Here is a 57671-nt window from a genome sequence, read left to right as displayed (position 1 = left end):
TCATGTCCAAACGGGTCGCAAAACTGATCACGTGCGGCAATATCGAGGATGACCTTGATAAGCTTGCCAAATGTGACTGGATCATTGAAGCGATCATTGAACGCCTTGATATCAAACAGGACCTTTACCGTAAGATCGATGCGGTTCGCGCCAAGGGATCGGTGATTTCATCAAATACATCGACCATTCCGCTCGCGACCCTGATCAATGGCATGGATAAGACGTTCGCTCAGGACTTCATTATCACCCATTTCTTCAACCCGCCGCGCTATATGCGTCTGTTGGAACTGGTTGGGTGTGATGTAACCCGTACAGGCGTCATTGACATGATTGCCGATTTTGCTGATCGCAAAATGGGCAAGACCTGTGTGACCTGCCATGACGAACCCGGCTTTATCGCCAACCGTCTTGGGGTCTATTGGATTCAGGCTGCCATGACCGAGGCGGTCGACCGCAAACTGACCGTCGAAGAAGCCGACAGCGTCATTGGCCGCCCGTTTGGCATTCCAAAAACCGGCGTGTTTGGCTTGATGGATCTGGTCGGTCTGGATTTGATGCCCCATGTGCAATCAAGCATGGCGGGCCTTTTGGATAAATCCGATCCGTTCCACGCGATTTACCGCGAAAGCGAACTGGTCAGTAAACTGATTGCTGATGGCTATACCGGGCGCAAAGGCAAAGGCGGGTTTTACCGCCTGAACCGCGAAGGCGGCCAAAAGGTCAAGGAATCGGTTGATCTGCAAACCAGTGATTTTTCCCCATCGGAAAAAGCCCGCGTTTCAAGCGTCCGCGCTGCAGGTAAAGACCCGCGCAAGATGATGGAAGCAACCGACAAGGGTGGTCAATATGGCCGCGCTGTCATGGGTAAGACCCTCGCCTATGCTGCCTTCATTGCCGAAGTTGCCGCCAATTCCATTGTCGATGTCGATGATGCGATGAAGCTTGGCTATGCTTGGAAAACCGGCCCGTTTGAACTGATTGATGCGATTGGTGTTGATGCGCTGATTGCCATGCTTGAAGCAGACGGTGTTGAAATCCCGCCATTGCTGAAAAAGGCCGCAGGCAAATCATTCTACAAAGTCGAAGACGGCGATCTGTTCTATCTTGGTTTTGACGGCACCTACGCCAAAGTCACCCGCCCGGATGGCGTCATTCTGCTTGAAGACATCAAACGCAAATCCGAACCGGTGGTGGGCAACCGCGCGGCATCGCTTTGGGATATTGGTGACGGTGTTGCCTGCCTTGAATTCCATACCAAGATGAATGCCCTTGATGGCGATGTTCTTGGCGCGATCAAAACATCGATCCGGACTGTCAAAAAGCAGTTCAAGGCGATGGTGATTTACAACGAAGCCAGCAATTTCTCGGCCGGGGCCAACCTTGGACTGGCATTGTTTGCCGCCAATATCGCCGCATGGCCGGAAATTGAAAATCTGGTTGAAACCGGTCAGGACACCTACAAGGCCCTGAAATATTCACCCTTCCCGGTTGTTGGTGCGCCAAGTGGTCTTGCCCTTGGCGGTGGCTGTGAAGTCCTTTTGCATTGTGATGCGGTTCAGGCACACGGGGAAACCTATATCGGGCTTGTTGAACCCGGTGTTGGCCTGATCCCGGCTTGGGGCGGATGTAAGGAAATGATCCGTCGTTGGGCGGAAAATCCGAAATTCGTTAAAGGCCCGATGGCACCAAGTGCCAAGGCGTTTGAAATCATCTCGGTTGCGACAGTTGCCAAATCGGCCATGGAAGCCAAGGAAAACCTGTTCTTCCGTGAAAGTGATGGCATCACCATGAACCGTAACCGTTTGCTGGCCGATGCCAAGGAACGCGCCCTTGCAATGGTCGATGGTTATGAGGCGCCCGAAGAATTCACTTATCGCTTACCCGGTGAATCCGCACGCGTTGCCTTCGAAATGGCGGTCGACGGGTTCCACCGCCTTGGCAAAGCAACCGATTACGACCGTGTTGTTGCCGGTGAACTGGCAAAAGTTCTGGCCGGTGGCGATACCGATGTGACCGAAGAATTGTCCGAAGATGACATTCTTGAGTTGGAACGCGAAGGCTTCATGCGTCTGGTCCGTAACGAAGGCACCATGGCCCGGGTCGAGCATATGTTGCTGACCGGCAAGCCGTTGCGCAACTAGGCACGGCCCAGGAGGAAATAGAAATGGCTGAATATAAAGCACCCTTGCGCGATATGCGCTTCGTCCTGACCGAACTGTTTGATTACAACGATATCAATCAGATGCCCGGTTGCGAGGATTTCACACCCGACGTTGTCGATGCGGTTCTCGAAGAAGCTGCCAAAGTCTGTGAAGAAGTCCTATTCCCGATCAATCGATCCGGGGATGAGGAAGGCTGTCACTGGGATGACGGGGTTATTACGACACCGAAAGGTTTTAAGGAAGCCTATCAGACCTTTGCCGAAGGTGGCTGGACCGGGATTGCCTGTGATCCAACCTATGGTGGTCAAGGCGCCCCTAAGTCGCTGAATGCCTTGGTCGAAGAAATGATTTGTTCGACCAACCTGTCCTTTGGCATGTATCCCGGTCTGTCTTTTGGGGCGTATGCTGCCCTTCACGGCCACGCATCCGATGCATTGAAGGACAAATTCCTTCCCAAAATGGTCGAAGGAACCTGGGCGGGCACCATGTGCCTGACCGAACCACATTGCGGAACCGACCTTGGCATTATCAAAACCAAGGCAGAACCGCTGTCCGATGGGTCGTATTCTGTCACCGGGACGAAGATTTTCATCTCCGCCGGTGAACATGATCTGACCGAAAACATCATCCATCTGGTTCTGGCAAAACTGCCCGATGCTCCCAAGGGCACCAAAGGGATTTCGTTGTTCCTTGTTCCGAAATTCATGGTCGGGGATGACGGATCGCTTGGTGATCGCAATGCGGTGAAATGTGGGTCGATCGAACATAAAATGGGGATCAAGGCATCGGCCACCTGTGTCATGAACTTTGACGGGGCGGTTGGCTATCTGGTGGGTGAACCCCATCAGGGCATGCCCGCCATGTTCACCATGATGAATCAGGAACGCCTGTCGGTTGGCATTCAGGGTCTTGGTCTTGGTGAAGCCGCCTATCAGGGCGCACGCGCCTATGCCAAGGACCGCTTGCAGGGTCGTGCGCTTACGGGTGCAAAATCACCAGACAAACCTGCTGACTCGATCATTGTCCATCCCGATGTACGGCGCATGTTGTTAACCGCCAAGGCCACCAATGAAGGCTGCCGCGCAATGGGCATGTGGGTTGCACGTGCGCTTGATACCGCCAAACATCACGCCGATCCGGTCAAACGCGAAGAGGCCGACGAGTTTGTTCAGCTCATGACACCGATCGTCAAGGCGCTGTTCACCGATTGGGGCTTTGACAATACCAACCTTGGTGTGCAGGTCTTTGGTGGACACGGTTACATCCGTGAATGGGGCATGGAACAATATGTCCGTGATGCCCGCATTGCCCAGATTTACGAAGGCACAAATGGCATTCAGGCACTTGACCTTGTCGGACGTAAAATGCCGACCAAGGCCGGGCGTTATCTGCGCCGGTTCTTCCATCCGGTGCAGGAATATATCGAAGCCAATGTCTCCAATGGTGAGCTTGGCGACTATGTCCAACCACTGGCAAAGGCATTTATGCGCCTGCAACAGGCCACGGGTGAGCTGGCTCAACGCGGCATGAAAAACCCGAATGAGGCCGGTGCCGCCGCGACCGAATTCCTGCGTCTGTTTGGCTTGGTTGCGGTTGGGTTCATGTGGGCACGCACCGCAGAAATCGCCCTTGCCAAAAAGGACGACGATGCGGACGGGTTCTATAAAGCCAAGCTGATCACGGCCAAATTCTATATGGAACGGGTCTTGCCGCAATCGGGCGCCATGTTCAGTCAGATCATGTCGGGTTCTTCGACCATGATGGCGCTGGACGAGGAACTGTTCTGATCATGGTATCGGGCCGCAAACATCGCCAATCGGCATCATCACACGGGGAAACGTCGTGAACCTGATTTTCCGACTGATCCGTATCGTGATCCTGTCGATGCTGCGGCCCGGCCTGCATCCGCTGGATCCATCAAGCCTGCGTTTCCGGGCCTGGCCGTTCGATCTGGACATCAATGTCCATATGACCAATTCGCGCTATTTCGCCCTGATGGATTTGGGACGTACCGAATTGATCATGCGCAATGGCATCGCCAAGCAGATGTTTAAACGCAAATGGCAACCCGTGGTTTCGGGATCGACCATGCGGTTTAAACGCGCAATCAAGCCGTTTCAGTCCTTTGCACTGGAAACACAGGCACTCTATTGGGACGACAAGGGGTTTTATCTTGAACAACGCTTTGTCTCAGGCGGCAAAACCTTGGCCCTTGGTGTCGTAAAGGCTGTGTTTGTTGGCCCAAATGGCATTGTCGCCCCCGATGAAGTCTGTCGTCTGGTCGGGACGGATGAAGCATCGCCTTCGATGCCGGACTGGCTGTCGGGATGGCCCGATATGGAAAGTGCCATCGAAGCACGTCTTGCGATCTAAAAAACCGGGTGAAACCCCGCGGGAGGAACCAAATGGCATCGAATGACGCCGTCTTGCTATCAATCACCGATCAGATCGCGACGATCACGCTTAATCGACCGGACAGAATGAACGCGCTTGATCAGTCCATGATTGCCGGTCTGTCTGACGCACTTGATCAAATCGAAGCTGACAGTGCCAATATCGGTGCGGTCATCATCGAAGGATCGGGCGGTACCTTTATGGCCGGTGGCGATGTGAAATTCTTCTATCAGATGGCGCAATCCCCTGCTTCCGAAGCCCGCCCATTGATCGAAACCATGATCAACCGCGTTCATGACATCATCATCCGCATCACCGCCCTGCCCTGTCCGGTGGTGGCAAAGCTTGAAGGTGCGGTTGCCGGGTTTGGTATTAGTCTGATGAATGCCTGTGACCTTGCGGTTGCTGCCGAAGAAACCGTCTTCACACTGGCCTATATCCATATCGGCACATCCCCCGATGGCGGGTCGACCCATTCACTGACCCGATTGGTCGGCATGAAAAAGGCCAAGGAAATTGCCCTTCTTGGGGATCGGTTTAGTGCTGAAGAAGCTTATGACTGTGGTTTGATCAACAAAGTCGTCCCGGCCGATCAATTGCCATCGGCCACCGCGAAATATGCCGCCCGTCTGGCATCGGGTCCTCGTTCTGCCATCACCCGGACCAAGGCATTGCTGAATGCAGCGCCCGAGGCAACGCTAAGCGATCAACTTTCCGCAGAGGCCAAATCATTCACCGAATGTTCGCTCAGCGATGATTTCCGCGAAGGTGTCACTGCCTTTGTTGAAAAACGCAGTCCCCAATTTGGCAAATCATAAAAAGAATTCAGGGAAATACATCCATGACTAGTCTTGCTGGCAAAACACTGTTCATCACCGGCGCATCGCGCGGAATTGGCAAGGAAATCGCCCTGCGTGCGGCCCGTGATGGGGCAAATGTCGCGGTGATCGCCAAAACCGATGAACCACACCCCAAACTGCCCGGTACAATCCACAGCGCGGTTGCCGAGATTAATGAAGCCGGCGGCAAAGGCTTGGCCCTAAAAACCGACATCCGCGAAGAAGATCAGATTGCCGAGGCGGTTGCCAAAACCGTCGAGGCGTTCGGTGGCATTGATATCCTGATCAACAATGCCAGTGCGATCAATCTGACCCCGACCTTGCAAACTCCGATGAAGCGGTTTGATTTGATGCATCAGGTCAATACACGGGCCAGTTTTGCCTGTGCGCAGGCCTGTTTGCCGCATCTTTTGAGATCAGATAATCCGCATATCCTGACCATGTCGCCCCCGCCCAATCTGTCGGCGCAATGGTTTGCCAATCACACCGCCTATACCATTTCGAAATACGGCATGAGCTTGGTAACACTGGGTCTGGCAGCGGAATTCGCCGATGAAGGGGTTGCGGTTAATTCGCTTTGGCCGGTCACCGTGATTGAAACTGCCGCCCTTAAAATGATCCCCGGACTGGAACAGGGACGTGCCCGCACCCCCGATATTCTGGCCGATGCCGCGCATGCGATTCTGACCGCGCCTGCGCGCGATATTACCGGCGGGTTTTTTACCGATGAATGCGTCCTTGAGGCCATCGGGATTACCGATTTTGAACCTTACAATCTGACACCGGGCAAACCGCCCTATCCGGACTTTTTCCTTGAGCTTGATCGCAACGGGAAAAACGATCCGCAGGTAGCCAAACTTTTGGAAAAACTCGGCCGCTTTCACCAAGCAGCCTAGCGTCAGGACATATTCGTTTGACGCCGGAGAAGTGTGTGCTTCGGCGTCTTGTAGGGGCCTGATTTAACCATGATGGTTTTTATCAGGTTCTCTCGCCCGCTGAACTCAACCCGCCCTTTGTGGCGGGTTCTTTTTTGCAAAAATTAAGCCCGGATATGACGCCAGACAAAAACAAAGGCACCGCCAAACATCTGTGGCGGTGCCTGCCTTCGCAAAGCGAATTAACGTTGAGGGTAAGACGAAAAAGCGTAGAACGAAGGTCTGCTTGTTGGTTACGAAGCCCGGCGATCCAGAGACTGGCGCGGCATTTCACATGATTTTAAGCTTGGTGTCGGCAGCATCATCTGAACCGAAAGCGCCATCGCCAAATCACGATGATCGCGTTCAGAATCAAGGAAATGCTCCGACCAGACCCCATCACGATTGGCCGACAGGAATGCACAACGCAGCATCGAAAACGAAGCTGACCCATTACAGTCATGCTGACAGGCTACTTTGGCAAGCCATGCGGCAACCGCATCATGTGCGGCCTGGTCAAGAATATCTTGCATGTTCGCACGATCATTTGCCGCGAAGCTGTCTTGGGCAAGCGCATCGCGCAAACCATTGACCAGACGCTGAGTGGCCACAGCGCTGCGCACACCAAACGACCGAAGCCACGCACGCGCCGTATCTTCGATAAGGCGGGTCATCGCAGCCGACTCAAAAGCAGCATAGGAAAATCCCTGTGATGCGACGGTCATATCAGTCATCTATTCGGCCCTCCGGGCAGTAAACGATCATGGGCAATTAACGTCTCGTTAAGAAGTAGAATCACCGATAAAGCGCGGGATAATTTGCTCAAATCTGGGCGTTTTTGTGGCGCGCGAGATGTTTGTAAAACAAACAGTTACGACGGTTTTTCTGGTTTTTCGGGCGGATGAATATCCCGACCCGCCATGATCTGATCAAGCGGCTTGACCGGCCATGACAAGATCAGAAGTTTTTCATCGCGTGTCAGGCTTTCAATACCAAGACGCGCAAGCTTTTCATAAATAATGCCGATCTCAATTGCGGTCCGGGCATCGGGTTTACGTGCCGGAAGCAACGCCGAATGCAGAGCATTGGCATAGGGGTCTTCAATCAGACGCATCAAACCGTCTTTGACATTGCCTTCACCGGCCTCTGCGGTGAACTGATCCAATGCGCGTAATTCTTCCGGACTGTCATATTCTTCTGGCGTGACAAACAGCTTCATCCGGCGCGCAGCCTTACCAACTGCAAGGCTACTGGAATAATGGGTAAGCCACGGCGACAGAACCAGCCCCGCCAAAATCGGCGACAACCACCAGAAGAACGCCGTATCAACAAAGATCGCCACCGCCCCCCAGACCAGACCAATCACAATGATCGTCCGGTGGGTTTTAAACGCCGCCTTCAGCGGAACACCCGCATCATCGCGTTCCTGCGCATCCCAGCCCACCTGATTACCGGTCAGAACCGAAAAGACGAATTGCGAATGCAACATCATCATGATCGGTGCCTGCAATGCGGAATACAGCGTTTCCAGCAGACCACTCATCAGAACCATGACGCCGCCATACTGCTTGCGGTCCCGGCCAAGGCACACCATCAGGATCGAGATGATTTTTGGCAGCACTAACATCCCGATGGTAAAAATCAGAAGAACAAGCATCTCGAACGACCGATCGACCGGCCATTGCGGGAACATAGTGAAATGCCCCGGAAAGAAGCTGTGGGTCAGCTGGGTGTTCTGCAATGTCGCAATGGTCGAGCTGAGCAATAACAACAGCCACAGCGGCGAGGAGACAAAGCTCATCACACCCATAAAGAAATGCAGACGGCTGAGTGGTTTGAACCCGTGGGCCACCATCAGGCGCCCGTGTTGCATATTGCCTTGGCACCAACGGCGATCACGAATGGCAAAATCGATCAGATTGGGCGGAAGTTCTTCCCAACTACCTTCAAGTTGCGGGATCAGCCAGCAGCGCCAACCCGCCTTACGCATGAAGGCGGCCTCGACGAAATCATGGCTGAGGATATGTCCGCCCAGCGGCGGCTTGCCCGACAAAACCGGCAGACCACAGCAATCAATAAACGCTTTGACCCGAATGATCGCGTTATGCCCCCAATAGTTCGAACTGCCCATGCACCAGAATGACAAGCCCGCCGACATGGTTGGACCATGCACGCGCGAGATAAATTGCAAAATACGGGCAAACAGCGTCTGACGGCCAGTTGGCTGCGGCGGGCTCTGAATGATCCCGGCATCGGGATTGTTTTCCATCAGATAGGCCATATTGACCATGGCCTCGCCCGACATGACACTATCGGCATCAAAAACGATCATATGTTCGTAATTGGCCGCATAGGTCTCGCAGAATTCTTTAAGATTGCCCGATTTGCGTTCCGTGTTTTCCGCACGACGACGGAAAAAGATTTTGCCACGCGCATTCAAATCGGAACAGGCCTTGGCCCATGCCATTTCCTCGGCAATCCAGATATCTGGATCACGGGTATCTGACAGAACAAAGAAATCAAACGCATCAATCTCGCCGGTTTTGACAAGGCTTTCATAACTTGCCCGAAGCCCGGCAAAAACACGATCCGGGCTTTCGTTATAAACCGGGATCACGACAACGTTCTTTGATCGTAACGATCCTTTGCGTGCAATGGGTTTAAGACGTTTTAGCGTGATTGCATCACGCTTCAACCCCCGCAGGATCAAGCCGACAATACCGGTAAAGAACGATAACGAAATCCAGGCAAAGTTGATGGTAAAGAACGCCACAACCACCATTTCCATGGTGGTCAGCTGATCCGCACCCAAAACATCGGCCATCAACCATGCCGCATAGGCAGTTGCGGCAATCGATGCGCCAAACAGGAAAAACCGCCGCTTCCCGACACCCGGCCCGTGCAATTTGACGATCGGGTCATAGGCTGTGCCGCCCATATCGCTTTCAGATATGGGTTCAGACATCTTTTCGGTCTTGGGATCAGACAACTGGCTCATACGGCTCTACCTGAATATGCGTGGATCAACGAAACGGTCGGCATCACAAAATACGCGGAAGTCAGAACACCCACGGCATCGTCCATGTCTCGCTCAAGACCTGTCGATCATACAAAAGAAACACCCGCAGATTGCTCGACGCGGCATCGCTGTTACGCACCAGATCAAACATCACCCGCACGCCGCCATTTTCCGGATCGGCCATGATGCGAATATTTTCAACGCTGCCTTCTGATGCGCTGATATCGGCTTTGATTTCAGCAATATTCTTGATGAAATAATCCAGATCCCCACCGGCAAAGTTCAGAACAAACCGCGTGCTGGCCTGATCTTCATCTTCTTGCGGGGTAACCCGCACCATGCGCGTATCTGTTGCCTGTGCCAATCGATGCAGACCCGCACCATCGCGGGTTGCTGTGATGCTGTAGTCAACCTGCATCTCGCCACCGGCAACCGGTTTGGTTTCAGGCACCCAATAGGCAACGATATTGTCATTGGTTTCAGACGGACTCGGAATTTCGACCAATTCAACATGACCTTTGCCCCAATCGCCTTTGGGGGTTACCCAATAACCGGGTTGCTGATCAAACCGACGATCCAGATCCTGATAATGGTCAAAATTACGATCGCGCTGCAAAAGACCAAACCCGCGCGGATTTTCGTCCAGGAACGAGCTCATCTGTAAATTGACCGGGTTATCAAGCGGACGCCACAGCCATTCGCCACGGCCGTTATTGATCAAAAGCCCGTCACTTGAATGAACTTCACTGCGATAATCGTTAAACGACCGTCGGCGCTGCTCACCAAACAGGAACATGCCGTTTAACGGTGCCAAACCAATTTTATCCACACCATCGCGGAAAAACAGATTGGATCGCACATCGGCCCGGCTTTGCGATCCCGGTGAAATTTCAAATTTATAAGCCCCGGTCACGCGCGCACTATCAAGCAGGGCATACACCGTAATCTTACGATCACCCTTTTTCGGCTCGACGATCCAGAATTCACGGAAAACCGGGATTTCTTCACCGGTCGGTCCGGCAAGATCAAGCGCAAGCCCACGGGCCATTTGCCCAATAGACTGACCTTCACCCTGAAGACGGAAATAGGACGCACCCAGAAAACGGGTCAGTTCGTCATTGGCATCGACATTCGACAAAGGATAACGCAACCGGAACCCGGTATAGCCCTGTGCCGAGAAATCATTGGCCGACAGACCCGCATTGGCGAAATCAAACAGACCGGCAGAATAAGGAATGACCTGAATTTCGCCATTACGCACCAAATTGATCGCAACGGGTACATCATACATATTGCCCGGATGAAACAGCTCAAGCGAGAAACCGGAATTGGCCGGATTAAAGAAGGCCCGCTGTGATTTAAAGCGGATCTGCTCATATTCTTCAGTGCTCAGATTGGCCAAAGCATCCGGTAATTCGCGGTGCGGATCTTCAAAGGGCTGTTGCGCAAGCTTCCGTGCGCGATCCACGACCATCGCCGGATCAAACGCAACCGGCACAGAGACCACTGGTTTCTGTGCATCCTTTGCCGCCGCTTCATCACTTATCGGCGCCTCACCCTGATCAGGTGCAGAGTCATCAGGCGTCTCAACCTGATTGCCTGTTGCTTCTTCCGGCACTTCTGCTGGAACGTCCTGTGCAGACGGATCATTGGGCAAAACAGATGGTGCGGGCGCGACATCGGGTGCGGATGCCTCCGACGAGGCTTCTGTACCAGCGGCCTGAACATCAGAACCAGCATTCTCTGCGTCCTGTGCGCGGAGCGGCAAGGCCGTTCCAAGCAGAATGGTTCCGGCTGCAAACGCAACCAGAAGGACATAGCTTGAGATCAGCGCCGGGCGCTGTTGAAGAAGTTGCGTCATACTTTTGTGCGCCACCAACCGTTGGATTTTTCTAGATTGTTGAATGTGCTTGTGCACAAAAAACAGGGCAGGAATGTGTCGTCATCAGGGAAAGAATCCGCAAAACCTGATCTCACGACCTGCCACAAACACCTGATCTATACCCGGATATGCACTTGACGAAGCGACATTTTTGCATGGGCTATCATACGGAAATGCACGTATTCACAGCTTGACGAAAGGCAAAAACCAGACGTCATTTCATCACTTGGTATTTTAGTTCCCTGCGCTGGAATCCTGTCGCAATGCACGCGGCGATATATTGTGTTTTTGTTGAATGGCACGCGCCAGTGCAGTTGTGCTGCGATATCCGACCAGATCGGCAACCGATTGCAGATTTTTACCTTCGCGCAGCATCGCAAAAGCTTGCTCAAGCCGGATCGATTGCAGAAAATCGCCCGGTGAAGTGCCAAGCAAATCGCGAAATAATGCTGCAAAACTCGCGCGTGACATGCCGGCAATTTCAGCCTGACTTTCTACTGACCAGTTTTTGCCCGGGTTTAGATGAAGTTCACCAACAACGCGCGCAATTCGCTGATCACGCATTGCCGCCAATATACCCGGCTGCACCAATTTACGATCATGACAATGACGCAGCAGCATCAAGAGCAAAAGATCAACCAACAGATTAACCGCGGTTCGCTTTCCCGGTTGGTGCGCAAAGGCCTCAAGAAACAATTGCCCTGTTACCGGCTCTAGTCCCGGCACTTCGTCAAAGGGCAAGACAAGACACCCCGGCAAGCCAAGCCTTGCTGGTGTGGGGCCTGGGTTTGGAAATTGAAGATACGCACAGACAAGATTGGAGCCACTTTCAGGTGTCTCGATTTCATGTGGTATCGGCTTTCCCAGAAGAACCACGCCCGGTCGGTCAAGCTTCACATGTTCCTTGCCATTAAGCAGAATCCGAACCGATCCGCTTTGCAGAACATGAAGCATTCCCTGTTGCTCTTCTGGCTGATCATCCCGCCCTTTGTGATGACTGGTGCCACACAGCACGCCCGAAAAGAACACATCACCACGCGGGTAATGTGAACCAAAGACCTCGGACAGAATGTCTCTTTCAGACGAATTGCGCGTTTGTTCAGACAACAAGTCACCTTCCCGTAGATAGGCTCTTCTCAGAGATCAAGACAGGTTCTTGATGACCTGAATCAACGATCATCTGCCAGTAACAAGCTGGTGATCAGTCCAAAATAAGGAGGTTTCTTCATGTCCGTCACGTCAAAAACATTCCGCACGTTCGGCGTCGCAGCGGCCCTTGGCATTGTATCAATCGGCGGCGTTATTACCATGTCGTCCCCGGCCACGGCCGCACAGGAAATCAATATTGTCGATGGTTATGCGCTACACGGATACGATCCGGTTGCCTATTTCACCATTGGCACGCCAACGCCGGGAAGTTCCGAATTCGTCGCTGATTACGATGGCGCAACTTACCGTTTTGCCAGTGCCGAAAATCGTGATCTCTTTAATCAGGACCCGGAACATTACGCACCACAATATGGTGGATTCTGTGCCTTTGGCACAGCGATGGGTCGCAAATTTGATGGTGATCCAACAGCATGGCGCATCGTTGATAGCAAGCTTTATCTCAATCTGAACAAACAGATTCAGGAACGCTGGCTTGTCGATATCCCGGGCTTCATTCGCGGTGCCAACCACAATTGGGAAATTATCGAACCTATCGAAGACGGCACATTGGCAAACGAAGCATCGGCCCCCGCAGGTCTGACAATCGGAGCACAATAACGCTTCTTCTCCGTAACCTTTCCGGGTCCCCCTGTCTCCTCCCTGTTGCCCGGAATAAAAATGGCCGGTCCAAATACATGGACCGGCCATGATTTTCAGGTGACTGCGATGCCGATCTGAAAAGTTGGAATTAATCAGTAACCAACGGCACAACCGTCTTTGCGTGGGTCAGACCCGGCAACATAACCGGCATCCGTCTTGGCAATAAGCTGTGCGCCACCAAACCCGAAATTGGTGCTGTCTGGTGTTTCAACCGCAATGGCGTGACCTTTGGCGTTCAGACCCTCAATCACATCCGCACCAAGCGATGCCTCAACCGCAACATTCAACCCCGAAAGAGCCTGCCAGCGCGGCGCATCAACAGCCGTTTGCGGGTCCTGTCCCCAAAGCTGGGTCCGCAATGTCATTTGCAAATGACCCTGCGACTGCATCGGCCCTCCCATGACGCCAAAGCTCATGATCGGATTGCCGGTATCGCTCATCAAAAAGGCCGGAATGATCGTCTGGAACGGACGTTTACCCCCCGCAACAAGGTTCGGATGCCCCGGTTTCAGGCTAAAGCCATGACCACGGTTCTGAAGGCTGATCGATGTACCCGGCACCACAACACCCGACCCGAAGCCCATATAGTTCGACTGAATGAACGACACCATCATGCCGTTTTCATCGGCTGCGCTGACATAAACCGTGCCACCATGTTTTGGCGCACCGGCTTTGAAATCCTGTGCCTTGCTGGTATCGATCAGGGCTGCACGCGATTTAAGATAATCATCGGACAGAAGATGTTCGACCGTCACATCGGTCATATGATCAAGATCGGCGACATAGGCCCGCATATCGGCAAAGGCCAGTTTCATCGCTTCGATCTCAAGATGAAGGGCCTCGACCGAATCAGGGCTGTAATCGGTGATGTTGGTATGACGCAAAATGCCAAGGGCGATCAGGGCTGAAATACCCTGTCCGTTTGGCGGAATTTCATGCAGCTTCACCTTGCCAAAGCTTTGCGAAATGGTGCCAACCCAGTCAGCTTTGTGACTGGCAAGGTCTTCTTCGGACAGCACCGCGCCATTTTCCGCCGCAAAACCCGCAATCTTGGTCGCAAGTCGACCGCGATAGAAGCTTTCACCCTTGGTTTCGGCAATATCGATCAGGCTTTCAGCAGCGGCTTTATTGACGAACAATTCACCGGCCTTTGGCGCCTTGCCACCGGGCAGAAAGGCCTCGGCAAAGCCCGGCTGCTTGCCCAAAAGATCCCCGCCTTTTTCCCAAAGGGTGGCAATGATCGGGGAAACGGCAAAACCGCGTGATGCATAGTCAACAGCCGGTTCAAACAGCTTCTCGAACGGAAGTTTGCCGAATTTATCGGAGATTTCGCGCCATGCTGAAACCGCACCGGGAACCGTTACAGATTCCCAGCCACGCTGGGGCATCTTCTCGGCACCGGCAAACCGTTCCGGTGTCCACGCCGCCGGGGCACGACCGGATGCGTTCAAGCCATGCAGTTCCTTGCCATCCCAAATAATCGCATAGGCGTCTGAGCCAAGCCCGTTGCCGGTTGGTTCAACCACGGTCAGCGCAATGGCAGATGCCAGTGCAGCATCAGCAGCATTACCGCCCGCAAGCAACATGCGCAAACCCGCCTGTGCCGCAAGCGGCTGGGATGTCGAAACCATATTGCGCGCCAACACCGGTGACCGGCGTGAGGCATAAAGCGCGTCATGACGAAGTTTCATTGGAGTCTCCTAAGCTGGGGCTTAATCGCCGCCTTGTTCATCGGTGGCAGGACGGTCTTTTTTTCGCATTTTCAGAACCGAGCGGACGCTAAACACCACCGACAGCAAGGCTGCTGCCAGCAATACAGCTGAAATCGGTCGGGTAAAGAACACTGTCCAGTCCCCGTCACTCATCAGCGCGCGCCGCAAATTGGTTTCGGCAATCGGACCCAAAATCACACCTAGCACCAAGGGTGCCAACGGGTAATCAAGGGATTTCAACCCATACCCAACCAGACCAATCGCCCCCAAAAGATACAGGTCCGTGACACGGTTGTTCAGGGCAAAGGCACCAATCACACAGCAAATCATCACGGTGGGGATAATGAACTGTTTGGGAATGTCGGTCACGCGCAGGAACAACCGCATGGACAGCACACACACCACCAACATCATCAAAGATGCCACGACCATGGCGACAAACATGCCATATGCCAGATCAGGATGATCCATGATCAGGCGCGGGCCAACCGAAATGCCATGCACCATCAGGGCCGCCATCAAGATCGCATCAACCGCCGATCCGGGAATGCCCAAGGCAATCATCGGGATCAAACCACCCCCCGCCGTGGCAGAGTTGCCGGCCTCGGACGCAATCACGCCATCCGGCGTGCCTTTGCCAAATTCTTCCGGCGTTTTTGAACTGCGTTTGGCCTGATCATAGGCAAGCAAATTGGCAATCGAGCCACCCGCACCCGGAAGGGCACCAATAAACACGCCAATCAGCGATGACCGCACCAGATTAACCGGATGCATCAGAACTTCGCGCATCACCGCCCAGGTTTTAAATTCGATCACATCAGGGATCAGCGCCCCTTTGTTTTCGGCTTTGCCGTCATCTTCGACTTCGCCCATCAACTGGCTGATCGCGAAAATACCGATCAGAACAATCAGGAACGGAAGGCCGGGCATCAGAATGTCTGATTCAAAGGTCAGGCGCGGGCGTCCCATCATCGGGTCCGGACCAATGGTCGCCAGACCAAGACCGATCACACCGGCGATCAGGCCGCGCATCAATGAATTCCCGACAAGGCTTGCAACAATCGTCAGGGCAAACACGATCAGCGAGAAATATTCCCACGGACCAAGCTTGACCGCGATCAGCGCCAATGGCGGGGCCGCAACAATCAGAATGATGGTCGAAATGACCGTCCCGAAGAACGACGACCACACACCAAGCGAAAGGGCGCGTCCCGGTTCACCGCCACGCGCCATCGGATAGGCATCAAAGGTGGTCGCAACCGAACTTGGCGTTCCGGGAATACCAAGCAACGCCGCACTGATCAGACCACCGGTATATCCACCGACATAAACTGACAGCATCACCGAAACACCCTGCAGCGGGTCCATGGTAAAGGTCAGCGGCAAGGTCAGGATAATCGCCATGGTCACGGTAAAACCGGGAATGGCCGCAGCAACGATCCCGGCAACGGAACCGATCAGCATGTAAATCAGGGTATCAAATGCGAAAACCTGATGGGCACCGGCAAGAAATGCATCCAACATGATCGTAAACTTCTATTAGCCCGCGAACAAAATGCCGCGCGGAAGAAACACGTTAAAGACCTCGGCAAACAGCAGATTCAAGCCAACCGAGAAAATCAGGGCGGCGATCAGAGACTGAATAACGGTCTTTTTCGAAATGCCTGCGATCATAAGCTGGGTGATCAGCAGAAAAACAAAGGTCGCAAGCGAGAACCCGGCATAAGGTAAGACGCCAAGATAAATCACCAGAAGACCAAACAGCGCAAAGGAGATCCGGCGGGTTTTGACCCAACCGCACAACGCTTCGCCAAGGCCGTCAAGCTGACCGGCTTTGCGGATATCGACGACCGCACGAACCGCCGAAATCAGACACAGCACCGCCAGAACGCCAAAGACCAGTTGCGGAAATGACCCCGCACCAAGTGGCTCCCAACGTGACGTTGGCAATTCCCCTGCCCGAACGGACAGATAAACCGATCCAAGACCGAAAACGATGTATGAAACCAGCCGCGCGAATTCTGTTCTTGCACGAGAAGCAGCGGATGCCAATGCACCCGCTGCTGCTGATTTCTCAGCCCCGTTCGTCATCCTGCGAGCTTGCCAACCAGACGGTTAACAGTGTCAGACAGTTTGCCGAGATAGGCTTTGTATGCGTCCTGGCCAAGGAAGACCGGTGCCGAACCAACATTTTCGATTTTGGTGCGAACGTCTTCGTTCTGCATGACTTTTTCCAGATGTGCTTCAAGCGCATCGGCAACATCCTGCGGGGTGCCTTTCGGAAGAACCACACCACGGGTCACGGCCAGATCAAGATCCTGACCAAGCTCTTTAAAGGTCCGAACATCCGGCTCTTCTGCAGTGCGCTCTGGCATGCCAACAGCAGCAAAGATCAGATCGCCATTTTCAACAAACTGACCGGCTGACGAAACATCGCCAATCGCAACGTCAATGTTCCCACCTACCAGCGCACGGATACGCTGACCGGTACCTTCATACCCGACATAGGAAAACTCGATTCCAAACGCGTCTTCAATCATCGCCATGTGCAGATGCGGAACACCTGCAAGTGTTACACCGGCGCGAACTGCACCCGGATGTTCTTTGGCATAGGCAACCATTTCTTCAAAGTTCGAGAAATTGTCGTTCTTTGAAAGCGTCAGGTATTGCGGGGATGAGGTCACCAAAGCGATCGGCATGAAGCTGTCCCAGTTCAGATCGGTAATACCGGTACCGTTCGAGATCAGAAGACCTTCATGAATCTGGGAAATGGTATAGCCATCCGCCGGACGTTTGGCGAATTCAGCCAAACCGACATTGCCGCCAACGCCGGGCATGTTGATCACGGGAACGGCTTTGCCGGTTTCTTCGGCAAGACCCTGTGCAACAAGGCGCATCAGCGTATCACTGCCGCCACCCGGACCCCAAGGGACGATGAATTCGATCGGCTTTGTCGGATAGTCCTGTGCCTGGGCCGGGCCTGCAATGGCTGCCGCCATCAGACCAGCGGCAACAGCAATCTTGCGGAACATGTCAGTGCCTCCTGATATAATCTTCTGAATCAATTGAAACCAATATCAATTTGGTTCCTACATTTTGTCGTCATATTGTTGTCATCTGAATATTGTATCCGCAAGCCTAAAAACGCAGAGCAGCAAATTTTTGGCAATATTTTGCGTTTTATTGCGCAAAATCGTTGCCAAGGAGCGTATTCTGGCGTTAGTACGAATAAGATATAATCATAAAAATTGGTTTGGATTGGTTTGAGATGATTGAAATTGAAGGCACCATGAGCCTCTATCTGATTTGGGGCGCCGCCATGCTGTTCGCGGGCGTCGTGGGCGGAATCATGGCCGGGCTTTTGGGGGTCGGCGGCGGGATTGTCATTGTCCCGGTGCTGTATCATTTTTTGACCACGATGGGGGTCGACGAATCCTTGCGGATGCAGGTTGCTGTCGCGACATCGCTGACCACAATTATCGCCACCGCCATTTCATCAACGCGCAGCCACTATAAGAAGGGATCGGTCGATATCGCCCTTCTGAAACACTGGGGCCCGGCGATTGTTGTTGGCGTGATTATCGGCACAGCCATCGGCGGCCTTGCCGATGGCCGGGTCTTGACCATTGTGTTTGCCGTCGTCGCACTTTTGGTTGCTGCGAATATGATTTTGGTCAAAGACCGCGAAACCGACGTGGCCAAGAACCCACCCAAATCGGTATGGGCCATCCTTGGCATCATCGCCGGAAGCCTATCGGCCATGATGGGAATCGGCGGCGGCACCATTTGTGTTCCAGTGTTGAATTTCCTTGGCTATGACATCCGACGCGCCGTTGGAACCGCGGCTGCAATCGGTTTGATCATCGCCCTTCCCGGCACAATTGGTTACGCCATGTCCGGTATCGGTGTTGATGGCCGACCGCCATTTTCAATCGGCTATGTCAATGTGCTGGCCGCAGCGCTGTTGATCCCGATGACGGTTCTGTGTGCACCAATTGGCGCGCGCATTGCCCATTCCATCCCACGCCGTGCGCTTCGCATGTGTTTTGGTCTGTTTCTTGCCATTACATCTTTGCGGATGTTCTATGATCTGCTTAGCTGATATCAGATCACTATGATCTTCGGTCCGAACCAGTCCTCTGGGAATAAGTGCCATAAAAATAAGGGTGCGGATTGGTTCGGCTACAGGGAACGCCATAAAAATGAATAAAGACCATGAATGACTTTGCGACCCAAGGGCTGGCTGAAAAGCTTAAATCCGGTTTTGCCAGCGGCGCGTTTGTCAAAGACGGGCGCGTGATTGCCGAACGTAACCTTGCCGAGGAACTTGATGTTGGCCGCCGTGCGCTGCGCAAGGCGCTTGATCTGCTTGAAGCGGATGGTCTTATCTGGCGCCGTCAGGGGCAAGGCACCTTTGTCGGCACCCCGCCAACCCCGCGCCTGCGCAAACTTGAAGGCATTGCTACCAAAACCAGCCCGTTTGAAATTATGGAAGTCCGTCAGGAAATCGAACCGTCAATGGCGCGTTTCGCGGCGCTCCGCGCATCCCAAGGTGACATTGATACCATGCGGAGCATGGTCGAAAACGCTGCCCTTGCCACGACACAGGGCGAATATGAAAAATGGGATGCGGCCTTTCACCAGAAACTTGCCGAGTCGGTTAAAAACACCCTGTTTCTCGCTGTGTTTGAAGCCGTCAATGCCGTGCGCCGTGATGCCGCATGGGCCCGCATGCGCGAAAGCAGCCATTCCGGTAGCCTGATCAATGATCTAAGCGCGCAGCACCGTGACATTGTCGATGCCATCGAACAGCGTGACCCCAAACGCGCCGAAGACGCCATGCGCCGCCATCTGGCGCAGGTCGAACAGGCCCTCAAACAAGCCTGATCTTGATCCCACGAAAAACGGGCCAAGGTTTCCCCGGCCCGTTTTTATGTCACCCCTAAAAGGCGATGTAATTCTGATGGTTTAGACCGATGGTGCGAACCCGGCAAACATCCCGTGATAGGCCTTCATCGGCGGGCTGGCATAGGCACCGGCCTTACTGGTGCGAAGGCCCAGCATTGCCATCGCTTCGATCATTTTGACCGCGGCACTCACCCCGTCAATGACCGGCACACCAAGCTCATCACGCAATCTGTCGGCAATGTCGGTCATGCCTGCACAGCCCAGAACAATTGCCTCGGCTCGATCATTTAAAAGGCAGGCCTCCGCCTGATTTTTCAAAGCAGCATAGGCCGCACCGGCATTCGCCCCTTCAAAATCAAGCGTCCGAACCCCGGCTGAGCGCACAACACACTGCGATGCTGCCCCGTATTTTCCCACCAGATGTTCAAGCGGTCGGACGGAAACCGCCATCGGCGTGACAATGGCAAAGCGCGATGAAACGGCCGCTGCCATGCGAAGGGCAGCTTCACAAAGACCCAGAACCGGTGCAGAACTTAAACAGCGCGCGGCATCGACCCCGGTATCGTCAAAGCAGGCTACAACATACCCGCCGATGGGATCGGTAAGTTGCTCTGGTGTGGCTTCAAGTTCACGAATGACGGACAACAACCCGACACTGGCAAATGCTTCGTCGTAATAGCCTTCGATGCTATCTGGGCCAAATTTCGGATTAAGGGCGATGACATCGGTATCTGTTGCGACAATCTTTTTGGCCTGATCGCCGACCTTGTTGGTAAATCCCGTCGACATATTGGGATTGATCACCGCAATCTTGCTCATGCTTTCGCCCCCTTACGACGGCGCAAAAGCAATACCGAGCCAAGGGCAATGCCAATCACAATAAACGAGAACCCGGTGGTCACAGTCCCCAGCGCATAAAGAACCGGTGTGGTGACATTTGTCGTCATGCCATAAATCTCGAGCGGCAAGGTATTGAGCGATCCCGCCGTCATCAAGGTGCGGGCAAATTCATCGTAAGACAGGGTGAATGAAAACATCGCAACCCCGATCAAGCTTGGCCCGACCATCGGCAAGACAACATATTGAATGGTTTGCCAGTTGCTGGCTCCCAAATCGCGTGCGGCTTCCTCATAGGACGGATCAAACCGGTTAAACACCGCAAACATGATCAAAAGCCCGAACGGGAACGTCCATGTCAAATGCGCACCAAGGGCTGATGTGAACCATTGCGGTTGCCATTCGATAATGTTGAACAGCAAACCAATCCCAAGCGAAATCAGGATTGAGGGCACGATCAAACTGGCAATCGCCAGATAAAAGATCACGCTGTCACCGCGGAACCGACGGCGGAAAGCAAGACCGGCCATAAAGGACACAACGACCGTCACCACCATGACAATCAAACCAAGCTTCAACGATCTGGCAAAGGACCCGCCAAAATCACCGACCGCCTGACGTTCAAACAGATTGCCGAACCAATGGAACGAAAACCCGTTCATTGGAAATGTCAGACCACCATTTTCACCCTGAAATGACAGGATAAAGATCGTTAGCATCGGCCCATAAAGAAACAGGACAAACAGGGCAAAGAAAGCAGCGAGGATGTAAAAACTCAAGGGGCGCCGTTCACGTGTTTTCGGGATGCTCCGGGTCATGATCACAGCTCCTTTCGGATATCAACAAGGCGCAAAAGCCCCGTCACGATCAAAAGAACCGTGATCAACAGCACCACCGCACTGGCCGCCGCCGCAGGATATTGCAAAAGCCCGATTTCATTGGAAATCTGCAAACCGACCGATGCACTTTGCCCACCACTCATCAAGCGGACCGTGATGAAATCACCCATCACCACCGTAATGACGAAGATTGACCCAATCGCAATGCCCGGTTTGGACAGTGGCACGATAACGGATTTAAGCGTTTCAAACCCGCTGGCCCCGGCATCACGGGCCGCCTCGATCAAGGAACGATCAATGCGCATCATGGAATTGAAAATCGGAACCACCATGAACAGGGTATAGAGATGCACATCTGCCAACACGACTGCGAAATCGGAAAACAAAAGGAACTCTAAGGGTTGATCAACAATGCCAAGATTGATCAGCGCCGAGTTTAAAAGCCCGTTTCTGCCCAAGAAGGGAATCCACGAAATCATCCGGATGATGTTTGACGTCCAGAACGGGATGGTACAGACTATGAAAAGCACGATCTGCCATGTCAGGCTGCGCACATGGAACGCCAGGAAATAGGCTACCGTAAACCCGATCAACAGGGTAAATCCCCATGTCAGGGCGGCGTATTTCAATGTGTTGAGATAGATTTTCCAGGTCACAGAAGACCCAAGCAGATAGCTGTAATTTTCAAAAATAAAATCAGGCAGAATCCGGTATTCGTCGTAATCCCAAAAACTGACAACAACGATGGTCAGAAGCGGGATGACAAGAAAGATCGCAAAGATCGCCGCCATTGGCGAGATCAGAAAATAAGACGATCGTTTGGACGTATCAGAAGCCATGGTCTGTCCCTGAATGCCTGCCGGAATAAATGGTCAAATAAGGAATGATCAAGTCTGGCATTTGAAATCAATTAATCTGGGTGCCGGGCGCGGCATAAACCGCGCCCGAACAATGTTTGTCGCCAAATTATGCAGCGATGAACTCATTCCATTTGCGGATCATGTGCTTGTTCTCGTCCATGACAGAGTTCCAGCACGCGACCGAGCCCATACGGGCTTCGTAAGAACCGCCATCGCGAACCGCACCTGCTTTTTCCATAACCTTGCCATCCGGGCTAAGAACGTCGCCCTGTGCCGCTTTGCCTTCCATCCAGAAGCCCCATTCGTCTTCGGACATGAATTTCTGCGCGGTTGCCGGTGCAGCACTATAGTAACCCTGACGGTTAAGATACGCACCAACCCAGCCAGATAGGTACCAGTCGATATATTCATAAGCTGCTTCAAGTTCGAGACCCGAAAGATGCTTGGCCAGACCAATACCGCCGCCCCATGCACGGTAGCCTTCTTTAAGCGGCTGGTACTTACAAGCAATGCCTTTGGAACGAACGGCAGCAACGGCAGGTGACCACATGGACTGAATAACAACTTCACCAGATGCCATCAGGTTGACCGACTCATCGAAGCTTTTCCAGAACGCACGGAATTGACCGGCTTTCTTGGCATCGATCATAACCGCGATGGTTTTATCGATTTCTTCCTTGGTCATGTTGCCTTTGTCACCATAGGAAACTTCGCCCATGGCTTCGCAAACCATTGCCGCATCCATGATGCCGATCGATGGAATGTTCAGGATCGATGCCTTGCCTTTGAATGCCGGATCAAGAAGGTCGGCCCAGCTATCAATCGGGCGATCAATCAGGTCAGGGCGAATACCAAGGGTATCTGCATTATAAATGGTCGGAATCAGGGTCATCCACTGGGTCGGTGCGGATGCAAATTCAACGCTATCTGCACCTTCAACAAAGCCAACCGTATGCGGCGCGGTCCCTTGGGCAATTTCGGAATCCGGGGTCAGTTTGCCCGTGATGAACAGCTTGGAAATCGCGTCATAGTTCTTAAGCTTGGTGGTGTCCATCGGCTGCATGGTGCCCGCCGGGAAAACCTTTTTACAAATCCAGTATTCGATATCAGCAATATCAAACGAATTTGGCTGGGTTACGGCACGCTGGGCAACTGCATCGGAATCAAGTGCGGTCATCTGCAGGGTAAAACCAAGGTCTTCTTTTACCTTGTCTGCAACGGCATTGATGTTTGAAACACCCGTCCCGAACTGGCGCAGCGTCACATTTTTAATGTTCTGCGCCCAGATGGTCGGAAAGCCGGTAATGGCACCTGAACCGATGGCGGCACCGGTTACGGCTGCTGCACCTTTAACAAAACCGCGGCGTGATACGCCGGTATCGGTAGCAAGATTCTTCGCTGATTTTTTCATATCGATCGTCATGTGAAGCACTCCTGATAGTTTGTTTGGTTTGTTTTGATTTACGCCAGAACATGTGCGTGTTCGGGCTTCCAGTAGGCGATGAACTTGTCCTGTCGCCTTACTGGCGCCTGCCGAAATTCGCTTTCGGTCTTCATCAGGGTTATTTCCTTGCCGTCGCTTGTTGTCGCGACGATCCTTACCCACAGGCCGAGATATTCGACCGTGGTAATTTCAACGGCAATTTGTCCGTTTTTGGTGTCTTCCGGGGCGGTTTCATCCAGACCAATCAGGTCGGTACGAATGGTAAACTCAAGGTCTTCACCCACTTTGCCATCAGCAAAACCCGGCAGGAAAAAGCTGTTTTCTCCGCGCGCAAGCAAGGTGCCTGCGGGGCCAGATTCTGAAACCGTGCCTTTGAAGATGTTTTGACCGCCCATGAAATTGGCGATGAAACGCGATTTGGGCTGATTGAAGATTTCCTGCGGGCTGCCTTTTTGGCGAATGACCCCGTCTTCCATCACCACCACAATATCCGAAAGGGCCAGTGCCTCGTCCTGAGCATGCGTGACATGAACGAAGGTGATGCCAAGTTCCTGCTGCAAACGGCGCAATTCATCGCGCATCCGGGCACGCAAAAACGGATCAAGGGCGGATAATGGTTCATCAAGCAACAGAACCGATGGTTCGGTAATCAGGGATCGCGCCAATGCGATGCGCTGCTGCTGCCCACCAGAAAGTTGGTCGGGCTTACGATCTGCGAATTCTTCCATATGAACCCGTGCAAGCATTTCCTTGGCGCGTTCTTTGCGATCCGGTGCGGAGACGCCCTGCATCTTGAGGCCAAAGGCAACGTTCTCCGCACAGGTCATATGCGGGAAAAGTGCGTAATTCTGGAACATCATCGCCGTGCCGCGCTTAACGGGCGGCAGTTCGGTCACATTGCGATTTCCAATCAGAAGATCGCCTTCGCTGATCACTTCGTGACCGGCAATCATACGCAGCGTCGTCGACTTACCGCAGCCCGATGGGCCGATCAAACAGCAATACGCCCCTGCTGGAATTTGCAGATCAATGGATTTGACCGCCTGTGTGCTGCCATAAAACTTACTGACAGCAATTAACTCAATGGCTCCGTCGCCCTTCATCCGTCCACCCATCGCTGCATGCAAAATTGTTAACAATCATGTTGTCGATCTTAGGCAAATTGCGTGCCATTTGTTTTTATTGGCAGATTCATGCGGGTTTACGGAAGTGTCGCCTTGTAACCATTGGGCCTTGTGCTTGTTTTCTACCCATCTTTTGCGCAAAATTTACGCATTTTGGTTTCATTGATGAGATTCTATGCAATCCTTTAGAAAGCGGAGAAATAGTTCGGTGAGATTTTTTATTGTCTAAATCGTCAACAATTTTGTAGAAACATATGACGCCTAAAAATATGAACGACGGAAAGTAACGTCACGATGGCCAAGGCCGAAGAAACCGGCAGCTATAAAGGCAGCGAAAAGCTGCGCCCGGAGGAAATGATCTATCAGGAAATGCTCGATGCGATCCTTGATCGCCGGTTGGAGCCGGGCATGAAACTGATTGAAGAAGATCTGGCCAAGACATTTGGCGTCAGCCGTGCCCGCATTCGCGCGACGTTCCTGCAACTTGCTCATGACAAGCTGATCAATCTTGTGCCCAATCGCGGCGCCTTTGTTGCCGAACCGACCATTGACGAAGCCATCGAAGTTTTTTCGGCGCGGCGCATGATCGAAGACGGGGTTGCCCGCAAGGTCGCCACCAGCATGACCGATGCGCGCGCCGCACAGATCAAGAACCATCTTGATCGTGAACATGCTGCCCATCATGACGGTGATCACCGTGCTGCCATCATTCTATCGGGCGAGTTTCACCTTCTGCTGGCCCGCCTGACCGGTAATCTGGTGATTGAAGAGTTCCTCGAACGCCTCATTTTGCGAAGCTCGCTGATCATTGCCATGTATGAAAGCCCGCAGCCCGTGGATTGCTCGCATACGGAACATGACCAATTGCTGAACGCACTTCTCAGCGGTGATCCCGATATCGCTGCGGCTGAAATGTCCCGCCACCTTGACGCCATTCGTGACCGGCTCCAGCTTCAACGCCCAAAGCCCGGAAAAACCGACTTTGCCAGCATCTTTGGCCGTGCGCCAAAGTCAGAAGCCAGCTGATGTCGACAGTTTATACTCCTGCTCAGAATATCTAGCGGATTATGATAAACGGCCCGTACGCTCTAAAATCCCAATATTTTCTGATTTGTATGAGGAATAAGAAGCCCGCCTCAAATACCGCGCGGCACCCCGTTAGGATCATCACTGCCTCGGTGATATTTAAACGTCCCGGTCGAAGTCCCTATCACATCGCCATCGGCGTTGTAGGCGGCTGCTTCGGTAAAGACGATTTTGCGTCCGCCACCCTGTTTTCGCGCAACCACACGTACGACACCGTCCTTGGCCATCCCGATAAAATTGGTGGTCAGCGACAGGGTCATGGTTTTGCGGACATTGCCCGCCACTGGGCAAAAACACACCGCATAGCCACATGCCGTATCCATCAAAGTGGTCAGAATCCCACCATGCAAAATGCCGATGCGGTTGCGATGGAAATCCTTTAATTCAAGTTCGACCACCGCATGGTTATCGACCCATTCCACCAGCCTGTAGCCAAGATGATCCTGCACAGCGCTGCCGTGGGCCTGCTCATAGGCAAGGTTTTCGTCAATATCGGTCATGTGCGGGGCCCTTGTTCTAAATGTTTTCCAAGCTATAGCAGATATCGCGTAATGCGAAAATCGCGCTGAATTTCAGATATCTGGATCGTAAGAGTTGCACATTCCGCGCCCCTACAAAACGATCAAACAGCTATTTTCATTCTAAAACTTCAATACTTTTGCGCAACGCAACATTGAATAACTGTTTATTTTCAAATTATTAATGACATCGTTCTCCAATCAAGAACGGGATAGCAGTGAGGCGAGAATAGTCGGATGCAAACCCGTTTGGTATTTCTGAAATCACCAAAGACAAAGACGCTGTCGCAAAGGAACAAAGCCATGACGACGATTGCTTACAAAGACGCAACCAGCATTGAACGTGAAGTCCGCACCGGCTGGTTCACCAGCTTTGTCCGTGCGCTTCAGGTTGCAGTGATCATGAAAGCATCTCAGGCCAAAAATCACGCAGAACTGACTGCGGATTGGAACAAAGCATGGCGTCAGGTCGAGGGTTAATTCCCCCTCGCCAATGCTGGTTGCGACGATCTGCACATCACTGCACCAGCAAAGCTCTTGACGCTTCGGGTTGAACCACCGAAAACGGTTCCATGCAAAAGTTTGATATTGTAACGATCCGGCTTTTCGTCGCCATCGTGCGCGCCGGAAGCATCAATGAAGCCGCAAGGCGCGAACATATCGCGACCTCGGCTGTTTCACGCCGCATTGGTGAACTTGAAGCCATGCTGGGCGTCAAACTGTTGCGCCGTCTGCCACGCGGGGTCGAACCGACCGAAGAAGGCACGATCTTTGCCCGGTATGGCGAAAAGCTTCTGGGCGATCTGAACCATCTTTCCAATGAATTGCGCGATTTTAACGCCGGTGAAAAAGGCAAAATCTATCTTGCTGCTGTTACCTCGGCGATCCTGACCGGCCTTCCGGCCTTTCTGGCCGATTTCGAACGCGACTTCCCCCACATTACAGTCGATGTCCGCGAACTGACATCGCGCGAAAGTGCAGAAGCCGTGCGCGAAGGCCGTGCCGATCTTGCCATTCTGGCTGATAACAGCCCGCTTGGTAATCTGTCCCATGATGTATTTTGCGATGATCCGATCTGGGTGGTGACCCCCAAAGGCCATCCGTTGATCCCGAATGCGAACAATCCCAAGCCGGTCAAATTCACCGAAGCTGCCAAATATGACATCATATCGCTGCATGAAGGCGGGGTGATTGATGATTTGATCTCTGAAGCCGCATCCAAAATCAAACTGGATATGCATCCCCATATCAAAGTTGTCCGGTTCGGGTCCTTGCGTCAGATGATTGCAGCAGGCCTTGGCATCGGGTTCCTGCGCAAAAGTTCAGTCGCTGGGTATCTTGGCCATATCAACATCGCCGGTGCGCCAATTGCCGATGACTGGGCCAAACGCCAATTGCTGATCGCGCATGAAGGGGATGCCAATCTGACCAGTGCGGCGCGATTGTTCCGGGACTATCTTTTGAAAAAGTCATCAGAAACCAGCTTCAAGCCGGTTTTGGGATAAGGCCCGCCCGACGGATCAGATCAATCATAAAGGCCGCGTTATGCAGAACGGGCCACCTGTTCGGACAATATGTCACGCCCGGTCGGGCCAAGCGGGACGGCCTGCCCGCCAAAGCAGACAACGTGACGTTCTGCCTCGGCCAGAATAAGGTCGGGAAGTTCTGCCCATTGACCGATTGGGGGCAAAAGCTCGATTTCCTCGCCGTTCTTGGCATCAATCATTTCCGGTAAATCTTCGCGGGCGTGCATTCCCCCACCCGCCAGCATCGGCAGGATCAGGGCGTTTTTGCGCGATCCGATATCACGCCAGTCGGTAAGGGATGGTTTGCCTTCGATATTGCCGATGCACATTTCCGCACCACCACAGATACGCCCAAGGCGTTGACCAAACTGAATGGTTTCGGGCAAAGGTTCGGTCAGCGTTTTCAATCCATGCGGAACCAGAAATACCGACGTTTCATCCGCCTTCCAGCCTTTGCGCACCATAGCAGCCCGCACATGTCGGGCGACCATTTCGTCAAATCCCGGAAGATTCAAGGCCGATGGCAGTACAACCGTATCATGCAGACCTGCACGATCAAGATCACTTGGCAATTCTTCGGACACCAGATAGCCTTCACTAAAGAACAGTGGAAAAACGATCAGACGCGCCGGGTCCCCTGCATTTTTCAAGGCATCCAGTTGCGATGAGAAGGACGGTTTGCTGCGCATATAGCCATGGCTGACCACCCCGTTCCAATCAGGTGCAACGATTCTGGCCAAATCACCTGCCGGATCACCGCCATTACCGCTATTGCCATGCGACACCATCATCAGTGTTGGCATTTCAAATTTTGTCATGTCATGCCACCTCATCCGTATTGCGTTGTTTGAAGCCTAGTTCGTATTACGCAGGACGCAAGGTGTTGGATTGCGCAATCTGAAAAATATCGCGGTGAAACTTCTGATTTCATATCGCTATTGCACGAGATCCCAGCGCGGATGATCGCCAAACCGGTCATGGATAAACGCCACCAACAGCCGGATACGCGACGCGAGTTGGCGGCTTGGTGGATACAGCAGATATAAAAACAGCTCTGCCGGGGCATACTCACAAAGAACTGTCACCAAACGCCCGGTTTGCAGTTCCGGCCCGGCGATAAAAGTCGGCAATTCTGCAATCCCCAACCCGGCCAATGCCGCATCACGCAGGACTTCGGCATTGTTGCAGCAAAACACACCATTAACCTGAACCGCAGCCGGTCCGTTCGGCCCGGTCATTTTCCAACTCGCCCCAGATGGTAAATTGCCATAATGCAAACAGGGCAGATGCGTCAGATCGCGCAAATCTTTGGGTTCGCCATATTCGCGGACAAAATCAGGCGATGCGCACAAAACCCGGCGGACAGGAACAATTTCATGATCAATAAGGGCCAGTGTCTCGGACGGGCGACTGATCCGGACGGTCATATCGAACCCGTCGGCAACCGGATCAATAAAATGATCATCAAGCGTCAGTTCCACTCGAATATCGGGATAAGCGCGCGCAAACTCGACCAAAGCCGGCCCCAGATGCAGGGTACCAAACGACATTGGCGCATTGATCCGAATGTCCCCGGCGGGTTTGTCGCGACTTTCACGAATGGATTCCTCCGCATCCCCCAAATCAGCCAAAATACCTTTCGCGCGTTGGTAAAAGGCCTGACCGGTCGGGGTGACCGAAACCTGGCGGGTTGTCCGGTTTAAAAGCTGCACCCCCAAATCATCTTCAAGCGCTGCAACCGCCCGGTTCACTTGCGATCGGGATTGGCCAACCGTTCGGGCCGCTGCGGCAAAGCTGCCATCTTCGACGACGCGAATGAAGTTTTGCAGGCTTACCAGCTTGTCCATGATGATCGATCCCTGTGGTCAACAACACAATATGACGCATGATTGTTGCATAACACGCAACACTGTGGGTGATATTACGATAATTGTCTCATTTTGTGAAAAGGGTATTCTGTCTCCAACAGAAAACATCCTTATTGGAGGTTCAGATGATTATCAAAATAGATGCAGACACCCGTGGCCGCGCACAGTTTGGCTGGCTTGATTCCAACCACACCTTTTCGTTCGGCCACTATTACGATGCCAACCGCATGGGTTGGGGACCGCTTCGGGTGATCAACGAAGACCGCGTTATTGCCGGTGCCGGTTTTGACACCCACGGCCACAAGGACATGGAAATCATCTCGTATGTTCTTGATGGCGCGCTTGAACATAAAGACAGTATTGGCACCGGGTCGGTCATCCGTCCGGGACGCCTACAACGCATGACGGCAGGAACAGGCATTCGTCATTCGGAATACAACCATTCCAAAACCGATCCGGTTCATTTCCTGCAAATCTGGGTCATTCCAGAAGCAGCCGGACTCGAGCCGGGTTACGAAGAAAAGGAAATCGCACGTAGCGATACCGGTTCGGGCCTGACCCTGATTGGCAGCCGGGATGGCCGTGAGAATTCCGTCACCATTCATCAGGATATCGATCTTTTTGTCGCCCACCTGAATGACGGTGAAACAGCCAGCCACAAGATCGAAAAAGGCCGCATTGCGTGGGTTCAGGTTGCCCGCGGTAGCCTGACAGTGAATGGTGAAAAACTTAATGCCGGTGATGGTGCCGCCATCAAAGACGAAGACGAACTTGTCTTTAGCGATGCCGACACCGCAGAAGCCCTTGTATTTGACATGGTGGCCTGAGCTGCAAAAACGCGCTCGCCATCTTCAGGAGACGTATTATGACTTCAAACATATCAACTGAAAAAACCCGCACGATCATTCCGGCCCTTGGCGGCCTATGGTCGGCTTTGGAACCGCTTTCCCCGGTTATTATCCGTGTCACCGCCGGTCTCTTGATGGTGCCGCACGGCGCACAAAAACTGTTTGGTGCCTTTGGCGGCTATGGCCTTGAAGGAACCGCAGGATGGCTTGAAAGCATTGGTTTTGTCCCGGGCTTTGCCTTTGCCCTTATGATTGGGCTTCTTGAATTTGTTGGCGGCTTGATGCTGACAGTTGGTCTTTTGACCCGCCCGGTTGCCGCAGCTGTCCTGATCTTTATGGCTGTTGCAGTCAGCACCCATCTTCCAGCCGGTTACTTCTGGAACGAAGGCGGATTTGAGATGCCCTTAATGTGGGCACTTCTGGCCCTGTCGGTTCTGATCCACGGTGGTGGGAAATTCTCGATTGATCGCAAGATCGGTTACGAATTCTGATCTGCTGAATATGCCATGACTTATCAAAACGGGCCGTCTTCAAGACAGCCCGTTTTTCATTTCCGTTGCGAAGATTCAGGGCAGTAATGTGTTCAGATCACTCCGACCTTCAGCACGATCAGCAGAAGATTTATGCCCGGCACTCTGATCTGGTTTTGGCAATCTGATCACGAATTCTGCCCCGTCGATATAGTCAGACGACAATGTCAGATCGCCATTGAAATCGTCTTGGATCAGTTTGCGACAGATCGGCAAACCCTGTCCGGTGCCGACACCACGTTCCTTGGTTGTGAAGAAATAATCAAAGATGCGGTCCCGCAATTCTTCCGGCACACCCGTTCCGCTGTCTCGCAGACGAATATAGATATTCGTGTCATCCGAGCTCACGGCAAGATCAATCCGGCCGCGCCGCTGTCCACTTTCCTTGATCGCCTGAGACGCATTGACAATCAGGTTGATCAGGGCCTGGGACAGATGGTTTCGACGGCCCTTTACCTCGACCAGATCGGTCTGCATCACCACTTCAAGATCGGCAATATGCTTGACCTGATTGCGGGTCAGCGTGATTGCCGTATCGATTTCTTCGGTGATCGAGATCAGTTCAACATCATCGGTAGCAGGATGGGCAAATTTACGAATGCCGCGCACAATTTCGGCAATCCGGTCCAGCCCCTGAATGCTTTCATCAATTGCCAGCGGGATTTCTTCGGACATGAAATCGATCTTGTCTTTATCAAGATTAAGCGTTGCCGACGCGCTTGAACCATCGCACTGAACGGCCCGGACAAGCTCCGAAAAACTATCAGACAGAAATTCCAGATTATTCTGGATATATTGTGCCGGCGTATTGATTTCGTGTGCCACGCCACCTGCCAACGTTCCCAATGCGTGCATCTTGGCATAGTCGGCGGCCTCTTCGATGACTTCCTGTTCCTGGCGCGCCTTTTGTGCCGCGATGTCAGCCGCAAACACCCGTTGGCGTTGGCGGATCATAAACCCGCCCAAAAGCCCCATGACAACAACACCGGTAAAGAACAAATAGGACAGGGTCTCAATATCGGACTTAACACCGCTAATGTTATTGGCATTGTAGTCCGATACAAAATTCGTTGTTCGAACAACAGCCTTCTGAAGGCGTTCATCCATCGGCTCAAGCAAGCGATAAAGTTCGCTTAGCTTGGTTTGCGGGTTCTCGGTCTTGGCAAGAGCATCATCAATTTTTCCGATTTGCACTTCAAGCAACTCGATCATTGATGAGACTTCTGGGATGGTGAAAAGCGCCTTGAAACCATCGCCATCGCGCAGCAAATGGGCACGGCTTACCAAGATTTCATAATCAAGCAGGATTTGTTCAACGGCTTCATCATGCATTCCTGCACGGCCAAGGGTAGCTTCGATATCGCGCTGCACAACGAAATACTGGCGCTGAATCTGAAAAACAGCCCAGACAAAGTTTTCACGATAATTGAACCGTTCATCTTCAAGCTGTCGGACAATTGCCGTCGACAAAATTGCATACAGGGCGACAAACAGGACCAATGCAACAAACATTGATCGTCCTGCTGAGCCAAACAAGAAGCCTTTAATTCTGCGCATCAACCGACTTCACTTGCCAAACGGAATATGACCAATAGTTGTCAGTTTGAAGCCGGACGTCGGAATCATAGGGAAAAATCACCCAAAACGGTCCCTTTTCGCGGATCGACATTTCGGCATCATTGAGATGATAGGTCAGGATTGCGCCATCTTCGCGCAACACATTGGTCGGGACCATCACACTGTAATCATTGAGTGCGGAAACACTTACAGTGTCGGAATCGATCCCATGTGTCTCAAACAGCTCCTTGAAGGAAACCCCGCTAAACTTCTGCACACCGGTGGTCCAGGGTGTTGAGGTATAAAATTCGGTCACAGGCATTTCCACGAGCTGTTCCATGGAAAGCGTAATGACGCTGCCATCTGCCTTTGTCATGCTGAGCGTTCCACCGGCAATTGCGGGTGTGGCAAACAAACCGATGATGCTCACCACCATCACAAGCAACTTTTCAAAGCTTTTCATCTTCATATCGACGCTCCATTGCATGAGAAAGAGTGGTCACGACCAGTAGGAATCGCAATGCCTGTGAGGCCATTTTAGCGGAAATTTTGATCAACCCGAAGCACTTAGCGTCGTCAACACAGTGGCTTCCCAATCTTCAAGGGGAATTGGCCTGCCAAAATGGAACCCTTGGAGTTCGGTAATACCGTAAATTTGCAGCTTCTCGGCCAGTTGACGGCTTTCAATTCCTTTGGCCGAAATGGACAAACCCATTTTCGAGCACACTTGCGCAATCCATTCGATGAAAGCATCGTCAAGGAAGTCGGTCATGCATCCGCGCACCAGATCCCGGTCAAGTTTGATCCCGGCATAAATTTCATGGCGCAGCAGTTCTAGCGAATTGTTCCCGGAGCCAAAATCATCAATCAAAAGCGCAATACCGCGTTCGCGCATGCGGCTGGCACTTGCCTGCAATTCCTCATCATCAAGTCCAATCTGACTCTCAGCGATTTCATAAGTAATGCGCACGCCGCGCATCCGCATTTTTTCATAAAACCGGATGATCAGCTCAAGGCATTCCGGTGTTTTGAGCGAATAGGCCGAAATATTCACCGCAATATTGGCATTCTCACCAAACAGAACCCGATACCGAGGTGCCTGATCGATCATGATCGCGATCAAATGACTGGTCAGACGGTTGATCACCGGATGGTCGCGGCAAGCCTCGAATATCTCGTCGATGCCAAATTCTTTTTCGACTGTCGGCATCCGGCACAGGATTTCAGCCCCGCAGAAACTCATGTCACTTGCGCGAAATCTGGGCTGCAACACCGTGTGTAGATCACCGGCCTCGATGGCGGCATTCACCATCAAGGGAGTCAGGTTTCCATCAATTTTTGGGGCACAAGATTTGGTTTGGATCGTGCGTTCAATTGCCTCTTTAAGAACACTGATTGAAACCGGCTTTGACAATACCCGGGTGATCATTGCCTGATTGATCGCTTCACGCAAAGATATGCTTGAAACCGTCCCGGACAACAAGATGCGGCTCACCGACGGGGCCATACGCGCGGCCTGCTTAAGGAAGGAAACACCGTCCAGTGTTGGCATCACCAAGTCAGCAATGACCAGATCGGCCCGGTCGCTATTAAGCGCCAGCCAATCCAATGCAGCCTGCCCATTCGAATAGGTGACGAAGTCAAAACTGCCCGACAGGGTACGGCGCACCGCAGCCAGCAGTTTTTCATCATCATCAACCATCAAAACAACAGGACGGTTATTGCCGACCATTTCCATAAATGGACAACCCCATACTTCCAAAATAACGTGAATTTCTGCTTCGAAGCGCCTTGGATCGCTGTGGCATACATGCAAGCAAGGCTTTGAAGCATTCGAGAATAGTGTCAGACTACCTTTGTCCGATATCCCCATTTGAGGAGGGCACTTTTTGATGACTGTGGAAAAGTCGATCCGAATTGCCTTTGTCGATGATGACGAACATCTTTTGTCATCCCATCGGCGGAACTTTGGCCGTCTGCGGCCCGAATGGGATGCGGTCTATTTCAATGATCCATTGAAAGCGCGCGATATCATTTCCGAAGACCGCAGCATCAATGCTGCCATCCTTGATATCCATATGCCCGGCATGACCGGGCTGGAACTGGCTGCCGAATTGCGGACCCATCGACATGATCTGATCATTGTCATGTTAACCGGCTATGCCGATCTGCAATCGGCACTTCTGGCCGTCAATGAATTGGGCGTCTTTCGGTTTTATCCAAAGCCAACCACGCTTCAGACCATGCTAGAAGGCATTGAAGGTGAAATTGAAAGCCGGGCGGGTCAAAGCGAAGAAACACTGCCGACCGACTTTCTGGATCTTTTGGAACTCGGTGTCATCGCGGTTGATGACAGCCTTTCAATCTTGCATATGAATGCACAGTCCGCTGAAATCATGCGCCGATCATCCCTTGTGCGGTCGGGCACGCAAGGACGTCTGGTGGTTGATCCGGCACCGGAAGGATTAAACGCATTTTTAAACCCGCCCGCCCATCAGGCCCCGCGTGCGCAGCAAAGTTTCTCGCTTGAACGCGATGAGGAAAAACTGTCGTTTTTGATCCGGCGCGTTCCGAAAAAGGCCGATGGAAAAACGACATTCATGGTGATCCTTGTCGATCCGACACAACAAAAACCACCCGCCATTGATGATTTGATGGATCTGTTTGGCCTGACCCGGTCAGAAGCAAAACTTACCCAGAGACTGGCCGAAGGACTTGCACTGGATCAAGCAGCCGAGCTTGTTGGCATCTCACACAGCACTGCGCGGACCTATCTGAAAACCATCTTTGCCAAGACCGGTGTGAACCGGCAGCCACAATTGATGAAAACGGTGCTTTCAGCGATTCCATCCCTGCGTTAAGCACGTGAAAATCAATAAAAACAGTCCCCTACCCAACCAAATATCAAAATATAAACGCTTGAAAAACATCCAGACTCATCTACCCTGAGTTAATATATTCTTGAATGGGACATTGATGGTGTGGGGGCATCAGGGTTGGTAAGCGCAAAATTCAACGCAAATCTGACATCCGACATTTTCCACCACACCCCTTGTGGGTATCCCCAATTTCATCGCCGCTTAAAATGCCTGTGCGGCCAGATGCTGGCCGGGATCGCGATCATTCTTCTATCCCCGGCAATGCTGATGATTTCTGCTCTGCTGTATGGGTTTGGGTTCAGTCGCCCGATTTTCACCCAACAACGTGTCGGTCAGAACGGGCAGGTTTTCACCATCTTTAAATTCCGCACCCTGCGGGATCAAACCTGTCGACCGGTTTGCGGTTTTCAGTCGCGCTTGGCAAAGGCTTTTACATCCGCGCTTCGTGTCTGTGGATTTGATGAATTACCACAACTTTTCAATATCTTGCGCGGTGAGATGGCGCTGATCGGGCCACGCCCGCATAGCATTGCCGATCATCTCCTGTTTGCCAGCAGCTTGCCGGGCTATGAAGCCCGCCTTAAGGTAAAGCCGGGCATTACCGGCTGGGCCCAAATCTGTGGTTGGCGCGGGCCGGTTCGAACGTTTGAGCATCTCAACGCACGGGTTCGCCATGATCTGGTCTATATCAAGCATGGGAACGCCGCGTTTGACGGGGCAATCGTTATCGCGACCGTGCTGCTTCCAATTTGGTCGGTCATCAAACGGATCAAACTACCTCGCCAAACGGTCCGCGACCTAAAACATAATGCTCGCCAATGTGATGGACGGATCGCGTAATGCAGGGATCGGGCGTATTAATGATCTGCGCGCGCGTTTTTCCTGTTTTGATGTTCTGTGCCGCAAATCTTCTTTGCCCAATCACATCTGCCAATGCGCAAACCCGCCAACAGACCACAAACAACACGATGCCGCCCGTGGATGAAACCGGCATTCGATTGGGGCGTTTTTTGCTTTCGCCAGCCATCACCAGCCGGGCGCAATATGACGACAACATCTTTCTGTCCGAAAACGGGGCAACATCCGATGTAATCACGACCATTGCCCCGCGCCTGACCCTGCAGGGCGATTGGCGGGTGTTTCATCTTCATCTTGCTGCCGGTTCGGAATTGGGGTTTTTCGCCGATTCTAGGGATGACGATTATCAGGATATTGACCTGAAAGCTGCGGCAAGCCTTGATCTGGGGCCCTCATCGATTGAAGGGGCGATTGACTGGAAACAATCCCATAATGCCCGTGGTGGCAATGATGTTCCGACCGGGGCAACCGAACCGGTGATTTATCGCGATGTCATTGGCCAGCTTGGCGGACGCTACGCGACAAATGACCTACGCTATGAAACGTCACTTGCGATCCGACGGCTTGAATTTGATGACAGCATCGCCCTTGATGGATCGGCGATCAGAAATGATGATCGCAATCGCATCGAAAGCCGCGAAACAGTGCGCGCCCTTCTTCCCCTTGATCTTGGGCGCGAAGCCTATGGCGAGATAACCTTAAACCAGCGCCAATATGACCGGGTGCCCGACGATACCGGGCTTATCCGCGATTCTAGCGGTTTTCAGGCATTTGGCGGGTTGCGACTTGATCTGACAGACTTGATCAAGGCCGATCTTGCCGCCGGATGGATGAACCAAAGCTACGCCGATCCGGCTTTTGGCAATATCAATGATTACACCCTGCGGGCCGATATTGACTGGTCTGTCACCCGCCTGACCGATCTTACATTTAGCACATCGCGTGCGGTGCGTGAAACCACTGTGACGGGTGCCAGTGGTATTCTTGCATTTGATATCGGGGCAGGCATATCGCACGAATTGCGCCGCTGGCTTCAACTTGGTGCGCGTGCGCATTACAGCGACGAAGAATTCCGCCAAACCACGCGACGTGACCGCACAAGTCGCATCGGCCTAAACATGGCCTATCAATTAAATCGCTATGCGCAGATTAATGGTGCAATCAATCACGACCTGCGCCTGTCTAACAGCGACGGCAACGATTATCGCCGTTTTCAAACCCGGATCAGCCTCAAGCTGGAGATGTAAATGACCTTCGCCAGCCCAAAACCATATAACCGTTCCAACCACTTGTTGGGCGCAACCTTGGCAGTCCTTTTCGTCCTTGTGGTCTGGCCGGGAAATCTGATCGCCCAAACCATCTATGCGATTGATAGCGGCGATACAGTGCGGGTAACGGTGTTTGGCGAACCTGATTTATCAGGTGAATTTAACGTTGATGTGCAAGGCCGCCTTAACCTTGCCCTGATCGGACCGATATTGGTGCGCAACCTGACCACGGATCAAGCCCGTGCCGTCATTCATGATGCTTATTTGGATGGGTATTTGCGCCATCCCGATATTGCGGTCGAGATTATTGCATTTCGTCCGTTCTTCATTCTGGGCGAGGTCAATCAGCCCGGCTCCTATAAATACGTGCCCGGCATGAATGTTTTAAATGCCATTGCCGTTGGCGGGGGCATCACCTATCGCGGCGATGAAGACGATATCGAAATCCTGCGCGGCAATGATAGTAACCGTGTCTCTCTTCCCGCCACCCTTGCCACCATCGTTATGCCTGGTGACATCGTGCGGATTGCCGAACGGTATTTCTAAGTCACTGCGAAGTGAATCTTTACCTTCGCCCCTGATCCGTGATGAAATCAGGTTTGCGCATCCAGCGCGCCAACAACAACAATAATAAACACAACCTGCCCCACCAATTTGCCCCAAAGGGAGTTCTTCACACATGTCCGGGAAACCCCAAATGCGCCACGGCGGTCGTATTCTGGTTGATCAACTGGCCCTGCACGGGGCGGAACGCGTCTTTCTTGTGCCCGGCGAAAGCTATCTTGCGGTGCTTGATGGCCTTGTTGATCACCCTGATATCGAGCCGATCATTTGCCGTCAGGAAGGCGGGGCCGCGATCATGGCCGAGGCCTATGGCAAGCTGACCAACAAGCCCGGCATTTGCATGGTGACCCGTGGTCCCGGTGCGACCAATGCGTCGGCGGGTGTGCATGTCGCCCATCAGGACAGCACACCGATGATCCTGCTTGTCGGGCAGATCGGCCGGGACATGGTCGACCGCGAAGCCTTTCAGGAAGTCGATTACCGCAAGATGTTCGAACCCTTATGCAAATGGGTCGGGCAGATTGATGATATCAACCGCATCCCGGAATATCTTAGCCACGCCTATCACATCGCAACATCGGGCCGTCCGGGCCCTGTGGTTCTGGCCCTTCCCGAAGACATGCTGTCTTCACGTGCCGAGATGCCCGATGGCAAACCCTATGTCCCGATAGAAGCCAAAACAGCCTCCGAAGACGTTTCAAAGTTCCGCGATGCCCTAAGCAAATCCAAACAACCGATCATGATCGTTGGCGGCGGTGGGTGGACACGCGAAACCACTGAAAACCTTAAATCGTTTGCCATCCGAAACAATGTCGCAGTCGCGACCAGTTTCCGCTGTCAGGACTATATCCCCAACAGCCACAGCCACTTTATCGGCGATGTCGGCATCGGGATAAATCCGACCTTGGCGACATATATTCGCGACAGCGATCTGGTGATATTGGTTGGGTCGCGCATGGGTGAAATGACCAGCAGCGGCTATAGCCTGCTGGATATTCCCTGCCCGGCGCAAAAACTGATCCATGTTTATAGCGGACCGGATGAATTGGGCCGGGTTTATCGCCCCGATATTGCAATTAACGCATCCCAGCGATCCTTCATCCGCGCCATTGCCATGATGGAACCCGTCGATGGCAGTGCCCGCGAAGACGCCATTGAAACCGCCCACGCGTCCTATCTGACATTCTCGACCCCGGTTGAGACACCCGGTGATGTGAAAATGGCGCATGTGATTGCCGAACTTCGTCAAAAGCTGCCCGATAATGCGATTGTCACCAATGGGGCTGGCAATTATGCCGCCTTCTTGCATCGTTTCTTCCGCTATCGCGACTATCGCACCGAACTGGCCCCAACATCGGGATCGATGGGATATGGCTTGCCCGCTTCGGTTTCGGCCAAGCTTGCCCACCCGGACCGTCCGGTGGTCTGCCTTGCCGGTGATGGATGCTTTTTAATGCATGGGCAGGAATTTGCCACCGCCGTTCAATACGGGGCGAACATCATAACCATCGTGGTCAATAACGGCATGTTTGGCACCATCCGCATGCATCAGGAACGCAATTATCCCGGCCGCGTATCGGGCACCGAAATCCAGAACCCGGATTTCGCCGCCTATGCCGTTGCCTTTGGTGGATACGGTGAAACCGTCACCAAGACCGAGGATTTCGGCCCGGCGTTTGAGCGCGCAGTGGCCTCAAACAAACCGGCCATCCTTGAAATTCAGGTTGACCCACAGGCCCTGACCCCGATCAAAACCCTTGATCAAATCCGGGCGGGAAGCTGATTATTTCGGAAATGTAATAAAGGAGATCAGCCTTTCGAAAGGCTGATCTCGCCGCTTTCAAGACCGGCTTTAAGCGCATCAACCGCCTCGGCCAGTTTTTCGTCAATGACGTGCAAATATGCCGTCCAGTCTGACAGCTTGGAAAGCTCTTCCTTGCCATCGGAAATGCCGCGAAGCCCGATGAGCGGCACATCAAACTTGTGACAGACCCGCAAGATGGCAAAACTTTCCATATCGACCATATCGGCATCAATGACGTCATAAGCCGCCCCGGAAACCACATTGGCCCCGGTCGACAGGCGCGCTTCGCGAATGCCCGGAATGCGCAATGCCATTTCGATCTCGGCAGGCAAATCAACAAACGGCGTGCAACCCTTCTCGAACCCCAGAACGGACGCATCCATGTCGCGGTAGGAAACTGATATCGCCTGATAAACCTCGGCCTGCTCCAGCGTGCGCGACCCGGCAGACCCCAAGGTCACGACAAGATCGGGCAAATCATCAGACAATTTCAATTCGGTCAAAGCAGCCGTCAGATTAATCGCAGCCTCCACCGGCCCAACACCAATCATCAAAGGCGTAAACCGCTTTTTGAGGAAATCCCCATATTCCGCCGGTGCCGCCATGGAAAACAGCACGTTGTGGCCTGCAAGATTGTGGAGATAGCCGCGCATGATGTTCTTTCCCGTTCCCAGCTTTAAAGACGGGGCAGAATAACCGCAGTCGCGCAAAATGGCAGCCCCAAAAGGACCAACGCGAACATAAACTAAGGGGAAAGTGGTGCACCCGACTGGATTCGAACCAGTGGCCTTTGCCTTCGGAGGGCAACGCTCTATCCAGCTGAGCTACGGGTGCGCAATATGTGGGGCCATGACTGGATCAAGTGGCCCGAGCGGTTTGGGTGATACAGGTTTTATCCCGGTCGGGCAAGGGTTTTTGAGCCCCCCGCCACAGGTTCTATTCACCTTGAACTGTCACAAACAATAGAGCCCGACGGTTAAGCAATTCTTGTCAGGCTGTATCGGTAATCAGCTTTCAACATCGCGGCGTTCATAGGGATCGCGCACCACCCACGTGCCGTTCCATTCGCGGTCCTGTTCGCGACGTTCAAGCCGTTCCATCCGGTTCATCATCAGCTGGGCGGCAAAGTCGCTATCGTCAAATTCGATCACTTCTTCAAAAAACGGACGGGCATTGTCAAACGCACCTTCGCGGTAATGGGACATCGCGGTTTCATATTTGGTTCGCCAGTTGCGGCGTTCATCGGTCAGTTGCCCGCCCTGAGCAAGAACTTCGTAAAGGAAGACGACCTTTTCCGTGCCAAGAAGCACAACATGGTCAAGATCGCGCATTTCGATCTCGCCCGCGGCCATGTTTGCCGTTTCGTGGGAGGCAAGAATTTGCGTGCCATAGACCCGGTTGGCCTTTTCCAGACGGTTGGCATAGTTCACGCAATCGCCCACCACCGTATAGGCGCGTGATTTGTCCGTTCCGATGGAACCCACAACCACCTCGCCCGTCGCAACACCGACACGGATATCAAGCCCGTGATCGCCGATCAGATCGGCATATTTGGTTTTAAGCGCGTTAAACCGTGCGACCTGTTCAAGGGCCGCCTGACAGGCATGACCGGCATGGGCGTTTTCACCGCAAAATGGTGCGCCCCAAAAACCAATAACCCGATCCCCGATGAAGTTATCAATGATGCCGCTATGATTGGCGATCGGTTCTGTCATCGCGGTCAGATAGTCATTAAGGAAATCAACCAGCTTTTCCGGTGGTGTATGTTCGGCCAACCAGTCAAATCCGGTCAGGTTGACCACACTGACCGTCATCACGCGTTTTTCGGATGTCTCAAGTGCTGTTTCCTGATTAAGCAGATTATTGATCACTTTCGGATCGACATATTTGCCAAACCGTTCGCGCATGCTGAACCGAACGCGCAATTCGCGCGACATCCGGTTAAAGGCATCGGCCAAACGGGCAAAGTCACCCTTACCCTTGAAATCAAGGCTGGTATCAAGCTTGCCGGACTGGATGCTGTTGAGCGCATTGGTGGTTTGACGTACCGCCACCACCACCGCATGGGCCATATAATAGGCCAGCGAAACGCCAATAATCACAGCGACCAGCATCATGATGAATTCGGCCTGGATCAGGAAATCTTCTCTTTTCGAGACATTTTCCACCGTATCGGCCGAATATTTTTCCAGCAGCAAAATCTCGTTGCGCAGATCAAGAACAATGCTGCGATGAAGGCCACGGACAATGTTTTCCTGTCGCTGGGCATCAAGAATATCGCCATCATCAACCCGGCTGAGCAGGCGTTCAACCCCCATTGAAAACTGGGCTGAGACATCGGCGAATTCGCGCATCTTCACATCAAGATCAAGCAAAACCCCCTCTTCGAAATGCCCCGCTGCCTGCGCCCGGCCAAGGGCGGCAAAGGTAAAGGATTTGCGGAAGGCCTGTTCGATCTGGGTTTGTTTGGCATCGATTTCGATTTCAATGCCGTTCAGAAGCGGCGCATGGGAGCCATCATTTTCAACGACCCGCATATAACGATCAAGAAGCGAGATTTGTTCAAGCTGCCGCGCACGTACATCGGAAAGCGAATCCTTAACCGGGGTGACATAGCGCGACACCGCTTCAAGATCGCCATTAATGCCAAGGGACTGGATTACAGAGAACCCGGTGGCCACGACAAGCCACACGACAAAAAACGCCGCGACACCCAGGAACTTCGCCCGAATGGTCCTTAGCATGCCGTTTCCAATCCTCCGATTATATGACGTTGCGTCATGATGTTGGCATATCGGGACGAAATAGCGGTTCGACAACCCGGCTTATGCGCTGCAACTGTTTAAAAATGCTACCTGATCACCGATCAACGGTCAAAAAGCAATCATGATCCGCCACAGGAATAATTTTCTGCTGTGTCGCTTTGTGTGACCCAACGGCGAATATCATCAATCACCGCCGGGCCGTTTAAATCCCGTAACAGCATGTGATATCCGGTTTCATAAAGACACCGGTGATAGCCTGGCAAAGCCAAACCCGCCAATTCAGCATCAAGGGCGGCCACCGCATCGGGGGGAATAACCTGATCCTGCACACCTGAAAGCAACAAGGTACGCACCGTCATGTCAGATGCCCGTTTGTTGGCCAGATCCATCAAATCGGCAACACCGTCCACCAGATCAATCCGGACCGCAGACATCATATAACGATCCCGCGCCAATCGGCGCAGCATATCGATATTGTCTGATGGCCAGATATCCAGTCCCTGTCCGGACAGTGGCAACCACGGCAGACTGTGCGACAGGATCGACAGCGGCGCTGTTTGATACCATGGCATCATATCGCGGTTCCAAACCGCCGGTGCGACCAGAATAACCCCGTCCATCAAATGCGGGCGGGTCGCGGCTGTGACAATCGCCACCGCCCCGCCCATCGAATTGCCCATTAAATAGATCGGCTTGTCCGGGTAACGCGCGCGCAGCAATGCCAAGGCATCGCTGGCATCATTGACCATGCTGGCCGCCCCCGCCCAGAACGGGCGGCTTGATGTCCGGCCAAATCCACGCTGATCAAACGCATAAACCGCAATCCCGGTCGGGCCAACCTGATCGCCAAATTCCATAAAGGCATTGGCGTAATCCCCCATCCCGTGCAGGGCAAGGATCACCGCATCGGGCTCCTCAAGATCGCCCCAGCTTTGAAGTGGAAGTTCGCTGCCGTCACTTGCCTGAAAGGCCGTTTCACTTAACACCGTTTGTGCAACCGGTGGTCCGGCAGGGCGTAACGCAGGCGCACAGGCAGACACCATGCCGGCCATCAGGCCAAACAACGAATAGCGCATCACAAAGGTGACAAGGGACTGAGACGACACAAAACACCGGCGCAAAATAAGCATCGACTCCAAAGACAATTAGAATTCAGGATCAATCAGTTAAGACCATAAAGCAAACCCCCGCAACATATTGCGGGGGTTTGAACATAACCATTACGTCGATGGGCGATGGCCAGATAAATCAGGCCGCCTGCCCGGCCCGCAATTTGTTGTTGTCGCGGGTCAGCATCAGGAAGATGTCTTCCAGATCACCTTCTTCGGTCGACAGATCCTTGATCGCCAGACCACAACCATGGATGGCCTCAAGAATTTCGGTCATCTGGGTGTTGCTGGGGCGGTAATGCAGGGCAATCTGGTTTTCAGATTTAAGTTCTGCCCCCCACGGGGCCAATGCATCAGGAACCGCATTCAGTTCGTTATTGACCGTCAGAACCAGTGTTTTGTGATCAATCCGGCGCAGAAGACTGCGTTTATCTTCATGGGCAATGACTTTGCCCTGATTGATAATCGCGATTTCGTCACACAGCTCTTCGGCTTCTTCAAGATAATGCGTGGTCAGAACAATGGTCACACCGGCCGCATTCAATTCTTTGACATAGGCCCAAAGCTGCTGACGCAATTCAATATCGACACCGGCAGTCGGTTCATCAAGAACCAGAACCGGCGGGGTATGAACCATCGCCTTACCAACCAGAAGACGGCGACGCATCCCGCCCGACAGCGATCGGGAATACGAGTCTGCCTTGTCAGCCAGCCCCAAAGCAGCAAGAATCTCGTCCGTGCGGCGTTCGCGTTTGGGCACGCCATAGAGGCCAGCTTGCAATTCCATCACCTGACGCGGGGTGAAAAACGCATCAAGATTTAACTCTTGGGGAACGATCCCGATGGCACTGCGCGCAGAACGCATTTGCGCTTCGATATCATAGCCCCAGATTTTTGCCGTCCCGTCGGTCTTGGTAACAAGACCCGCCAAGATATTGATAAATGTAGATTTTCCAGCACCGTTCGGCCCCAGAAGGGCAAAAAACGAGCCGCGTGGGATTTTCAGTGATACGTTATCAAGGGCAAGTTTTTCGCCATTTGATCCCGTATAGACCTTTGTCAGCCCTTCGACTTCGATGGCATAGTCGGGCATTGCAGTCATATGTCAGTGATCTCCACTCTTTTCCGCGCCGCTCGTTTGCGCTAAGACCATGGAGCGCCATGAGCATGCGGAAGTATTGATTGAATATGCGCAATCGGTATCATTCCCGGGAAACCGGGGTCAATGCTAACCACATCGCGTGGCCAATCCCGATGGTCACACATGCCTTAAACCGGCAAACTTGGAACTGGATATATGAAGATCACCGAAGAAATCAAAGTGGGCACCCTAAATATTGCCTGTGACGGCGGCAAAGGTCACCTTGGCCACCCGACCGTCTACCTCAATCTTGAGGAAAAGGGCGAGGTGGTCTGCCCCTACTGCTCGAAAAAATATATCTTCGACAAATCCCAGGCCGATCACGCAGCCCACTAATCCACTACGCCCGTTTTCGGGTACAGTATAAGCCAGAGGCGGACGGCCAAGGTCGCCCTACTCTGCGCGGGTCAACTTTCTGTCGCCAGCCTATGCTGTCGTGAACGCCATCACGGCCAATCCACGGGGAACTTCCATGACGTCTTCTTCGCCCACGCTGAACAGCTATCGCGCCCTTCCGGATCCGGACGGACATTTTGGTAATTTTGGCGGACGCTTTGTCGCCGAAACCTTGATGCCGCTGATTCTGGAATTGGAACAGGCTTATAAAGACGCCAAAAGTGACCCCGCGTTTAAAAAAGAGATGGATTACTATCTCAAGCATTACGTTGGCCGCGCAAACCCGCTGTATTTTGCCGAACGCCTGACCGAGCATCTCGGTGGTGCAAAGATCTATTTCAAACGCGAAGACCTGAACCACACAGGCGCGCACAAGATCAACAACTGCATCGGCCAGATCCTGTTGGCCAAGCGCATGGGCAAAACCCGCATCATTGCCGAAACCGGTGCTGGTCAGCATGGCGTTGCGACCGCTACGGTCTGCGCACGCTTTGGCCTGCCTTGCACGGTCTATATGGGGGCGAAAGACATCGAACGTCAGTCGCCCAACGTCTTTCGCATGAAGCTTCTGGGTGCCGAAGTCAAACCGGTGGTTTCGGGGTCGCGTTCGTTGAAAGACGCGATGAACGAGGCACTGCGCGACTGGGTTACCAATGTCGAAGACACGTTCTACATCATCGGAACGGCTGCAGGCCCGCATCCTTATCCCGAACTGGTGCGTGATTTCCAGTCCGTGATCGGTATTGAAGCCCGCGAACAGATCCTTGAAGCCGAAGGTCGCCTGCCAGATCAGATTATTGCTGCGGTTGGCGGTGGATCAAATGCCATTGGCCTGTTCCACCCGTTCCTTGATGACAAAGAAGTCGAAGTGGTCGGGGTTGAGGCCGCAGGCCATGGCATCCATACCGGCAAACATGCCGCCAGTCTTTCGGCCGGCAAACCGGGCGTTTTGCATGGCAACCGCACCTATCTTTTGATGGATGATGACGGGCAGATCAAAGAAGCCGACTCGATTTCGGCCGGTCTGGATTATCCCGGCATCGGACCGGAACATAGCTGGTTGAAAGATATCGGGCGTGCACGCTATGAGCCGATTGGTGATAAGGAAGCGCTCGAAGCTTTTAAGATTTGTTCGGAACTTGAAGGCATTATCCCTGCTTTGGAATGCAGCCATTCCATCGCACAGATCATCAAAGAAGCGCCTAAAATGGGCAAGGATAAGATCATCCTTATGTGTCTGAGTGGCCGGGGTGACAAAGACATCTTTACCGTTGCCGAAGCACTGGGAGTAGAATTGTGAGCGAAGCCATCATCGGCGGCCAGGACCGCATCGCCAAACGTTTCGCCAAGCTCAAGGAAGAAGGCCGCGCCGGTCTTGTCACCTTTATCACCGCAGGTGACCCGGACCCGGAAACATCGTTTGAAATCCTGAAACAATTGCCAGAAGCCGGTGCCGATATCATCGAACTTGGCATGCCGTTCACCGATCCGATGGCAGATGGCCCTGCCATTCAGGAAGCATCGAACCGCGCATTGGCCGCGGGCATGCACATGCGCAAGACTCTGTCGCTGGTGCGCGGGTTCCGTGATCAGGACCATGAAACACCAATCATTCTGATGGGCTATTACAACCCGATTTACATCTATGGCGTTGCTGAATTCCTTGAAGATGCGCGCAATGCCGGGGTTGATGGTTTGATTGTTGTCGACCTTCCGCCAGAAGAAGATGACGAGCTATGTGTTCCGACCGTGGAAAAGGGTCTTTCCTTTATCCGTCTGACCGCGCCGACATCCGATGACAAGCGTTTGCCGAAACTTGTTCAGAATACATCCGGCTTTGTTTACTATGTGTCGGTTGCCGGGGTGACCGGTGCCGGTTCGGCAAGCAATGACCAGATTATCGAAGCAATGGCGCGCCTGCGTCGCCACACCGATCTGCCGATTGCGGTCGGGTTTGGCATCAAAAGCGCGGCACAGGCTGCTGACGTTGCCAAACAGGCGGACGCAGCCGTGGTTGGTTCGGCAATTGTATCAAAAATTGCCGAAAGTCTTGACGAAAACGGCAAGGCCACCGATAAGACCGCCTCTATGGTTACCGGCCTTGTCCGCGAACTTGCAAACGGGGTCCGAAACGCACGCAAATAAGCTTGTGCTGCGTTTGTAAAAGAACCGATATAGACAGAACCTAAGGATCAGTATCCGATATGTCGTGGCTGACTGAATTCGTCCGTCCAAAGATTCAAAAACTTGTTCGCCGTACAGATGTGCCCGAAAATCTCTGGCATAAATGTAAATCCTGCGAACAGATGATCTTTCACCGCGATCTGGCAAAGAACAATCATGTTTGCCAGCATTGTGGTCATCACATGCGGATTTCCGCCAAGGACCGTCTTGAGCTCCTGTTTGATGGGGGTAAATACCAAACCATCGAACTGCCGAATGTTCCGGTCGATCCGCTGAAATTCCGTGATCAGAAAAAATATACCGAACGCCTTAAAACGGCACAGGCCAAAGCAACCTATAAGGATGCGCTGGCGGTTGCCCATGGCGAGGTTGGCGGTCACGCCACTGTTATTGCCGTTTTTGACTTCTCCTTTATGGGGGGGTCAATGGGCATCGCAGTTGGCGAAGGCATCGTTGCGGCGGCCGAATTGGCAACCGTACAGGATGCGGCCTTGATCATTGTACCGGCATCGGGCGGTGCGCGTATGCAGGAAGGTATTCTCAGCCTGATGCAGATGGCGCGTACCACGGCCGCGATCGAGAAGGTCAAGGAAAAGGGCCTGCCCTATTTCGTGCTTCTGACCGATCCGACCACGGGCGGTGTTTCGGCATCCTTTGCCATGCTCGGTGACATTCAGGTTGCAGAACCGGGCGCACAGATCGGCTTTGCCGGGCGTCGCGTGATTGAAAGCACCATTCGCGAAAAGCTGCCTGATGACTTCCAGACCGCCGAATACCTGCTTGAGCACGGTATGGTCGATATGGTTGTCTCGCGCAACGAGCTGAATGCGACCTTTGGCCGTTTGATCGACATGATCCGCCGCACCAAACCGGGTGCAAGCGTGGTTCCGATCAAGGATGCCAAAGGCAAAGCTGAGAAGCCTGCGAAACCAAAAAATCTGAGTGCGGATAAGTAACTTGGCGCGCAGCGACGCGATTCTTGCCCGTCTTGGCAAGCTGCACCCCAAAGTTATCGACCTTTCGCTTGGGCGGATTACCCGGCTTTTAGAAAAGCTTGGTAATCCGCACCTTGCCCTGCCGCCGGTCATTCATCTGGCCGGCACCAATGGCAAAGGCTCCACCCAGGCCTATCTGCGCGCCATCTATGAGGCCGCCGGATTACGGGTGCATTGTTCGACATCCCCGCATCTTGTGCGCTTTCATGAACGCATCACCCTTGCCGGTGAGATGATTTCCGAAGACGCCCTATGTGACCTGCTTGAAGAAGTTGAAGCGATCAATGGCAACGAACCCATCACGTTTTTCGAAATCACGCAGGCTTCGGCCTTTCTGGCCTTTGCACGGATTCCAGCCGACGTTTTGATCCTCGAAACCGGGCTTGGCGGGCGTGCTGATGCGTCAAACGTTATTGATCAGCCCGCAGCAACCGTGATTACGCCAATCTCGCTTGATCATCAGGGGTTCCTTGGCGATACAATTGCCAAAATCGCGTTTGAGAAGGCCGGTATCATGAAACCGGGCGTCACAAACATTCTGGCCCCCCAAACGCTTGATGCCTTTAATACGCTGATCACGCATGCCAATACGATCAATGCGCCGATTTTCAATGACTTTGACGTCATTGAGGAACGCGAAGACGGCTTTGTCCTGCGCATTGGCAAAGAAACCATCGATCTTCCCCATCCGGCCCTTCCGGGGCGGCATCAATATGTGAATGCCTCAACCGCAATTGCCGCGGTGAGAAAGGCCAAAATTCCCGGCTGTGACGGCACAGATGTCGATATCCTTGCCCGTGGCCTGCAAAATGCTGCCTGGCCTGCACGGCTCCAAAAGCTAAGCTCAGGGCCACTTTTTGAGGCCCTGCCTGTTGGATGCGATCTGATTTTGGATGGCGGACATAACATAGCCGCCGCCGAAGCCATTTCTGATTGGCTATCGCGCCAAGCGGATGGTGATACGCTTGTCATTATGGGAATGCTTGATAATCGCGATGCCAAGGCGTTTTTGACCCCGCTGGCATCAGGAATAACCGCCCTTGCCGGTGTTCCGATCCCCGGCGAACATCAGGCCCACAAACCTGAAACCCTTCGCGATGCTGCCAAATCATGTGGCATTTCCCCGTCATATGCTTGCGGCGGGTTTGAAATCGCACTGCGCACACTTCTTGCCGGTTGTCCGACACCAAAACGGGTCTTGATCCTGGGGTCGCTGTATCTGGCCGGTCTGGTTCTGGAAAACCATTCCTGATCATTGCATTAGTTTAATCTTCTCTAGCAATGCATCAATATCGCCATAGGCCATCGAATGCCCGGCATCCTCAAGGGTAATGATCGTGCCGCCTAGGAAATGGCCTGCATAAACGTCCAGATGTGCGAATGGAACGATCAAATCATCTCGACTTTGGCAGAAAAACAGGGATTTTTGATCCTGTAACGCCATTACTTCTGCATCAGAGAGGGAAAAATCGCTTACTTCCCAGTCTTCAAGCCCCCAAAACGGTGCCGCGACGATAAAAACAGCCGATAATGAACTGTTTTCACCGAGAATTTGTGGATTTCGTGCCAGATACTGCAGAATTGTCGACCCGCCAAGCGAATGTCCAAGCAATATGCTCCCCGGTCGGGGGTCAGAAAGGGCTTGGCCAATCTCGTCAAGCCACTTGGTGCAATCGGGACGTTCCGGATCGGGCATGTCCGGTGCAATCATTTTGAATTGCCCGACCAATGCCGTTTCAAGACGGCCTAGAAACGGTTTGCTTCCGTTTTGCCCGTCCTGATTTCCCGCACTATGGATGAAAATAAAATCACGGTGCATCAAACTGTTGCCTCCGTTTGTTACTGTAACCCAGATTAAATACGACGCGCTCTAGATTTCAGGAAGGCTTACTTTACCGTTGCCATTCCCGTTACCACCGTTCGCGTCACTACCGTCTGATCGGCGCAGGCGCAGTCTTCCGGGCTGATGCACTTTACGGCGTTCGCCTTTTACGCCAGGTGGTAATCCTTTGCGATCAGCCCGTGTGTCATCGTCGTCATCTGACTTGCCAAAATCGCCGTTCTTGGCGTTATCGCGCTTTACCTTTTGTCCGGTAACCCACGTATATCCAAGGACATATAACAAAAACCCGCCAACCCCGACGGTCAGGGTCAGGAACTGCAAGACCGGGATGAAATCATCGAAAATCTGCCCGCCGCCATAAATCATAAAGATGCAAAGAGCAGCCACCGGCGCAAGTGCGAGGAAGAAGATGCTCCGCACCTTGTGACGGATCGGCTTGTAATGCATCAGCATGGCATAAAACAGATACATCAAGGCGACAAACACGACGAGTTTGATCAGCAGAACAAAGTGATCAACATTGGCAAGTCGTTGGTTGCGTTCATAAATCCCAAAGACCTTGAACAAGCCATGGATAAGCAAGCCAAAACTGCCAAAGGTAAGAACAAAGCGCAGCCATGCGGTGACGCTAAAGAACCTGCGCCATCCTGTGCCGTTGGCTTTTGACCCACCACGGCCTGATTTCTTTTGTTTGCGGTTCCGGCTTGCGAGTTTCATATCATTTGAAATCTCACGTACCGGGCCTGCAGTTTCTATGCCGATGCCTTTTGGGCTAAATTCCGGCTTGCTTGATTTCCGGGCCACGTAACCGGATCTCCCATGTCCCTTGGGATTAAGTTATCAACCCAACATAGCAACCCCCGGGCAGACTGATAAGCACAAACAGATCAACCATCAGAAATCGTCAGAATCCGGTCACTTACACATTTAATTTCGATATCGAAATATATTTCATCTCAGAGCGGGAAGCCATTCTTTTTCCAGACCGTTTTTGTCAGGAGACAGGTTTGGTTTTTGGCCTTTCATCGCAGCCTGTACTCGACTTGTCGGCCTTAATCGGGCATTCTGCCGACCAACATATTCCTCGAACATAAGAGCACGAAACGCATGACAGATTCCGCCCCGTCTACCGCCAAGACGTCCACCGGCAACCCACCGCGCCGCGTCGTACTGGTTGACGGTTCCGGCTTTATTTTCCGCGCTTTTCATGCCCTGCCCCCGATGAGCAGTCCGGATGGCACTCCGGTCAATGCGGTTTATGGTTTCTGCACCATGCTGATGAAGCTGCGCGAAGACACCAAACCCGACCATATGGCGGTCATTTTTGATCCCAAGGGCAAGACCTTCCGCAATGATTTTTATCCGGAATACAAGGCACACCGGCCGCCAGCCCCCGAAGAACTGGTTCCGCAATTCGGGCTGATCCGTGATGCGACCCGTGCGTTTAATCTGCCGTCTATCGAACTTGAAGGATATGAGGCCGACGATCTGATCGCGACCTATGCCCGTCAGGCCGAGGCAGAAGGTTCTGATGTGATTATCGTGTCTTCGGACAAAGATTTGATGCAGCTTGTCACCGATCGGGTGCAAATGTTTGATGCGATGAAGAATCGCACCATCGGGGCTGCCGAAGTCATGGAAAAATTTGGCGTTGCACCGAACAAGGTCATTGATATTCAGGCGCTTGCCGGCGATTCTGTGGATAACGTGCCCGGCGTACCGGGCATCGGAATTAAAACCGCAGCCCAACTTATTGATGAATATGGTGATCTAGATTCTCTACTGGATCGCGCGGGCGAGATCAAACAGCCAAAGCGCCGCGAAAAACTGATCGAGAATGCCGAACTGGCCCGTATTTCCCGGCGCCTGGTCACCTTGAAAACCGATGTTCCAGTGGTTGAACAGATCGACGGTTTCGAGTTGAAAGAACCGGACGCGGAAGTTCTTTTAAGCTTCATCGCAAGTCACGGCTTTAAATCACTGTTATCTAAAGTAAAAGCAAAATTTGGCGGTGACGTTGAATTTGAAATGCCGACCCAACCCGGTGTTGGCGTAAATAAAATCAACGTCGAGAAGGCCGAATATGAACTTGTGCAGGATGAAGAACGTCTAAAGCACTGGATTGAAAAGGCCGAATATGTCGGAACGGTCGCAGTAGATACCGAAACAACATCCCTTGATGCTCATCAGGCCAAACTGGTCGGCATTTCGCTTTCGACCGAGCCGGGTAATGGATGTTACATCCCGCTTGGTCATGGCAAGGTCAATGAAACCAGCGACGCCAAAGGCACCCAAGGTGGCTTTGATTTCGGTGATGCGCCCGAAACACCGGCCAAGGCCGATATTCCCAAACAAATCCCGCTTGAACGCGCGATCGAGTTGATCAAGCCGCTGTTGCAAGATACCGGCGTTCTAAAAATCGGTCAGAACCTGAAATATGATATGATCGTTTTGTCGCGTCATGGCATTGATGTCGCACCGATGGATGACACCATGGTTCTGTCCTATGTCCTTGATGGCACCAGCCACGGGCATGGCATGGACGAACTGGCTGAGTTGCATCTTGATTACAAACCGATAAAGTTTTCAGAGGTTTGTGGATCGGGCAAAACCCAGATCACCTTTGATCAGGTCGCGCTTGATAAGGCGCTTGATTACGCCGCCGAAGATGCCGACATCACCCTTCGCCTGCACCGGTTGCTAAAACCGCGCATCGCACAGGAACATATGGCAAGTGTTTATGAAACGCTTGATCGTCCCTTGGTGCCGGTTCTCGCCAAGATGGAACGACTGGGCGTTAAGGTGGATACAACCATCCTTAAAAACCTGTCGGAAGACTTTGCCAAACGCATGGCGACCTTGGAGAAAACCATTCATGAAATGGCCGGCGAGCCGTTCAATCTTGGCAGCCCCAAACAGCTTGGCGAAATCCTGTTTGATAAAATGAGCCTGCCGGGGGGCAAGAAAACCAAAACCGGCGCATGGCAAACCGGTGCCGACGTGCTTGAAGGTCTGGCTGCCCTTGGCCATGACCTGCCGGTCAAGCTTCTTGAATGGCGCCAACTGTCAAAACTTAAAAGCACTTATACCGATTCTTTGGCAAATCACGTTAACCCGTTGACCGGACGCGTTCATACCAGTTATGGCCAAACCAACGTTAATACCGGTCGATTGTCGTCAAACGATCCCAACCTGCAAAACATCCCGATCCGAAGCGAAGAAGGCCGTAAAATCCGTACCGCCTTTGTCGCCGATGCCGGCTGCAAACTGATTTCTGCCGACTATTCGCAAATTGAACTGCGTCTTTTGGCCCATGTTGCCGAAATTGATGCCTTGCGCACCGCCTTTAAAAACGGCGAGGACATTCACGCCGCAACCGCATCCAAGGTATTTGGCGTCCCGATCGAAGGCATGGACCCGATGGTTCGGCGCAAAGCCAAGGCGATTAACTTTGGCATCATTTATGGCATTTCGGCCTTTGGCCTCGCCAATCAGCTGGGCATTCCGCAAAAAGAAGCCAAGGCATTTATCGAAGCCTATTTCGAAATTTATCCGGGCATTCGCGATTACATGGATCAGGCAAAGGAATTTGCCAAAAAGCATGGCCATGTCCGCACCCTGTTTGGCCGGAACATCCATATCAACGGCATCAATGATAAAAACGGCATGCGCAGAAGCTTTGGCGAGCGTGCAGCGATCAACGCCCCGATTCAGGGCGGTGCTGCCGATATCATCAAACGTGCGATGATTGCGGTTCCGGGGGCCTTGGTCAATGCCGGGCTTAAAACCCGTATGCTGTTGCAGGTCCACGATGAATTGATCTTTGAAGCCCCGGAAGACGAAGCAGAAAAAGCCATCAAAATCATCCGCGATGTGATGGAAAACGCTGCCCATCTTTCCGTGCCCCTGATTGTCGATGCCGGCATCGGCGACAGTTGGGCCGACGCGCACTAAATCATCACTCTTCCATCATTTTAAAACCCCGGCATCTGTCAAAATGCCGGGGTTTTTGTTTTGTTGCTTGGCTCTACGCCATAGCTTCGCACCCTTACATTAAATAATTCTCATTAAACATCTGGGATTGCTCAGAAAGCCGATCAATACCCCCATGAATACAATATAAATCTAATGCGGTAGCCTTTCGAACCTTGACCGGAATCACCACCTATGGATAGGTTTCCGGGGAAAGCGGGAGGAAACAATGCACGTTCCGGTGCAACGCCGATCGATCACCCACAAGACTGTATGGGCTGGTATGGTCATGTGTGTTGTGCTGATGATGGCCAGCCCGGCGGCCCGTGCCAATGACCCTTCGAGCCCTGCAAAACCGGTTATTAATCTCGTCACGCTGAACTGGCCGCCCTATACCGGTGCAAATTTGCCGGATGGCGGGCTTTTGTCCCATGTCGTGACCAAAGCCCTTGATCAGGTCGATATCGACCACACAATCGAAGTCTATCCTTGGAAACGCGCACTTTTAGACACCCTGCGTGAAAACGGGTTTGAAGCCATTTTCCCACTTTATGACAACCCTGAACGGCGACGTCAGTTCCTGTTTTCCGAACCAATCGGCACCAGTCCGCTCGGCTTTGTTCATATGCCTTCGACTAACTTTTCTTGGGAAACCCTCACCGACCTCAATGGATATTCCGTCGGCTATGTCACGGGCTATGGCTATGAGTCGCATTTGCGCGCCATGCTCGAAAGCACAAGCATGAATTCCTTTGGCATGCGCGACGATGAAACCCTTCTGCGCCAGCTTATTACCGGCCATGTGGAAGTGGCCGTGATCGATCACAATGTTGCCCGCTATCTTCTTCGCAACAACCCCGGTTTGCGCGATGCGGAAAACCGTGTCATCTACAACCCGCATCTGGTGATCGAACAAACAATCCATGTCGGATTTCCGCCCTCGTCACAGGGCTTTCGGCACCGTAACGCCTTTAACAAAGGGCTTGGGCAGCTAAGCTGCATTCCCCCCGAATGCCTCCCCGATGCGGTTGCCAACATATTGCCTTCTGATACCCCACCCGAAATCCTCGACAGCCAATAAAAACACCGACCCGATATCCCGGGCCGGTGTGGATCTTGTTCCATTTTAAGTCCGCGACGGACAGGCGCGATATCGGGCCTAAATCCCCAAGACTTCCCGCATGGAATAAAGACCGGGTGCTTTGCCCTCGGCCCATTTCGCCGCCCGTACAGCGCCCTTGGCAAAGACTTCGCGTGACGATGCCTTATGGGTGATTTCGATGCGCTCCCCCTCGCAGGCAAAGACAACCGTGTGATCCCCGACAACATCACCACCGCGCAGGGTCGCAAAGCCGATTGCGCCCTCTTCACGCGCACCTGTATGGCCATCGCGTGATCGTACTGCCACATCATCAAGCGCAACCCCACGCCCCTTGGCAGCGGCTTCACCAAGGCCAAGGGCGGTGCCAGACGGGGCATCGACCTTGTGCTTATGGTGCATTTCAACGATTTCGATATCCGCCACATCTTTATCAAGGATGCTTGCGACCTTTTCGACCAGCGCAAAGGCCAAGTTCACGCCGACACTCATATTCGGGGCGAAAATGATCGGTGCTTTTTTCGCTGCAACCACCAATTCGTCTTTCTGATCGTTCGAAAGTCCGGTGGTGCCAATCACAAGGATTGTACCGGTTTCGGCTGCCAGTTTCGCATGTTTCATGGTCGCGGCCGGTGCCGTGAAATCAATCACGGCATCAACGGTTTCAAACAGCGTGCGGGCATCGTCCCCGACCAGAACACCGCTTTCTTCCAGACCGGCAATCAGGGTAACGTCCTTGCCAATGAACGGGCTGCCGGGAAGGTCCGTACCACCGCCAACATCACATCCCTTGGTCCTGGCAATTTCATTGACCAACATCCGACCCATACGGCCAGCACATCCAACAATCCCGATTTTCATGTCCGGTATCCTCTGGGCAAGTAATTTCAAACCTGTGTTTGCTTTAACACAAGGCCCCGACAGCGCAAAACAAAACCCCCGACAGACCTGCCGGGGGTTAAGATTTTAAGCCTTTAAAGCATCATCTAATGCCTATTCCGTAAGGTCTTTCCAGATTTCTTTCATCTTGGAAAAGAAGCCTTCGCTTTCCGGGCTTGATCCTTCTGCGCGCGAAATCTCGTCGAATTCTTCAAGCAGTTCTTTCTGACGGTCTGTCAGATTGACCGGCGTTTCAACGCTGATTTCAACGAACATGTCACCACGTGCCTGGGATCGCAGGATCGTCATGCCCTTGGCCCGCAGGCGGAGCTGCTGACCCGACTGGGTCCCCGAAGGAATGTTGATCCGGGTGCGCGTGCCTTCAATTGTCGGAACTTCGATCGTGCCGCCAAGGGCTGCTTTGCCCATCGGGATCGGGATCCGGCAATAAAGATTGGCACTTTCACGCTGGAAGAAACGGTGATGGGCAATATCAAGGAAGATATACAAATCCCCCGGAGGTGCACCATTGGTGCCCGCTTCGCCTTCGCCAGACAGACGGATACGCGTGCCATCTTCAACACCGGCAGGAATGGTGACCTGAAGGGTCTTTTCCTTTTCCACACGACCAACACCGTGACAGGATTTGCACGGGTTTTTAATGATCTTGCCTTTGCCGTGACAGCTTGGGCAGGTACGTTCAATGGTAAAGAACCCCTGCTGGGCACGGACCTTGCCGTGACCATTACAGGTCGGGCAATTGACCGGCTGGGAACCTGCTTCAGCACCCGTACCATCACAACTGTCGCAGGAAACGGATCCCGGAATGGTGATTTCGGCTTTTTTGCCTTCAAACGCTTCTTCTAGCGAGATCGCCATATTGTAGCGCAGATCGGCACCGCGCGACGAACCGCCGCCGCCACGTCGGCCACCGCCGCCCATGGCACCAAAAATCTCGTCAAAGACATCGGAAAAACCGCCGCCACCGAAACCGCCGCCGCCAAAGCCGCCACCCCCACCGGGGCCGCCTTGTTCAAAGGCTGCATGGCCAAAACGATCATAGGCTGCACGTTTATCCTCATCCTTGAGGATTTCATACGCTTCGTTGACCTGTTTGAATTTCACTTCGGCTTCTGCATCGCCCGGATTTTTATCCGGGTGAAACTTCATGGCCTGTTTGCGATAAGCGCTTTTTAACTCTGCTGCACTGGCGCCTTTGGCGACACCTAACAGCGCGTA

At 52.9% G+C, this 57671-nt stretch carries 52 protein-coding genes and 1 tRNA gene (2 of these 53 only partly in view); 25 read left to right on the top strand and 28 right to left on the bottom strand.

Annotated elements, in window-relative coordinates:
- The 5 genes in view from ACQ0MK_RS18385 to ACQ0MK_RS18365 are tightly spaced (at most 55 nt apart) and all read left to right on the top strand, a layout consistent with a single transcriptional unit that may run on beyond the window.
- Positions 1–2141: the 3' portion of a 3-hydroxyacyl-CoA dehydrogenase NAD-binding domain-containing protein gene (locus ACQ0MK_RS18385; protein ID WP_430473835.1), read on the top strand. The gene continues 184 nt to the left of window position 1, outside the view; 2141 of the gene's 2325 nt are visible here — the last part of the coding sequence; the start codon falls outside the window, past its left edge; it ends in the stop codon at positions 2139–2141.
- Between the two features lie 23 nt (positions 2142–2164).
- On the top strand, positions 2165–3949 hold the full coding sequence (locus ACQ0MK_RS18380) for an acyl-CoA dehydrogenase C-terminal domain-containing protein (RefSeq protein ID WP_430473834.1): 1785 nt from the start codon (positions 2165–2167) through the stop codon (positions 3947–3949).
- A gap of 55 nt (positions 3950–4004) precedes the next feature.
- Positions 4005–4535 carry an acyl-CoA thioesterase gene (locus ACQ0MK_RS18375; protein WP_430473833.1) on the top strand — a complete coding sequence of 177 codons (531 nt, stop codon included), beginning with the start codon at positions 4005–4007 and terminating at the stop codon, positions 4533–4535.
- 32 nt (positions 4536–4567) lie between these two features.
- A complete protein-coding gene (locus ACQ0MK_RS18370) occupies positions 4568–5374 on the top strand; it encodes an enoyl-CoA hydratase (RefSeq protein ID WP_430473832.1) in 807 nt (268 codons plus the stop codon).
- A gap of 23 nt (positions 5375–5397) precedes the next feature.
- Positions 5398–6291: an SDR family oxidoreductase gene (locus tag ACQ0MK_RS18365; RefSeq protein WP_430473831.1), complete on the top strand. Its 894-nt coding sequence runs from the start codon at positions 5398–5400 to the stop codon at positions 6289–6291.
- Positions 6292–6563: 272 nt separating this feature from the next.
- On the opposite strand, the gene ACQ0MK_RS18360 is transcribed toward ACQ0MK_RS18365, so the two are convergent.
- The 4 genes from ACQ0MK_RS18360 to ACQ0MK_RS18345 form a co-directional block, all read right to left on the bottom strand.
- Complete coding sequence (locus ACQ0MK_RS18360; RefSeq protein ID WP_430473830.1) at positions 6564–7043, bottom strand: hypothetical protein; 480 nt, start codon at positions 7041–7043, stop codon at positions 6564–6566.
- A 137-nt stretch (positions 7044–7180) separates the two neighbouring features.
- Positions 7181–9307 (bottom strand): glucans biosynthesis glucosyltransferase MdoH, encoded by a 2127-nt coding sequence (gene mdoH, locus ACQ0MK_RS18355; protein ID WP_430473829.1) that lies wholly within the window; start codon positions 9305–9307, stop codon positions 7181–7183.
- Positions 9308–9368: 61 nt separating this feature from the next.
- Complete coding sequence (locus tag ACQ0MK_RS18350) at positions 9369–11189, bottom strand: glucan biosynthesis protein (protein ID WP_430473828.1); 1821 nt, start codon at positions 11187–11189, stop codon at positions 9369–9371.
- Positions 11190–11444: 255 nt separating this feature from the next.
- Positions 11445–12317 (bottom strand): cupin domain-containing protein, encoded by an 873-nt coding sequence (locus ACQ0MK_RS18345; protein ID WP_430473827.1) that lies wholly within the window; start codon positions 12315–12317, stop codon positions 11445–11447.
- A 120-nt stretch (positions 12318–12437) separates the two neighbouring features.
- Here ACQ0MK_RS18345 and ACQ0MK_RS18340 point away from each other — a divergent pair, with 120 nt between their 5' ends.
- The gene (locus ACQ0MK_RS18340) at positions 12438–12977 is read left to right on the top strand and encodes a YHS domain-containing (seleno)protein (protein WP_430473826.1); all 540 of its coding nucleotides are present in this window, start codon (positions 12438–12440) and stop codon (positions 12975–12977) included.
- Between the two features lie 134 nt (positions 12978–13111).
- Here the strand turns inward: ACQ0MK_RS18340 and ACQ0MK_RS18335 are convergent, their stop codons facing one another.
- The 4 genes from ACQ0MK_RS18335 to ACQ0MK_RS18320 are packed head-to-tail and all read right to left on the bottom strand — an operon-like array spanning position 13112 to position 17763.
- Positions 13112–14710: a gamma-glutamyltransferase family protein gene (locus ACQ0MK_RS18335; protein ID WP_430473825.1), complete on the bottom strand. Its 1599-nt coding sequence runs from the start codon at positions 14708–14710 to the stop codon at positions 13112–13114.
- 21 nt (positions 14711–14731) lie between these two features.
- The gene (locus ACQ0MK_RS18330) at positions 14732–16255 is read right to left on the bottom strand and encodes a tripartite tricarboxylate transporter permease (protein WP_430473824.1); all 1524 of its coding nucleotides are present in this window, start codon (positions 16253–16255) and stop codon (positions 14732–14734) included.
- Between the two features lie 15 nt (positions 16256–16270).
- The gene (locus tag ACQ0MK_RS18325) at positions 16271–16822 is read right to left on the bottom strand and encodes a tripartite tricarboxylate transporter TctB family protein (RefSeq protein WP_430473823.1); all 552 of its coding nucleotides are present in this window, start codon (positions 16820–16822) and stop codon (positions 16271–16273) included.
- Positions 16819–17763, bottom strand: coding sequence for a tripartite tricarboxylate transporter substrate binding protein (locus tag ACQ0MK_RS18320; protein WP_430473822.1), 945 nt, complete (start codon positions 17761–17763; stop codon positions 16819–16821). The genes ACQ0MK_RS18325 and ACQ0MK_RS18320 overlap by 4 nt, the downstream gene beginning before the upstream one ends.
- Before the next feature lie 236 nt (positions 17764–17999).
- Between ACQ0MK_RS18320 and ACQ0MK_RS18315 the strand changes: the two genes are divergently transcribed.
- On the top strand, positions 18000–18833 hold the full coding sequence (locus tag ACQ0MK_RS18315; protein WP_430473821.1) for a sulfite exporter TauE/SafE family protein: 834 nt from the start codon (positions 18000–18002) through the stop codon (positions 18831–18833).
- 113 nt (positions 18834–18946) lie between these two features.
- Entirely contained in the window at positions 18947–19618 is a 672-nt protein-coding gene (locus ACQ0MK_RS18310) for a FadR/GntR family transcriptional regulator (protein ID WP_430473820.1), read from the top strand.
- A gap of 81 nt (positions 19619–19699) precedes the next feature.
- Here the strand turns inward: ACQ0MK_RS18310 and ACQ0MK_RS18305 are convergent, their stop codons facing one another.
- From ACQ0MK_RS18305 to ACQ0MK_RS18285, 5 genes are all read right to left on the bottom strand, one after another.
- Complete coding sequence (locus ACQ0MK_RS18305) at positions 19700–20458, bottom strand: aspartate/glutamate racemase family protein (RefSeq protein WP_430473819.1); 759 nt, start codon at positions 20456–20458, stop codon at positions 19700–19702.
- The gene (locus ACQ0MK_RS18300; protein ID WP_430473818.1) at positions 20455–21294 is read right to left on the bottom strand and encodes an ABC transporter permease; all 840 of its coding nucleotides are present in this window, start codon (positions 21292–21294) and stop codon (positions 20455–20457) included. Before ACQ0MK_RS18300 ends, ACQ0MK_RS18305 begins: the two co-directional genes overlap by 4 nt.
- Positions 21295–21296: 2 nt before the next feature.
- Positions 21297–22154 (bottom strand): ABC transporter permease, encoded by an 858-nt coding sequence (locus ACQ0MK_RS18295; protein ID WP_430473817.1) that lies wholly within the window; start codon positions 22152–22154, stop codon positions 21297–21299.
- 127 nt (positions 22155–22281) lie between these two features.
- Entirely contained in the window at positions 22282–23598 is a 1317-nt protein-coding gene (locus ACQ0MK_RS18290; RefSeq protein WP_430473816.1) for an ABC transporter substrate-binding protein, read from the bottom strand.
- Between the two features lie 38 nt (positions 23599–23636).
- Positions 23637–24722 (bottom strand): ABC transporter ATP-binding protein, encoded by a 1086-nt coding sequence (locus ACQ0MK_RS18285; RefSeq protein WP_430473815.1) that lies wholly within the window; start codon positions 24720–24722, stop codon positions 23637–23639.
- 315 nt (positions 24723–25037) lie between these two features.
- On the opposite strand from ACQ0MK_RS18285, the gene ACQ0MK_RS18280 reads away from it, so the two are divergent.
- On the top strand, positions 25038–25769 hold the full coding sequence (locus ACQ0MK_RS18280) for a GntR family transcriptional regulator (RefSeq protein WP_430473814.1): 732 nt from the start codon (positions 25038–25040) through the stop codon (positions 25767–25769).
- 110 nt (positions 25770–25879) lie between these two features.
- Here the strand turns inward: ACQ0MK_RS18280 and ACQ0MK_RS18275 are convergent, their stop codons facing one another.
- A complete protein-coding gene (locus tag ACQ0MK_RS18275) occupies positions 25880–26329 on the bottom strand; it encodes a PaaI family thioesterase (protein ID WP_430473813.1) in 450 nt (149 codons plus the stop codon).
- Between the two features lie 321 nt (positions 26330–26650).
- Here ACQ0MK_RS18275 and ACQ0MK_RS18270 point away from each other — a divergent pair, with 321 nt between their 5' ends.
- Together ACQ0MK_RS18270 and ACQ0MK_RS18265 are read left to right on the top strand one after the other, a co-directional pair.
- On the top strand, positions 26651–26827 hold the full coding sequence (locus ACQ0MK_RS18270; RefSeq protein ID WP_350044975.1) for a hypothetical protein: 177 nt from the start codon (positions 26651–26653) through the stop codon (positions 26825–26827).
- Between the two features lie 92 nt (positions 26828–26919).
- On the top strand, positions 26920–27852 hold the full coding sequence (locus ACQ0MK_RS18265; protein ID WP_430473812.1) for a LysR family transcriptional regulator: 933 nt from the start codon (positions 26920–26922) through the stop codon (positions 27850–27852).
- A gap of 38 nt (positions 27853–27890) precedes the next feature.
- On the opposite strand, the gene ACQ0MK_RS18260 is transcribed toward ACQ0MK_RS18265, so the two are convergent.
- On the bottom strand, positions 27891–28691 hold the full coding sequence (locus tag ACQ0MK_RS18260) for a sirohydrochlorin chelatase (protein WP_430473811.1): 801 nt from the start codon (positions 28689–28691) through the stop codon (positions 27891–27893).
- 117 nt (positions 28692–28808) lie between these two features.
- Positions 28809–29720: a LysR family transcriptional regulator gene (locus tag ACQ0MK_RS18255; RefSeq protein WP_430473810.1), complete on the bottom strand. Its 912-nt coding sequence runs from the start codon at positions 29718–29720 to the stop codon at positions 28809–28811.
- A 146-nt stretch (positions 29721–29866) separates the two neighbouring features.
- On the opposite strand from ACQ0MK_RS18255, the gene ACQ0MK_RS18250 reads away from it, so the two are divergent.
- Together ACQ0MK_RS18250 and ACQ0MK_RS18245 are read left to right on the top strand one after the other, a co-directional pair.
- Positions 29867–30568, top strand: a complete 702-nt coding sequence (locus ACQ0MK_RS18250; RefSeq protein WP_430473809.1) for a pirin family protein — start codon at positions 29867–29869, stop codon at positions 30566–30568.
- Positions 30569–30606: 38 nt separating this feature from the next.
- Positions 30607–31080, top strand: a complete 474-nt coding sequence (locus ACQ0MK_RS18245; RefSeq protein ID WP_430473808.1) for a DoxX family protein — start codon at positions 30607–30609, stop codon at positions 31078–31080.
- Between the two features lie 75 nt (positions 31081–31155).
- Here ACQ0MK_RS18245 and ACQ0MK_RS18240 read toward each other — a convergent pair whose 3' ends face one another.
- The 3 genes from ACQ0MK_RS18240 to ACQ0MK_RS18230 form a co-directional block, all read right to left on the bottom strand.
- Positions 31156–32631, bottom strand: a complete 1476-nt coding sequence (locus tag ACQ0MK_RS18240) for a sensor histidine kinase (protein ID WP_430473807.1) — start codon at positions 32629–32631, stop codon at positions 31156–31158.
- A 31-nt stretch (positions 32632–32662) separates the two neighbouring features.
- The gene (locus ACQ0MK_RS18235) at positions 32663–33145 is read right to left on the bottom strand and encodes a hypothetical protein (protein WP_430473806.1); all 483 of its coding nucleotides are present in this window, start codon (positions 33143–33145) and stop codon (positions 32663–32665) included.
- Between the two features lie 84 nt (positions 33146–33229).
- Positions 33230–34414, bottom strand: a complete 1185-nt coding sequence (locus ACQ0MK_RS18230; RefSeq protein WP_430473805.1) for an EAL domain-containing response regulator — start codon at positions 34412–34414, stop codon at positions 33230–33232.
- 154 nt (positions 34415–34568) lie between these two features.
- Here ACQ0MK_RS18230 and ACQ0MK_RS18225 point away from each other — a divergent pair, with 154 nt between their 5' ends.
- From ACQ0MK_RS18225 to ACQ0MK_RS18205, 5 genes are all read left to right on the top strand, one after another.
- Positions 34569–35537, top strand: a complete 969-nt coding sequence (locus ACQ0MK_RS18225) for a DNA-binding response regulator (protein ID WP_430473804.1) — start codon at positions 34569–34571, stop codon at positions 35535–35537.
- A gap of 240 nt (positions 35538–35777) precedes the next feature.
- The gene (locus ACQ0MK_RS18220) at positions 35778–36395 is read left to right on the top strand and encodes a sugar transferase (RefSeq protein ID WP_430473803.1); all 618 of its coding nucleotides are present in this window, start codon (positions 35778–35780) and stop codon (positions 36393–36395) included.
- Between the two features lie 20 nt (positions 36396–36415).
- The gene (locus ACQ0MK_RS18215; RefSeq protein ID WP_430473802.1) at positions 36416–37660 is read left to right on the top strand and encodes an outer membrane beta-barrel protein; all 1245 of its coding nucleotides are present in this window, start codon (positions 36416–36418) and stop codon (positions 37658–37660) included.
- Positions 37661–38227 (top strand): polysaccharide biosynthesis/export family protein, encoded by a 567-nt coding sequence (locus ACQ0MK_RS18210; RefSeq protein ID WP_430473801.1) that lies wholly within the window; start codon positions 37661–37663, stop codon positions 38225–38227.
- Between the two features lie 133 nt (positions 38228–38360).
- A complete protein-coding gene (locus ACQ0MK_RS18205; protein ID WP_430473800.1) occupies positions 38361–40028 on the top strand; it encodes a thiamine pyrophosphate-binding protein in 1668 nt (555 codons plus the stop codon).
- A 26-nt stretch (positions 40029–40054) separates the two neighbouring features.
- On the opposite strand, the gene ACQ0MK_RS18200 is transcribed toward ACQ0MK_RS18205, so the two are convergent.
- The 5 genes from ACQ0MK_RS18200 to ACQ0MK_RS18180 all read right to left on the bottom strand — a co-directional run bounded on the left by ACQ0MK_RS18200 (position 40055) and on the right by ACQ0MK_RS18180 (position 45025).
- On the bottom strand, positions 40055–40702 hold the full coding sequence (locus tag ACQ0MK_RS18200; protein WP_430473799.1) for a 5'-methylthioadenosine/S-adenosylhomocysteine nucleosidase: 648 nt from the start codon (positions 40700–40702) through the stop codon (positions 40055–40057).
- 104 nt (positions 40703–40806) lie between these two features.
- Positions 40807–40883 (bottom strand) — tRNA-Arg (locus ACQ0MK_RS18195).
- A gap of 173 nt (positions 40884–41056) precedes the next feature.
- A complete protein-coding gene (locus ACQ0MK_RS18190) occupies positions 41057–42793 on the bottom strand; it encodes an adenylate/guanylate cyclase domain-containing protein (RefSeq protein WP_350041167.1) in 1737 nt (578 codons plus the stop codon).
- A gap of 140 nt (positions 42794–42933) precedes the next feature.
- Positions 42934–43944, bottom strand: coding sequence for a lysophospholipase (locus ACQ0MK_RS18185; RefSeq protein ID WP_430473798.1), 1011 nt, complete (start codon positions 43942–43944; stop codon positions 42934–42936).
- 118 nt (positions 43945–44062) lie between these two features.
- On the bottom strand, positions 44063–45025 hold the full coding sequence (locus ACQ0MK_RS18180) for an ABC transporter ATP-binding protein (protein WP_350044991.1): 963 nt from the start codon (positions 45023–45025) through the stop codon (positions 44063–44065).
- Positions 45026–45220: 195 nt separating this feature from the next.
- Here ACQ0MK_RS18180 and ACQ0MK_RS18175 point away from each other — a divergent pair, with 195 nt between their 5' ends.
- The 5 genes from ACQ0MK_RS18175 (at position 45221) to ACQ0MK_RS18155 (ending at position 49891) form a co-directional block, all read left to right on the top strand.
- Positions 45221–45400, top strand: coding sequence for a zinc-finger domain-containing protein (locus ACQ0MK_RS18175; protein WP_350041164.1), 180 nt, complete (start codon positions 45221–45223; stop codon positions 45398–45400).
- A 136-nt stretch (positions 45401–45536) separates the two neighbouring features.
- Positions 45537–46760, top strand: a complete 1224-nt coding sequence (gene trpB, locus ACQ0MK_RS18170; RefSeq protein ID WP_430473797.1) for a tryptophan synthase subunit beta — start codon at positions 45537–45539, stop codon at positions 46758–46760.
- Positions 46757–47605: a tryptophan synthase subunit alpha gene (gene trpA, locus ACQ0MK_RS18165; RefSeq protein WP_430473796.1), complete on the top strand. Its 849-nt coding sequence runs from the start codon at positions 46757–46759 to the stop codon at positions 47603–47605. The genes trpB and trpA overlap by 4 nt, the downstream gene beginning before the upstream one ends.
- Before the next feature lie 59 nt (positions 47606–47664).
- Complete coding sequence (gene accD / locus ACQ0MK_RS18160; protein ID WP_430473795.1) at positions 47665–48600, top strand: acetyl-CoA carboxylase, carboxyltransferase subunit beta; 936 nt, start codon at positions 47665–47667, stop codon at positions 48598–48600.
- 1 nt (position 48601) lies between these two features.
- Positions 48602–49891 (top strand): bifunctional folylpolyglutamate synthase/dihydrofolate synthase, encoded by a 1290-nt coding sequence (locus ACQ0MK_RS18155; protein WP_430473794.1) that lies wholly within the window; start codon positions 48602–48604, stop codon positions 49889–49891.
- Here ACQ0MK_RS18155 and ACQ0MK_RS18150 read toward each other — a convergent pair whose 3' ends face one another.
- Complete coding sequence (locus tag ACQ0MK_RS18150; RefSeq protein ID WP_430473793.1) at positions 49892–50458, bottom strand: alpha/beta hydrolase; 567 nt, start codon at positions 50456–50458, stop codon at positions 49892–49894.
- Between the two features lie 51 nt (positions 50459–50509).
- Positions 50510–51286, bottom strand: coding sequence for a hypothetical protein (locus ACQ0MK_RS18145; protein ID WP_430473792.1), 777 nt, complete (start codon positions 51284–51286; stop codon positions 50510–50512).
- A gap of 303 nt (positions 51287–51589) precedes the next feature.
- Between ACQ0MK_RS18145 and polA the strand changes: the two genes are divergently transcribed.
- On the top strand, positions 51590–54436 hold the full coding sequence (polA, locus tag ACQ0MK_RS18140) for a DNA polymerase I (protein ID WP_430473791.1): 2847 nt from the start codon (positions 51590–51592) through the stop codon (positions 54434–54436).
- 247 nt (positions 54437–54683) lie between these two features.
- Positions 54684–55535 (top strand): substrate-binding periplasmic protein, encoded by an 852-nt coding sequence (locus tag ACQ0MK_RS18135; protein WP_430473790.1) that lies wholly within the window; start codon positions 54684–54686, stop codon positions 55533–55535.
- A gap of 78 nt (positions 55536–55613) precedes the next feature.
- On the opposite strand, the gene dapB is transcribed toward ACQ0MK_RS18135, so the two are convergent.
- Together dapB and dnaJ are read right to left on the bottom strand one after the other, a co-directional pair.
- Positions 55614–56414 carry a 4-hydroxy-tetrahydrodipicolinate reductase gene (dapB, locus tag ACQ0MK_RS18130; protein WP_430473789.1) on the bottom strand — a complete coding sequence of 267 codons (801 nt, stop codon included), beginning with the start codon at positions 56412–56414 and terminating at the stop codon, positions 55614–55616.
- Positions 56415–56546: 132 nt separating this feature from the next.
- A protein-coding gene (gene dnaJ, locus ACQ0MK_RS18125) for a molecular chaperone DnaJ (RefSeq protein WP_430473788.1) crosses the window boundary here: on the bottom strand, positions 56547–57671 show its 3' portion. 18 nt of this gene lie beyond the right edge of the window; only the last 1125 of its 1143 coding nucleotides appear in the window; its start codon lies off the right edge, out of view; the stop codon is at positions 56547–56549.

Source organism: Thalassospira lucentensis, assembly GCF_050516545.1.
Lineage (GTDB): Bacteria > Pseudomonadota > Alphaproteobacteria > Rhodospirillales > Thalassospiraceae > Thalassospira > Thalassospira lucentensis_C.
This window is presented reverse-complemented; position numbering and strand designations above follow the sequence as displayed.

Bases quoted from the DNA above. Each gene is read 5' to 3' on its own strand.
- ACQ0MK_RS18380 (WP_430473834.1), top strand. From the start codon at position 2,165: ATGGCTGAATATAAAGCACCCTTGCGCGATATGCGCTTCGTCCTGACC.
- ACQ0MK_RS18370 (WP_430473832.1), top strand. From the start codon at position 4,568: ATGGCATCGAATGACGCCGTCTTGCTATCAATCACCGATCAGATCGCG.
- ACQ0MK_RS18365 (WP_430473831.1), top strand. From the start codon at position 5,398: ATGACTAGTCTTGCTGGCAAAACACTGTTCATCACCGGCGCATCGCGC.
- ACQ0MK_RS18360 (WP_430473830.1), bottom strand. From the start codon at position 7,043: ATGACTGATATGACCGTCGCATCACAGGGATTTTCCTATGCTGCTTTT.
- mdoH (WP_430473829.1), bottom strand. From the start codon at position 9,307: ATGAGCCAGTTGTCTGATCCCAAGACCGAAAAGATGTCTGAACCCATA.
- ACQ0MK_RS18350 (WP_430473828.1), bottom strand. From the start codon at position 11,189: ATGACGCAACTTCTTCAACAGCGCCCGGCGCTGATCTCAAGCTATGTC.
- ACQ0MK_RS18340 (WP_430473826.1), top strand. From the start codon at position 12,438: ATGTCCGTCACGTCAAAAACATTCCGCACGTTCGGCGTCGCAGCGGCC.
- ACQ0MK_RS18335 (WP_430473825.1), bottom strand. From the start codon at position 14,710: ATGAAACTTCGTCATGACGCGCTTTATGCCTCACGCCGGTCACCGGTG.
- ACQ0MK_RS18330 (WP_430473824.1), bottom strand. From the start codon at position 16,255: ATGTTGGATGCATTTCTTGCCGGTGCCCATCAGGTTTTCGCATTTGAT.
- ACQ0MK_RS18325 (WP_430473823.1), bottom strand. From the start codon at position 16,822: ATGACGAACGGGGCTGAGAAATCAGCAGCAGCGGGTGCATTGGCATCC.
- ACQ0MK_RS18320 (WP_430473822.1), bottom strand. From the start codon at position 17,763: ATGTTCCGCAAGATTGCTGTTGCCGCTGGTCTGATGGCGGCAGCCATT.
- ACQ0MK_RS18315 (WP_430473821.1), top strand. From the start codon at position 18,000: ATGATTGAAATTGAAGGCACCATGAGCCTCTATCTGATTTGGGGCGCC.
- ACQ0MK_RS18310 (WP_430473820.1), top strand. From the start codon at position 18,947: ATGAATGACTTTGCGACCCAAGGGCTGGCTGAAAAGCTTAAATCCGGT.
- ACQ0MK_RS18305 (WP_430473819.1), bottom strand. From the start codon at position 20,458: ATGAGCAAGATTGCGGTGATCAATCCCAATATGTCGACGGGATTTACC.
- ACQ0MK_RS18300 (WP_430473818.1), bottom strand. From the start codon at position 21,294: ATGACCCGGAGCATCCCGAAAACACGTGAACGGCGCCCCTTGAGTTTT.
- ACQ0MK_RS18295 (WP_430473817.1), bottom strand. From the start codon at position 22,154: ATGGCTTCTGATACGTCCAAACGATCGTCTTATTTTCTGATCTCGCCA.
- ACQ0MK_RS18290 (WP_430473816.1), bottom strand. From the start codon at position 23,598: ATGACGATCGATATGAAAAAATCAGCGAAGAATCTTGCTACCGATACC.
- ACQ0MK_RS18285 (WP_430473815.1), bottom strand. From the start codon at position 24,722: ATGAAGGGCGACGGAGCCATTGAGTTAATTGCTGTCAGTAAGTTTTAT.
- ACQ0MK_RS18280 (WP_430473814.1), top strand. From the start codon at position 25,038: ATGGCCAAGGCCGAAGAAACCGGCAGCTATAAAGGCAGCGAAAAGCTG.
- ACQ0MK_RS18275 (WP_430473813.1), bottom strand. From the start codon at position 26,329: ATGACCGATATTGACGAAAACCTTGCCTATGAGCAGGCCCACGGCAGC.
- ACQ0MK_RS18270 (WP_350044975.1), top strand. From the start codon at position 26,651: ATGACGACGATTGCTTACAAAGACGCAACCAGCATTGAACGTGAAGTC.
- ACQ0MK_RS18265 (WP_430473812.1), top strand. From the start codon at position 26,920: ATGCAAAAGTTTGATATTGTAACGATCCGGCTTTTCGTCGCCATCGTG.
- ACQ0MK_RS18260 (WP_430473811.1), bottom strand. From the start codon at position 28,691: ATGACAAAATTTGAAATGCCAACACTGATGATGGTGTCGCATGGCAAT.
- ACQ0MK_RS18255 (WP_430473810.1), bottom strand. From the start codon at position 29,720: ATGGACAAGCTGGTAAGCCTGCAAAACTTCATTCGCGTCGTCGAAGAT.
- ACQ0MK_RS18250 (WP_430473809.1), top strand. From the start codon at position 29,867: ATGATTATCAAAATAGATGCAGACACCCGTGGCCGCGCACAGTTTGGC.
- ACQ0MK_RS18245 (WP_430473808.1), top strand. From the start codon at position 30,607: ATGACTTCAAACATATCAACTGAAAAAACCCGCACGATCATTCCGGCC.
- ACQ0MK_RS18240 (WP_430473807.1), bottom strand. From the start codon at position 32,631: ATGTTTGTTGCATTGGTCCTGTTTGTCGCCCTGTATGCAATTTTGTCG.
- ACQ0MK_RS18235 (WP_430473806.1), bottom strand. From the start codon at position 33,145: ATGAAGATGAAAAGCTTTGAAAAGTTGCTTGTGATGGTGGTGAGCATC.
- ACQ0MK_RS18230 (WP_430473805.1), bottom strand. From the start codon at position 34,414: ATGGAAATGGTCGGCAATAACCGTCCTGTTGTTTTGATGGTTGATGAT.
- ACQ0MK_RS18225 (WP_430473804.1), top strand. From the start codon at position 34,569: ATGACTGTGGAAAAGTCGATCCGAATTGCCTTTGTCGATGATGACGAA.
- ACQ0MK_RS18220 (WP_430473803.1), top strand. From the start codon at position 35,778: ATGCTGGCCGGGATCGCGATCATTCTTCTATCCCCGGCAATGCTGATG.
- ACQ0MK_RS18215 (WP_430473802.1), top strand. From the start codon at position 36,416: ATGATCTGCGCGCGCGTTTTTCCTGTTTTGATGTTCTGTGCCGCAAAT.
- ACQ0MK_RS18210 (WP_430473801.1), top strand. From the start codon at position 37,661: ATGACCTTCGCCAGCCCAAAACCATATAACCGTTCCAACCACTTGTTG.
- ACQ0MK_RS18205 (WP_430473800.1), top strand. From the start codon at position 38,361: ATGTCCGGGAAACCCCAAATGCGCCACGGCGGTCGTATTCTGGTTGAT.
- ACQ0MK_RS18200 (WP_430473799.1), bottom strand. From the start codon at position 40,702: ATGCGCGGCTATCTCCACAATCTTGCAGGCCACAACGTGCTGTTTTCC.
- ACQ0MK_RS18190 (WP_350041167.1), bottom strand. From the start codon at position 42,793: ATGCTAAGGACCATTCGGGCGAAGTTCCTGGGTGTCGCGGCGTTTTTT.
- ACQ0MK_RS18185 (WP_430473798.1), bottom strand. From the start codon at position 43,944: ATGCTTATTTTGCGCCGGTGTTTTGTGTCGTCTCAGTCCCTTGTCACC.
- ACQ0MK_RS18180 (WP_350044991.1), bottom strand. From the start codon at position 45,025: ATGACTGCAATGCCCGACTATGCCATCGAAGTCGAAGGGCTGACAAAG.
- ACQ0MK_RS18175 (WP_350041164.1), top strand. From the start codon at position 45,221: ATGAAGATCACCGAAGAAATCAAAGTGGGCACCCTAAATATTGCCTGT.
- trpB (WP_430473797.1), top strand. From the start codon at position 45,537: ATGACGTCTTCTTCGCCCACGCTGAACAGCTATCGCGCCCTTCCGGAT.
- accD (WP_430473795.1), top strand. From the start codon at position 47,665: ATGTCGTGGCTGACTGAATTCGTCCGTCCAAAGATTCAAAAACTTGTT.
- ACQ0MK_RS18150 (WP_430473793.1), bottom strand. From the start codon at position 50,458: ATGCACCGTGATTTTATTTTCATCCATAGTGCGGGAAATCAGGACGGG.
- polA (WP_430473791.1), top strand. From the start codon at position 51,590: ATGACAGATTCCGCCCCGTCTACCGCCAAGACGTCCACCGGCAACCCA.
- ACQ0MK_RS18135 (WP_430473790.1), top strand. From the start codon at position 54,684: ATGCACGTTCCGGTGCAACGCCGATCGATCACCCACAAGACTGTATGG.
- dapB (WP_430473789.1), bottom strand. From the start codon at position 56,414: ATGAAAATCGGGATTGTTGGATGTGCTGGCCGTATGGGTCGGATGTTG.